The following is a 57,671-nucleotide window of genomic DNA, read 5'->3' on the forward strand; positions in this document are numbered from 1 at the left end:
ACCTTATTTTTCATGTAAGTAGCACGAGCATTACAGTCCGTCCGGATGATCTCCCCACCTTGTCTCGTTACATTGCCGGCATCATCCGACATCTGGATGGGATACCCATTGAAATTGGAGGCATGCCCGATCACCTCCATGTCTTGACCTCGTTGCCGAAGACCATGAGTTTGTCGAATTTCGTTCGTTCCATCAAAGCCAACAGCAGCCGATGGCTTCGGCGGGCAGATATCCGTTATGCGGCTTTCTCTTGGCAAAGGGGATATGGTGCCTTTTCTGTCAGTCCGTCTGTTCTGGAGCGGACGGCCCTGTATATCCGCAATCAGTCTCGCCACCACCAGAAGCGTTCTTTCCGTGAAGAATACAAGGCTTTCCTGAGCGCTTATGGGGTAGAGTATGACAAATTGTTTGCCTTTTCGGATTAGGTGTTTTTGAGTATTGGGTTCCCCCATCGTTCCCGATGAGCTTTTCCACCCCTTCGGGGTTCATCTTTTTATTACCGTTTGAGCAGGGGTTCCGCTTTGCTCCACCACCTGTCTGCGCGTTTTCAGGCCTTCGGCCTTTTGGGTGCAGGCGCTCGAAAATACAAGAGCTGATGTAGGCCGTTTGGCATGTTTTTATTATTTTTGTAGCCATAAGTAGTGAATGATGAAAACAGCGGCACATGAAATCGAAAAATACAGCCCTGATGGATACGACGCGGGGGATGCCTATCGTCGGGAGGAATCGACCTTGATGTCCGACATTAGAAAATAAATGCTATATTTGCAGTGATAATAACTAAAATTGGAGGTAATATGAAAAAGCAGTCATTGCCATTGTGGGCGATTCTCCTCTGTCTTGCCCTCACGGCTTGCAAGGAAAACTATTCCAACGGAGAGAAAGTGGGGAACCTTGTGGAGTTTACCCGGAAGGGCGTAATCTGGGACTCATGGGAAGGGCGGTTAAACCTAACGCAGACGGGTATGAATACGAGTGGTGAGCCTTTCAGCTTTTCTTTCGACCGCGACCGGCATGATCAGGACTCACTCATTGCCCTGATGAAGCAGGCTCAAATAGAAGGATGGAAGTTGAAAATCAGGTATCATGAGGTATGGGGACTCAAGAATGTCTTGCAAAATCGCGGCGAGACGGATTACTTCGTGGATGATGTCCGTGTGCTTGACAGGAACTTTGCCAATCCCCTGAAGCATGTTTCGCCGGGGCGGACGCAGGCTCGGGTGGTCGACACGGTGTATGTGGTGATTGATAAAAGCGAAATCCGGAACCGGAAAAAATGATTTCCCCTTGAAGCATTGATATGAAAATTCATCATATTGACCATTTGGTCATTACCACGCAGAACCTTAATCGCTGTCTTGCGTTCTATGTGGGCGTGCTCGGAATGGAGCATCGGGAGCGGCAGGGGCACCATAGTCTCCATTTCGGGGACTGTAAGATCAGCGTCCATACACGAAAGGGGGAGTATCTGCCGGCGGCTGGAAACCCTCAGTATGGCAGTCAGGACTTCTGCTTGATAGTCGATGATATAGAGGCGGCAAGGGCAGAATTGGAAAGCCGGGAATATCCCATAGAGGCGGGAATCGTCGTGCGTAATGGGGCTGAAGGCGAGATTCGGAGCCTGTATCTCTATGATCCCGACGGCAATCTGGTGGAGTTAAGCCAGTACGAATAGGTTTGGTTTACTGTTGAAAAGCAGGCTTCATTTCCTGTAAAGCATGAAAAATCTGAAGGTCGGGGTGCTTAGCCCTTTTCCTTCAGATATTAGATAAGCGTCGGAGCTTTGACAAACTGTCTGTGTGTTCCTGCTAAATTCTTAGTATCCAATCGTAAAGCGTTCCTTGTGATGCTCGCTTTTCTCGAGCTCGTCGACCATTGCGACGGCGTAGTCCTGCACGCTGATGTGGCTCGTTCCGGTCTTCGCGTCGATAATCAGGTCGTCCTTTCCTAAGCGGAATTGCCCTGTGCGCTCGCCCTTCTCGTCGAAAGCACCCGCGGGAGAGAAGAATACCCAGTCGATGTCTTGCTCATTTGCTAAGGTGTTGAGGTAGAAGTCGCCGAGCGGACGAACGCCGTCCATGATCTCTGCGGGTATCGCCCCGGAGTCTACGACGCGAAGGCCGGGTTTGACAAAAAGTGTCCCCGCGCCGCCGACAATCAGCAGTCGACCGACACCAGACTTCTTGGCAGCCTCAAGAATCTTGGGGTAATTGCTCTCTATCAGCTTCTTAATATCCGGATTCGTCCAGCCAGGATTGTAGGCGGAGATGATAGCATCTTTGCCCGTCGCGAGTCTTGCGATAGCATCTACATTGGCTACATCCTCCTTGACGATCGTTAAATTCTCGTTTTGGGATAACTTTTCGGGGTTGCGTACAATGGCTGTAACCTTATGACCGCGGGCAATTAGCTCGTTCAGGATTGCTGAACCCACGAATCCTGTGGCTCCGATTAAGACGACATTCTTCATTTTTACTTCCTTTCTTTTTAATGAATTACTTTCTTTAACGCTGCAAAGATAGTCAATCTTTTTGGATTCCGCAAGAGGTTACGCTAAGGTAACGCTGTTACCAAAAGGTGGAAATTGGATGGTTGTTGGGACCTCCGGAATCAACTTTAACTATCATTAACTTCATGCATGTAGGTTATCTGGTATCTATTTTATACTTTTGCCTGAAACAGAATATGATGGTAGACGATACGATTCCTGGCGATTATTTGGCTTGCCCGATACGGCAGGTCATAAGCAAGTTTGGCGACAAGTGGTCTTTAGTGGTGCTTTATTCCATCTATAACGCACAAAACAGCGCCCTGCGATACCGTGATATCAAGAGCGCAATGTGGGATTGTTCGCCCAAGATGCTGTCGGCGACGCTGAAAAACCTCGAGCGGATAGGCCTCATCAGTCGCGTGGCTTATCCGGAGGTGCCGCCACGGGTGGAGTATTCCCTTACAGGACGGGGCAAAAGTCTAATGCCCAACATCCTTAGTTTGATAGACTGGGCCAAGCGGAACTTTGATATTACTCCCATAAGAGTAACCGAATAGCCGGGGCGTCATTTGGCAATCTTCACGCAGACGGGCTTCTTCAGTAGGATGTCCTGCCGGGTATTGGTGAGCGAGCCGCTCTCTGAATCGATGCTGTAGACCTCTATCACATTGCTGTCACGGCACGCGCACAAGAGGTATTTGCCATTCGGAGTAATGCAGAAGTTGCGTGGGTGGATGCCCGTGAGCTGATAGCCGACCTTAGTAAGCAAGCCATTTGCCGGATTAACCTTAAAGATAGAGATGCCATCAGCCTTCAGTCGGTTGCTCGAATAGAGGAATTTGCCGTCTGGAGAGAGGTGTATGTCGGCACCGCCCCTACCGTTTACGGAGTCGGAAGCTATGGTCTGGAGCCGTCTCAGCGTGCCATGCTCGTTGGAAAACACCGTTACCGTGCCCGAGAGTTCACTCATTACATAGACCGTCTTCTCGTCTTTTGAGAGTTCTATATGCCGTGGACCGGAGTTCTTTTCCAGCCTCCCGGCCACCCCTTCATGGCTTACTTCTTCCCCATTGGCTCTAAAGAGGAGCAGTTGGTCTGCGCTGAAGTCGGTGGCGAGGATGTGTCCGTCGCTCAAGAATCGTGCCATATGGATGTGTGCGGTGCGCTGCTGAGGCCGCTCGCCACCAAGATTTCCTTTGTGAACGGCCTTTGTGTCGCCAAGTTTTCCATCTTTCCCGATGGGAAAAACGCTCATGCTGCCTCCGGTATAGTTGGCAGTAAGGGCGATTCGTCCATTGGTCTCGGCATAACATGGGTCTTCACCGTGGGTTAGGGCGGTGTTCAAGAGCTTCATCTTGCCCGTCTTGGACTTGAAGCGGATGGCGTTCAGGGCCGCGGTCGTATCGTTGTTTTCGCTCACCGCATAGATGTAGCGGCCGTCTTTCGACAGGTTCAGGTAAGAGGGATTCTTGATTTCGAGTGAGTCGAGAAAGGAGGCTCTGCCATTCTCTTGATCAAAGGAAAGGCTATAGATGCCCCTGCTTCCGCTGTCGGTATAGGTGCCTACGAGGAGTCGGATTTCATCGCCGGCCCATGTTCCAATGGCTGCGAGACCGAGTAATAGGGTGAGTGCGATTCGTTTCATGAGGTGTTTATTTCTTTAAAATGTGGAAGAATTTCCGGCGAAGAGTGGGCCGCGGAGGCTCTATGCTATAAGTTCAGATAGCGTTGCGCCCTTTCAAGATAGTCGCTGAGGTGGCCTCCGTCCACGAAACAATGGTCTACATAGATTCCTATCGGCATCACCCGGCGTCCCTCGCGCCCGACCACCTTGCCCACATTCAGCAGCGGCCAGTCGCTGCCGAGGCCAGGTTTATGGAAAGTATAGGTGATGCTTGTGAAATAGAGCTCTGGTGTCGCGGAGATGTTGATGACGCCGGTTTCTCCCGTTTCTATAAGTTTTTTGTTCACCCCATAGGGATCGCCGTCCTCGGGAATGTTGCTGCTTATCTCCTTTACTTTATCATAGAAAGTGGCATAATCCTCTATATAGGGGATAAGCGCGGTATAGAAAGTCTTGCCGGGAACGGCTAAAGGAACTGTCGCTCCAATCTCGTCGAACCACGCTACACCTTCTCCGTCTGGCCGATAGCCGAATTCTTTCACCTCGTTGGCAGCCCGGAGCAAGGCATAGAGATATTTCATGAAAAACGAGGTATGGTTCGCCTTTGCCTCTTCAAAGGCTTTCGTGCAGTCCAATTCGGATGTAATGCTATACCAGCTATTGGTGAAATCGCTCATGAAACGCCAGTTGTCGCGGCGTTCCCAAGTTTCAATCTCGACTTTATGTTTCATGTTTTTAATCCTTGAATATCATGGAAGTAAATTCTTTTAGATAGATTCTCCAGTTCCGCCAGATGTGTCCACCGCCGGTTTCACGGTAGTAATATGGATAGCGGTGGGCATCGAGTTTTGCCCGCAGGTCCTTGTTGGCTTTGTAGAGGAAGTCCTTGTTGCCGATGGCGATATAATAGAGCGACGGCTTCTGGGCGAAGAGGGCCTTCAACTTGCCGTCCATATCTTGGTAGACAGGCGAGTCTGCCTTCGGATTCCTGATTGCCGCGGAGAAAAGACCTACATAGTTGAACCAGTCGGGGTGGTTTGCCGAGAGCCAGAAAGAATGGAAACCTCCCATGGAGAGCCCCGCTACGGCACGATGTTTCTTGTCAGCCTTTACCCGATAATGGCTCTCCACAAACCGGATGATGTCGCCAAACGAGCTCTCATAGCTGCCTTCCATGGTTCGCGGAAGGTTGAAGTTGGGCTGCTCCGGCAGCCCGGCCTTTTCGCCGGGAGCCGCCTCCTGCGAGATGTTTCCATTGGGCATTACCACCAGCATGGGCTTGGCCTTTCCCTGGGCGATGAGGTTGTCGAGAATCTGTGTCGCCCTCCCGAGCATCGGCCAGGCCTCCTCGTCGCCCCCCATGCCGTGAAGCAGATAGAGCACGGGATATTTCTGCTTGCTGTCTTCATAGCCGGCAGGGGTGTAGACGGTCATCCTTCGCTGGGCCCCGGCCTGCTGATACCACACCTTGCTCACCGTTCCGTGCCTGACATTGCCCACGATGTAGGGATTCGTTTCCGCGTCTCCGATGAGGAAGATGTCCATATTGGTGTTTACATCCCGTATCTTGAAGATGTTCTGCGGGTCGTTCACCCTGACGCCGTCGACCAGGAACCAATAGAAATACAGCTCCGGATCAAGGGCGGGCGTGGTGTAGCTCCACACGCCGAGGGAGTCTTTCCGCATCTTGACCGAGCCCTGGACTTCCTGCCCGTTGAGTGTCTGTGCAGGCACGCAATCGCCTGTTATCTGGACTTCCTTTGCCAGCGGGGCGAAGAGGCGGAAAGTTACGCTCTTGTCTGCATGTACTTGCGGGGAGACCACGGACTCCTTCGGACCGAACAGAGACTGCTGGGCGATTGATGGGCTGACAGCCATCATGATTATCAAGAGGAATAGATATTTTTTCATATGGTTTCGGGTCTTTAGAATATTACTCATGGCAAAGATAGTCATTTCAGTCGGAAACATCGAAGAAACCGGACATTTTTTCGAAGTGTTTATGATTTTTATATTTCCAAATAGCTGTCGCGTCTTTTGCCGTTTCTGATATTTTTCGTATCTTTGTCTGGTATAAAGACAAATCGTGGCTTGTGGTTTAAATGTTCAGACAGATGCAAAAAACAATGTTGTTGACAGTATTCCTGCTGTTTTCGTGGGGTGCCAGTGCCGAAGAAGGACTGGCCGATTCCGTCGCGCGTTGGACGGTTGCCCAGTCCGCTGCCTACTATCTGGCGCACGAAAGTCAGCGCAACGAGCTTCGCCCGTTGATCATGCGCCGGTATATGGCTTGTCAGGATACGATGAGCTATGGCCAGCTGCGCTCCTTGCGCCGTGTTTTCTGGAATACAGATTTGCGGGATTCGGTCAATGCCATGTATCTGGCGCGGCGTGAGGAACTGCTGCCGCAGATTCTGGCCGAGGCGCAGAGGCATTGCGAGGCAGAGTTGGATTCGCTGGAAATGCTCAAGACGCGTTGTAAACAGCTAATGGACAATATGATAGGGAAGAGCATCGAAGGGGCTTTCAAGGGATTGATGGGCGGATTTCTTCCTGACGGGAGGGAGGATGTGGAGAATCTGTATGGGGGTCATTGTGAGGCAAACATCCTGGTAAAGGATATCAAGGCATTTCTCAGTCCTCATATTTCCCGATTCGTAAGTCGTGCAAATGTGGCACGAAAGAGATATATTAACAGGATAGCTGGCTATTATGCCGCCTCGGGAAACTATCAGGTTCCACCTTTCGGATATGTCATCAAGCGCATGCCCGTTGATTGTCCGACAGATGATTTGATGCAGTTGGTGTCCTTGCAAGGCAGGGTTGACTGGCTCCACATCGGCATCACGCCCTCCGCCCTGGTCGTTCAGGGGACGGGTGTGTCGTTGCTTCGGGGGAAACCGTTGCTGACAGAGAGTCAGGCCAACAGGAACAACGACTCGCGCAAGCTGGCTCCAATCGTGAACCGTATCGCCGCGGCAACGGCTACGAACATTCGCGAGTCGGTCTATCAGACGGTGGATGCCGTATTCGCCACGGTTGCCCAAAAGATAAAAGACAGCCAGCAGGCATTCCGCGAGGTTGTGGCAAGTAAGTATTAGTTTGTTGGGAGGTCTGCCATCGGTTACTCGCCTCGGGATGGGGCATGGCGTTTCGAAGGATTACAAGCAGCGTGTAACGATGTTACAAACGGCGTGTAATCGCATTACAAGCCGTGTGTAATCAGTTTACAAGTTGCGTGTAACTAATCACTGAAAATGGAGAAATATCGATATTGATGTAAACTAACTGATAATGAGGAGGAAATGCTCTGATTTGCATAATACTGCTCTATTTGTAAAGGGCAGAAATATGCAGATTTAGGCAGAAGTTCAGTTACCAGAGTGTTACCTTGTTTTGATGTAGGTAACGATGGTGCAGTATTCGGTAACTGAATTATTTTCGCCCGTGTGGCTGTTGCTTTGGCCGGCAGTTTTCTGCGTATGTGAGGAACGCTTTAATTCGGGTAATTTTGCCCACAAATATTAAAGCGTATGAAAACAGAAAAGATGAAGGTGTTGCTCTACCTTAAAAAAAGCAGTTTGGACAAGTCGGGCAAGGCTCCGATTATGGGACGAATAACCATTGGGCGTTCCATTGCCCAATTTAGTTGTAAACTATCTTGTAATCCCGATTTGTGGAATCCCCGTGAGAGCAGGATGGATGGTAAGAGCTGCGATGCGGTGGAGATTAACGGGAAGTTGGAGAATTTGCTACTCTCCATTCAATCGGCTTATCAATCATTGATTGCCAAAGGTTGCCTATTTGACGCAACCGAAGTAAAAGAGCAGTTTCAAGGCAGCGTACAGGCGCGGTGTATGTTCATCGAAAGGCTGGATATGCTTATCAAGGAGAAAGAAAGCCACATCGGTATAGATATGAAGAGAGCATCTATGTCTGCCTATCGTCTCACCCGAAAACGATTGCAGGAGTTCATTCAAAAGAAATATAATGTTTCGGACTTGGCATTCTCGCAGCTGACAGAAAACTTCATCTACGAACTGCAGACATTCTGTCTCGGTGAACTCGGTTATCAGCAAAGCACATTCTTCAGAGTGGCAGCAGATTTGAAGACTGTCTGTAGGCTAGCTTATCGTGAGGGGCTGGCTGATACGCTTCTGTTTGATAATGTCCATATAGAACGGGGAGACAAGAAAACACCCAAGGCACTTGACAAGGAAGCATTGGACAAACTCAAAGCACTCCGCTTTGATGAATTGGAAGAGGAAATGGAAACTACTCGTGATGTGTTTCTCTTCGCCTGTTATACCGGTGCAGCCTATTGTGATTTGATGATGCTTGGTAAGAAGCATCTTGTTCGTGATGATAATGGTAGCCTTTGGTTAAAGTTCAACCGACAGAAGACGGGTGTGCTTTGTCGCATCAAATTATTGCCCGAAGCCATCCGACTAATCGAGAAAATGCACAGCGATGAAAGGGTAACATTGCTCCCATTCATTAAATATCCCGCTTATCAGTCTTGCCTGAAAGCCTTACGACTGCGGACAGGTATTTCTTTTCCCTTTACCACGCATACAGCAAGGCACACCTTTGCCACGCTTATCACCTTGGAACAGGGCGTACCGATTGAAACGGTGAGCAAGATGCTCGGACATACGAACGTATGTATGACCGAACGCTATGCAAAGGTAACACCGCAAAAACTCTTTGAGGAATTTGACCGTTTCCTTTCTTTCACCGAAGATTTACGTTTAACCATATAAAGACAGCCATTATGAGGAGTACATTTAAGATACTGTTTTACATCAACAGACAGAAAACAAAGACTGATGGTAAGACAGCCATTCTCTGCCGTATTACCATAGATGGGAAGAATTCCGCCATAACCACAGGAGAGGAATGCCTGCCGACAGAGTGGAACGCCAAACAAGGACAGACTACCGACAAAAGAATAAACAAAAGGCTTGCAGAGTTCAAAGAACTTGTAGAAAAGACTTATCGGGATTTACTGACGAGGGACGGAATGGTCAGCGTGGAGCTAATCAAGAACCGCTTGCAAGGTATTGCCACTCATCCGACAACGCTGCTTGCCATGAGCAAGGCTGAACTGCAATCCGTCAAAGAGTGCGTGGGAAAGTCAAAAGCAGAAAGTACGTACCAGAATCTTTGCTATTCCGACAAGCTGTTATGCGAGTTTGTCAAGGATAAAGGTGTAAAGGATATACCTGTAACCACCATTACGGAAGATTTGTTTGAAGAATACCGCTTTTATCTTAAAAAGCAAGGGTTGGCAGCTGCAACTATCAACCGCTATCTTTGCTGGCTAAGCAGGTTGATGTATCGTGCGGTCAGCCAAAGGCTCATTCGTTGCAATCCCTTTGAGAATACCAAGTACGAGAAAACGGAACAGAAGATACGCTTTCTGCAAAAGAACGATGTGGCCAAACTCATGGCTTTGAAAGTAAACGACAAGGAGGCTGAACAGGCAAGGCTGATGTTTGTCTTCGCTTGCTTTACCTGCTTGGCTGTTGCCGACATGGAGCATCTGCAATATGGACATATCCAAACGGCAGCGGGCGGACAGAAGTACATCCGTAAGGAACGGCAGAAGACAAAGGTGGAGTTTGTCGTGCCTTTGCATCCGATAGCCGAAGTCATCATCGAACATTGCAAGGCTGAACAGGAAAGAAATGGAGGAATGCAATCGGTGAAAGAAAAAGGTGAAACTGAAACAAGGACAGACAGCCTTGTCTTTCCCCGTGATTGCAGCCGAAGTGTGATTGCAGCCAAGCTAAGCATCGTAGGAAGAGCTTGCGGCATCAGAGAGCGGCTGTCCTACCACATGGCAAGGCATACGTTCGGCACGATGAGTTTGAGTGCCGGCATTCCCATAGAGAGCATTGCCAAGATGATGGGACACGCATCTATCGCCAGCACACAAATCTATGCGCAGGTAACCGATAATAAGATTTCGGAGGATATGGACAGACTGATTAGGAAATATCAAAAGGAGAAAGCAAAGAAGGAAGCGATATGAACGTCAATCACCATCAAGCAAAAAGAGACCGCAGTTATTTCGAATGGGGCGATAAATTGCAAATTGTCCGCAAAGGAAATGGCGATATAGCCATGACGGAGACTGAACTTGTAGATTTCTTCGGTGTAACATGGAGGAAGCTCAATTATCGTCTGCAGCTACTAATAAAAGTCTCTTTCCTGCATCCCGAAGAAAAGGACGCTGGTGAGGAAGAAGTTTTCGTAAACGGACAACTAAGAGGCTATGCGCCGCTTTATCCGCTTTCAATCATCATCGCTTTGTCTTATCAATTGGACAGTACGGAAGCCCACTTGTTCAGGAAATACATCTGTCAAGAGATAAAGCATCCTACACCTATGGTAGAACAGATATTCCTATATGGACGTGGCAGTATCAATTGATACACTTTTCTCTTTCACCGATATCAACCTACGACATAACTACAAAAGATATAAAATTGTGATAGAAAGAAAGTTAGAATGTAGTTAGAGAAAAACAAGCATTACAACCCTATGACTACATTCTACTTTTCTTCTTTACGTACCTTCACATGTTATTTTTATTTTGAGTATAGTCATTTCATGTATTAAAATGGAGTCAGAAACTGTACTTCATCTTCACCCACGCTTCGGAGTTCTTACCATACATGGCAAACTTGCCTTTGTTGGCATGGAAATAGTCGTAGCCGACGGTTAGTTCTATATCGTCATTGAGAGAATAGGAGGCGGAAAGGCGGTTGAAGATGCCGCCGCTTGCCACGTCGATGTAGGCAAAGGTGGAGAGTTTCAGCGTGTTGTGCAGCAGTTCCTTTGAGAGTCTTGCTGTGGCAAGTCCGGCATTGCGATAGACGGAGAGCGCTGCGAGATTGCCCGATGTGTATTTATGGCAATACTGCACGCTGATGTTCCAGTCGTTACCCGGATACCAGTCTACCCCTGCAAGGGCGTTGAGGGTGTTGCGCCGCACGGCATTCTGCCCCAAACCACTTCCTTGTGCCTCGCCTATGTACTCGGCGACTTCGGCGCGGAGGACAAACTGACCGACGGGCAATGAGCAGTCGGCACCCAACATCGTCATACGGCGGTACTGTCCGTTGATGTGGAGCGTCCTTCCATCGCCCGACAGGGCAGGGCAAAGGGCGGGCTGCTTGTTCCACGTCCGCAAGGCACTCACGGAGAAGTCTATTCCGCTGAGATTGACGCTTGCCCGTCCGCCAAACTCCATATTCTTGATTTTCTTCTCCGGCTTGCCGCTTTCCAAGTCGGTGGTGTAAGGCTGTGGTGCAGACGGCAGGCGTATCGCCCACGGATTGCGCTCGTCTGTCGACAACACGAAGAAGTCTGCCACAGGATTGCACACGGCTTCAAGGGTGACCGAACCTCTTGTGTATTTTGCACGCAGCCCGTTGACGGGCATGCGAATGTCGTCGTAGTCTTGTGCGAGAAACTCTGTATAGTCAAACGGCGACACGCAATCGGTAACGCGCAGTGCATCCGCCACGCCCCATACGACAATCTGCCGCCCCACGCGCAGGTCGAAGTTGCCCTTTGCATAAGAGAGATAAGCCTCGCGCAATTCCAGTCCTGTGCGTTCTTTCAATATTCCGTTGTAGGTGGCGTTCAGAGATAGGAAGAGCGAAGCCGCCCCTTTCTCGAGTTTGAGTTCTCCCCGCGCCCGAGTCCGCGAAGCCATCCAGTCGGCACGTCCCTCCGTCCTGACGGCATGGTAGGTGTCAAGAAAACCTTTCACCTGCACCTGCAAGGCATTATCGTCCGATGCTTCGACCGTTTCCTGTGGAGTGCATTCCGAACCGATGGTGTCGCTATCGGCCGGCAATGTATTATCGATTTGGGCCGCTGCCTGCACCGAGAGTATCGGCACAAGCAAGAGCATAAATAGTTTCATATCAGAGTCCTTTCTCCAGTTGGGAAACAGTGAAAAGGTTAGGCGATAGCTTTATGTTGAACTTCTGATTGTCCATACGGATAATGGTTTTGTGTCCCGTCTGTACATTCTCCATCTGCATAAGGTGCATCGTCCAGAAGCCCTGCACTTTATTTATGTTGGAAATCGTGAGCCTACGGTGCAGCTTGTTCAGCTTATCGTAGTATTCCGCCTTTACCGCCATCAGGCAGTCCTGCCGAACCCAGGTGACGCGGCGTGTGTAAATCTCATCCTTGTCGTTGGGTACCGACTCTACCACCCAACATTTTTGACCGCCCAACATTTCTTCGCGCAGAAGCGTATGCTTCTCTTCGTCCACGCTGCGGGCGCTCATATCGTTGTAGGTAAAGTCGCTGCCCATAAAGTAATCGGTTTTCGACGACTTCCCGCTGATGCGCCTCGTCTTTTTCATTGCCGGAAGATAGAGCCACTTGTCGTCCGTCTTGGCGGTATTGTCGTAGTCCCAAGTGAGGAATCCCGTACCCTTTACGTCGCCGGGATAGGTGAAGAACATGATTTTCTTCGTATCATTGCCTATGTCCATTGCCCACGATTCGAGTTTCCTCACACGCTTATGCCCGCTCTTCTGAATGAGCGTCATTTCGATGGTGGCATAACGTGTGTCGCCGTCTGCGCGGTTTCTTACTTTCTGCATGATGTCTCTGCCCGACAGCCCTGCTGCCTGCGCGCCGCACACCGCCAGTATGGAGATGAGCAGCAATGTGAAATGTTTTGTTTTCATATCGTTATATTTTATGGTGTTTTGTTATTACTAAGGAAGTTCCTTTGTCGTTCCTTGGGAAGTTCATTTACCGCTTCCGAGGAAGTTCGCTTATCATTCCCGAATACACGGAGATACTTGAACAGTATTGGAGTGAGGAAGAGGTCTGCCAGCAGTGCCGACACCATACCTGCCACTGCCAAGATGCCCCAATTGCGGATTTGTATGGCGTCTGAAAAGATAAATCCGGCAAATGTCGCCGAGATAATCGCTGTTGACATCACAATAGCCAGTCCTTCAGTCCTGAATGTCTTGTTGATTGCTTTTTGATAATCACCATAACGATCGTAAGCCACATGACTATGATTAATAAAGTGAATGGTGTCATCTACGGCAATACCCAAAATCATAGGGATGAGCGAAGCTGTCATCATGTCAAGCGGATAATCAAACCATCCCATCATACCTCCTACGATAATGGCTGGAGCTATATTTGGAATCATGCCCACAATGCCCACTTTCCAATTGCCGAAAATGAGGACAAGGATGACTCCAATGACAAGGACTGACAACAGCATAGACCACATTTGCCCACGTTCAACATATTGCTGCATGACGGTGAATTGAGGCAGATTGCCAACGACAGAAACATGTGCACCGGGGAAGAGCTTACGAGCTTCCGCTTGTATTGCCTCCATTTCCTGTTCTACCTGGTTTGAATTATAATACTTCATTTCTATTTGCAGTCTCAGCCGTTGATAGTCATAATCCATCCAATATTCCGACTCCGTTCCACCTGCGTTCTCATACAGCAGCAGTAGCTGTGCCACCATGTCTGCATTATCAGGAATCTTGTATTCTTCCGGAGCATTTCCGTTTAATGTGCAGTTCATGTCTTTCACAATGTCGGTAATGGAGCTATGTCGTTTTGTCAATCGATAACCGTCTGCGATGTTTGCCAGATAGTCGAGTTTTTTTAGGTTCTCCGGTTTCTTTGCATCATTCTCATGGGGCAGAGTTATCATAAGGTCATAGGCGTACATAGTCCCAAGTTCTGTATTGCAGAGATCCATAAACCGCTTGACATAGGGAATCTTCGTGCCCATGGTTTTCTCTATGTCGAACGCAGGTTCTATATAGAAAAGACCTATACCGCAAAATGCGGAGAACAAAACCGAGGAGATTATAATGGCTCGGTGTTTTCTCATGACGAAATTTCCGAATTGCTCAAAACGATTGCCTATATATCCTTCAAAGCTTTTCGACATATTGGCTGACGGAGTGCCGTCCTTGCCTAACGAAAGCACAACGGGGGTGACAAACAGACAGGTGACGAGTACAGATAAAAGACACAAAGAAGTATTGATACCTATGGCTTTCATCGGAACAATCTCCATTGACAGGAACGTCATCAGGGCAGCAATTGTTGTCAATCCCGACAGTAAGACGCCCCAGCCGGTCTCACCCATAGCCTCTGTAACGGAAATCTTACGCTTTCCTGTTTCCACAAACCGGGTTTTAAAGAAATTGTAGAGATGGATGTTGTAAGCGATAGAACAGGCAAAAGTCAGAATCACTGCAATCATGGCTGTGCTCATGTCGATATACAATCCTGTCCAGCCTATGATGCCGAATCCTATTATCAGAGCTAATACAGAAGTCACCAACGGCGATATTATACCTCGCAAAGAACGTGTGACAATGAGCATGACCACAATGGAGACGATGAATGCAAATAAGAATAAACGGCTCATCTCTTTTGTAAGGAATATGAATTTCTCATAACTCAAATAAGGCATGCCTGCAGCATTAGGTGATATATCCTTGTATTTCTCCTTGCTGATTATTTGCCCCGTCTCTTTGCCTGTCAGCATATCAGGTCCTATGTCGCTTGTCTTTTTCCACACGCTGTCCTCCGGGAATGGGCGCAACTTCACCATTATCCATGTCATGGTTCCGTCTTTTGATACCATCTTTCTTGCAAGGTAAGGTTTGCAGTATGCTTTCTCTTTGATTTTGTTCAAGGAGTGCACGTCAGAAGGAATCTCTTCCGGTACAATCTGCTCGATAGTCATGCCATCCTCCGTTCCTACCGTAAACTCAAGGTCGGTAATGGAGGTCACCTTATCGGCATACGACAGACTGTCTTTCAGTTCATTGCTCAATTCGCGAATCAGTTGCAGGCTATGCTGTGAGAATATGTCTTTGTTTTTGACAAGCACTGCCACATAGTAGTCATTGCCGAAGATTGATTTAAATTCATTGGTTTTAAGCAACATCGGGTCATTGCTTACGAAATATTCCTCGAAAGAGGTTCTCATTACTATCCTCTTCGTGCCAACGAACGAAAAGCCAATGAGTACGGCAAATACTCCTAAGACAACAAGGCGATGACGTAGTATCCATACCGCCAATCGTTGAAAGCCATTATTTATTTTCTCAATTTTCATAATATTTTATTGGTGTACGTTAAACAAATTATAGCGATGCATCGAGTCGTGCTCGCGGTCTTACTTTCGTTTTCCATAATAATTTTTTTTTTTGATTAAAGGATTAAAAATGTTTCTTGTTTTTTCGTCCCGTCATTTGCCGTGGCGTTTGCCGAGTCTCCGTATTTAACATCTGTTATGCCTTGACGTTTGCCGAGTCTCTGTATTTAACATCTGTTACGCCTTGGTGTTTGCCGAGGTTCCGCGTTTAACATTTGTTATGTCTTGGCGTTTGCCGAGGTTCTGCAAGCCTCTCGGTATTTGTCGTGACGTGTTCCGAACCCCAGGAAAGCCTGCCGTCGTTTGTCGGGAAGTGTTCCCAGAGACGTGAAAGGCTCTCATCGTTTGTCGGGACGGTGTCCTTGGGTTCGGAAAGTCTCTCGGCATTTCTATTTTCTTTGCAACTGAAGCATTCTTGCGAACTCGCCGTTACGAGCCAACAGTTCATCGGGCGTGCCCTGTTCGCTGACCGTACCGCCGCTAAGCACCACTATGTGGTCGGCATTGCGTACGGTACGCATACGGTGGGCTATGATGATGACAGTCTTGTTGCGCACCAGTTCGGAAATACCCGCTTGTATTTTCGTCTCGTTCTCGGCATCAAGGCTTGCAGTGGCTTCGTCGAGAAGTATTATTGGGGCATTCTTCAGCAGGGCGCGGGCAATGGAAATGCGTTGCCGTTCGCCACCCGAAAGGGTTTCGCCGTTTTCGCCTATGACGGTATCGTAGCCTTGCGGCATTCGGCTGATGAAGTCGTCGCACTGCGCCATTCGGGCAACGTGGCGCACTTCCTCGTCGGTGGCGTTGCGCTTGCCGATGCGGATATTGTCGGCAATAGAGGCATTGAACAGCAATACGTCTTGAAAAACAATAGAATAGTGTTTCAGCAGCGTTTCGGGGTCAATCTTCGAGATGTCGTTTCCACCCACAAGAATTTGTCCGTCGGCAATGTCCCAAAAGCGTGCGGCGAGCTTGGCCGTAGTGCTTTTGCCCCCACCCGACGGCCCCACGAGGGCGGTAACGGTGCCTTGGCGTGCCGTGAACGAGACATTGTGCAGCACTTGCTTCTCGGTTTCGTAGGCAAAACTTACGTTGCGGAACTCGATGTCGTAGTTTTCGAGTTGTACATCTGCATTTCCCTCCTGCGTAGGCATGTTTTCTATTTCCTTCATACGGTTGATGCGCACGTCGAGGAAAGAGAGAAGGGCAAGGTAGTTGCACACTTCGATAATGGGATTGTAGACCATTGCCGATGCCAAGAGATAAGCCAAGTAGGTGAATACCGACACTTCACCCTGCTGCAACAGCCACGCTCCCACCAATATAACGGTGGGCATACCGAGCTTGAGCAGCATTCCGGCGAGGTTGAGGAAGACTCCTGCCACGAGTTCGCCGCGCACCAGCTCGCGTTCGTAGCCCTTCAGCCGCTTGTCGAAGCTGCGGCAGTATGCCTGTTCGCCACTATACGACCTTATTTCCTGCATACATTCCAGCCCTTCCTGTATCTGTTCGGTTACGCCGCGCTTCACTTTATAATGCTGAACAAAGGCTTTGTGTAGCTGACGGCGCGACAACAGCAGGGTGGTTACGGCGAGCGGAACAACCCAAAAGAGGGCTAAAGCCAAGTGCCAGTTGTAGGAGAACATGCCCACGGCGATGATGACGACGCTCAGAGCCGACGCAAACAGCTGGGGAACAGCGTGCGAGAAGGTTTGCTCGAGCATCGTGCAGTCTTCCATCACGGTAGAGGTGAGGTCGGAAAGGTTGCGTTCGCCGAAGAAAGCGAGGGGCAGTCGGCGCAGCTTTTCTGCCACTCTGATGCGGCGTTGCGCACTCTCGTTGTAGACGGTGGTGTAGGTGCTGTCGTACTGAAAGCGAGCCAAGAAGAACATAAACACTGCCAAGAGCACTGCCACAAGCACATAGAACCACAGCGTGTGCGGCTCGGTGGAGGGCTTGGCGTCGATGTATTCCATGAGGAAGAAGAACAAATAGGTGGGCGGCAGCATCAATGCGAGGTTCATCAATGTAGAGCAGGCGATGCCTTTCCGCAAGTCTTTCGCTCCTTTTTCGGTGAGGGCGAACCGTTGTTGAAGATATTTTATCATAATCTTGTGTCCTTTCTGTTTAGGTTTATAGTTTCCATGCCACCGACTTTTGGTATTCGTTCCACATCTTATAATATAATGTGGCTTGCTCCATGAGCTGTTGGTGGGTGCCCTGTTCGGCTATTCTGCCGTTGTCTACCACGACAATGTTGTCGGCATCTTGCACGGTGGTCAGTCGGTGGGCTATCATGAGCACGGTTTTTCCGCAAGTCAGGTGGGCAAATGCCTGCCTGATAAGGTGCTCGTTTTCGGGGTCGGCAAAGGCTGTAGCTTCGTCGAGCACCACGATGGGCGCATCTTTCAGAATGGCACGGGCAAGCACTATGCGCTGCTGTTCGCCGCCAGAGAGGTATGTTCCCTCCGCTCCTATCACGGTGTTCAGCCCCTGTGGCAGCCGCTCGATGATTTCCCGACTCTGCGAAAGGTCTACGGCACGGTTCACCTGCTCGATGGTTGCATCGGGATTGCCGTATCGTATGTTCTCCAAAATGGAGGTCTTGAACAGTCGGGTGTTCTGAAACACGAACGACACGTTGCGCATCAGCATTGCCTTATCCATGTGCCGAACGTCCACACCGCCTATTTTCAAGCTGCCTTCGCGCACGTCCCAGAAGCGTGGAATAAGTCTTGCGATGGTTGTCTTGCCGCTTCCAGACGCTCCCACCAGCGCAACGGTCTTGCCTTGCGGTATGTCGAGGTCGATGTGGCTTACGGCATCGCGTTCCGTCGCTTCGTATCGGAACGACACATTGCGCAGACTGACGTCGAAGGCTGTCGCTTTCCCGGGCTTGGAACTCTCTGAAAGCGGCGGCGTGGCGGTGAGTTTCTCCAATCGGTCTACCGCTTCGTTTGCCAAAAAGAGGTTCTGACTGAGGTGCATGGCTTTCATTACGTTGGCTGCAATGATGGGTGCGATGAGCACATACAGCACCATATCGGAAACGATGATGGCAGTTTCGCCGCCATGCCCTATCAGTATGATGCCCGTAGGCACAAGCAGAAAGGCGAAAGCATTGATGGCTATGGTGTAGGCAGACATGGGCGTGCGCCACAGAAGGGTGTATCTGATGACGAGGTCGCGGTAGTTGATGATGCTGTCGTGAAAGCGTTTGAACGAGAACACCGTCTGTTGGAAGACCTTCACGACGGGTATTCCGCGCACGTACTCCACGGCTTCGGCACTCATTTTCTCCTGTGCGTCGAGGTACATACGCTGGAAATCGTTGTTCTTAGGGTTCATCATGTAGCCCATGATGCCGAAGGCGCACACTATCGGCATCATTGCGGCAATGCCCAACTGCCAGTCTACGGCAAGCAGAAGTACTATGATGCCTATCGGAGCCACCACGCTGCCTGCCACATCGGGCAGTATATGTGCCACGAAAGTGTGGGTCTGGCTCGAATCCTCGTCTATTATCTTGCGCATACGCCCCGTGTTCTGCGTGTCGAAAAAGCCCAACGGAACCCGCATCAGCCGTTCCATGGCAGTGCGCCGCATATTGGTTTCGATGCGGAAAGCGGAAAGATGCGAGAGCATGAGGGCGGCGAAATAGAGCAGAACATTCGCCACCGACACCACGAACGCCGCAATGGCATAGTCCCATACGGGCGTATCGGCAAGGTTTCCGTCGGCAGTGAGCAGCGTGCGCACCACCAACCACAGGAAAATAAAGGGTACGAGCGACAGCAGTCCGTTCACTGCCGACAGCACAACCGAGCAGGGCAGCAACGGCTTGCGCCCTCCCATGTAACGTCCTAAGCGTTTCAGTATTCTTATCATCTTCTTCTATATATGTTAAAAGGTTATTGTTCTTACGGTTTCATCAGCTCTCTCCACCCTGCCATGCTATAAGCTACATATTGCTCGAGCGCACGGTTCACCTCGCTTTCGTCGTAGTCTTCGTGCTCCACAAGCTCGCAGAAGATATTCACCCACATAGAACTCGCAATGTGCAGGAAGAAAGGCGATATGTCGATGTTGATGTGCGGATAGCGCGCTTTCATCAGTCGTAAGTATTCCTTGCCTATTCTCGTCTGATGCTCGATAATCCTTTCCTTATACCCGGCGAGGGAGGTGCTCTCGGCATGGAAGAGCAGCAGCCGGAGTTCGGGACGGAAGTTCTTCACGAGCGTCCTCATAGCCATGATGTATTCATCCTGGAACTTCCTCACGCTGAATACTTCAATGCTCAAGTGCTGTTCTTCGTTGTGCGACAGGAGATAACGATTGAGCGCGTCGATGAGCGGATGGAGCACTTCGCAGAACAGTTCGTCCTTGCTGCGGAAGTAGTTGTACACGTTACCCGCAGCAATGCCTGCACGCCGCGCCACCGTGCGGATAGACGTGCTGCGTGCGTCGTGAGCGATGAATTCCTCGCGCGCCACGGCAACGATACGCTGCCGAATGTCGTCTTTCAGTGTCTGCATACGCCGATGAAAACTTTAAATAATGAACCAAGTTCTGTTTTGTTCATAAAAAAATCGCACCGTTTCGTAATCGAACGGTGCGATTTTTTGAACGAGCTTATTTGCGCTCTTACTATATAAATATTGTGTATTCGCATAGCTGCAATGTTTATTTTGCAAAAGTAGCAAAGATATAAAAACGCTGCAATACCCAAAAATAAGTATTTTGCAATAAACACTTATGTGTGTTGAATATCTAAATTTATTTTATAAGTCAAACAACATATTGTGAAATAGAATATGAAGATTTTCAGTTATATAAAATCAATCCCCTCACTTATAATTCTCCTCCAACATCTTTTCCAAATCCGAAGCCTTATAGAGGATTTTCCCAGCAAACTGCGTGTAGGGGATAATCCTCCTATCCCGATAGTCCTGCAAGGTACGGGGACTGATATACAGCCGCTCGCACACTTCCTTACCCGTAAGGAAAAGTTCTCCGGCGAAGAGCGGCTTGTGCGTTTCTGCCACTTCCAGAATTCTTTTCCCCACACCTCTTAGCGCCGAGACAACCAGCTGCATCTCGTCGCTTTCCATGTTCAAATCTTTTGCCATTTCCATCATATACTGTTGTTTTTAGGTTTGTCTGTTCTTGCAAGGAGCAGCTGTTCCACATCCTCACGCTTGTAATAGCACTTGTGCCCGATTTGCGTAAACGGCAGTATGCCCGTATCGCGGTAATGCTGCAAGGTGCGCTTACTGATGTTCAGCAGCCTGCACACATCTCCGTTGTGCAGCCAGTCGGTGTGTTTGCTCTTTTCTCCGAATGCTTTGTGACAACATTCTGCAAGGCTCAAGATTTCATCTCGAAGCTTTGCCCAATTGCTTTCTGTAATGACGTAATAGTTCATAATCTTATCTTGTTTTATTGTTTGTTGTTTCTGGCTTTCCCCTTTTCCCATCGGCAAAGATAATGGCGTATGTAGGCCTCTCAAAGCAGCAGGGGACAGTAGGGAAGTATCGGGAACAATAAGGAAAAAGGCAATCCGTTCCATCGGTTTGCATTTGCGTTTTCCTGCCCCGTCTTTTTTCTTTCATTACAAAATTAAGATAGCCCATTTCTTATTCCATCACTTTTCATTCAAGTGGCAGCTTGTGGCGCTACGACTAGGACAAAAGAGACAGATTGATATTCTCATCACTACCCAAATGAGGCCAAGATAATCAAAGCAAAAGACTGCATCTGAAAGCAAACAACGACATTGATATTTCAGCCAACCTTTTCTTCTTACCTCCCGATTTTTGCTTAATGAGGCATAAATGCTCTTCTTTTCTGCTTGCTTCCCTAAGAATTTCGCAGCAGACGGACGCAACATTATGCAAGAAGCCTCTGAATGCTTGGAAGTTACGCATTCTCACCCTAACTTCACTCTTGGAAACCAATTCAAGGAAATAATGAAAAAGAACGCAGATGCAGGCAATACAGGCAGCAGGAGAAATCCCCATCGAAGAGGTAGTTCATCCAAGAACGCAGAGATAGAAACCTACCTCTCCACACACTATGAGTTCAGATACAACACAGTATTGGGCAGAACCGAATATTGCAGTAAGGGTAATAATCGTTTTGTAAAAGTCGGTCGTTATGAAATCAACACGCTTCGTAGAGAGCTTGATAGCGATGAAGGTATCATAACTTCTTCCGATAATCTCTACTCTATCATCGAGAGCAGTTTTTCTCCACGCATCAATCCCATACAGGAGTATTTCAAGGGATTGCCGATGATAGATATAGGCGATGATAATAGCTGTGGTGGTTGCAATGGTAGTATTGTTCCTTCTTCCTTTTCATTGAAAGCTATTCCCGATTTGGCAAGCTGTGTTGCCGTGCGTAACTCCCAAAAGTGGCTGCCGTATCTCACCAAATGGCTTGTGGCAGTGGTAGCCAACGCAATGGATGACCGTGAGTGCCGCAACCACACTTGCCTTGTACTGACAGGCGAACAGGGTAAGTTCAAGACGACCTTCCTTGACTTGCTCTGTCCACCGGCATTGCACGGTTACAGTTATACGGGCAAGATATATCCGCAGGAGAAGGACACACTTACCTATATCGGGCAGAATCTTATCGTAAACATTGACGACCAGCTTAAAGCCCTCAACAAACGGGACGAAAACGAGCTGAAGAACCTCATTACCTGTCCGATGGTCAAATACCGTATGCCCTATGATAAATATGTGGAGGAACATCCTCATTTGGCAAGTTTCGTTGCATCGGTGAATGGCAACGACTTTCTGACAGACCCGACAGGCAGCAGACGTTTTTTGCCTTTTGAGGTACTCTCCATTGACATAGAAAGAGCAAAGGCTATTTCGATGGATAAAGTCTATACAGAAGCCAAAGCCCTGTTAAGGTCAGGCTTCCGCTATTGGTTTGACGATGACGAGATAGCCGAACTGTATCGGGAGAGCGAGGACTTTCAAGTACAGACAGCGGAAATGGAACTCTTGCTTCGTTGTTTTGAGAAGCCAACGGAGGACGAGAACTATTTGTTAATGACCACTACGGAGATACTCACCTATTTGGGTGTTTATACCCACCAGCCACTTGTTGCCAAACGTATGGGCGAAGCCTTGAAGAAAGAAGAATATATAAAGGTGAGTAAGCGAAGAAACGGTGGGAATCCCATCTATGTCTACAAGATTAGGAAAATCTTGCCATGTCCACTCATTCAAACTTGTAGTAGCCAAATGTAGTAGAATGTGTAGTATCTCCATATACTACTAACTATTGTTGATTATCAATCATTTATATTAAAATAGTATGTAGTAAGAAGAAAGATGGAAAAGTTTGGAAGGGAAAAACTTAGGAAAAGAGAATTACATTCAAACAACATTCAAACAACATTCAAATATCATTCAAACCAACCATTATTATTCAAATAAGAATTATCCTACCATTTAAAGTTTATGACAATGACAGAAGAAGATTTATCACTCATCAAGCGATACCCCATCGTGGAGTATCTTGAAAGGAAAGGCATCAAGCCTGTACGCAGGACACCTGCCTATGCCCTGTACCGTTCACCACTTCGTGAAGAAACACATCCGAGTTTCAAGGTGGACACAGAGAAGAACCTTTGGATAGACTATGCCGAAGGCAGGGGCGGAAGCATCATCGACCTCTGTATGCGATTGGAGAGCTGCACGCTCTCGGAAGCCATCTGCCGTTTGGGGCAGACCACTTCCTTTGATACAGCGTGCAACTATGCCGAACCTTCAAAGGAGAAGGCATACAGCAGCAATGGCAGTATCAGACTACCAAAAGAGGAAATGGCAAACGGGGCAAGGAGACTGATAGATGTATCAGACACCTTACCGCTACATTTGCAGGAGTATCTTACAAAGGTACGCTGCATCAACTTGGAAAAGGCGATACCCTTTCTCAAATCCATCAGCTATGAGGTAAGAGGAAGAAGATACGAAGCCATTGGCTTTGCCAACCTCTCCGGCGGCTATGAACTTCGGGACGACAAAACGTTCAAAGGAACGATTGCCCCAAAGGATATCACTCCGATATTTGAGAGCAAGGCACAGCCCGTCCGTCTGTTCGAGGGGTTTATGGACTTTCTCTCTTTTCTTTCAATGAAAGAAGAAGTGAATAACTGCTGCCTTGTGTTGAACTCTGTAAGCAACATAGGAAGAAGTATCAGCTATCTGAGCAACCAGCAAGTATCTTCTATCCGTATTTTCCTTGATAACGACGACGCAGGGCGGAGAGCAACACAGGAGCTGATAAAGGCAGGTTTTAAGGTAGAAGATATATCCCGATATTACAAAGACTTCAAAGACCTCAACGAGTATCATGTCAGCCGTGTTCGTGAGCAACAGAAAAAGCTGGAGAAAGCTCCAAAAACAAACAATAAACCCAAACAAGTCAAACTAAAAATACGATAGAGCAATGAAAAAGATAAAAGCAAGCAGAGAGGAGATAGACCAATCCATAAAAGAAGCGTTCAACATGAACAGACAGGAAAGTAATGAAAGAACAGAAAGGAAAAGTCTTACATACTACTTGGGAGATACAGAAGACGAGGTGGAAGAACAACCACAGGCAAAAGCTCCATCAGAGGAAATAGATTGCCAAGAAGTAATAGCTTCCGAGTCTGAACTGCACACAGAGAATGCAACCGTTCAACGGCGCATCAGTGCCAAGATGAGACGGGGAACGCTCGAAACCTACAAGCAGGCTTTCCTTGTTCCGACCAAATTGAACGACCGAAAGGCGGTTTATCTGAGTAGGGCGACACAGGAGCGTGCAGACTTCATCGTCCGCAGACTGGGCGACAGGGGCAGCAACCTTTCAAGTTTTGTGGAGAATATCGTGCGCATTCATTTGGAGGAATACGGTGAGGACATAGAGAAATGGAGAAAGCTGTAAACAGAATGAAAGGGAGACAAGGGGGCTGGAAAAGGACAACCTTTCCACTAACCCCTCTCTCCCCTTTTTAATAGAACTCACTATTGAATGTTTTCTGAACATACTGAACGGTGGGAGTATCACGAACGCAGTTAGACATTGAATGCACGGCATTCATTTTAGGCTACAAAACGCTTTATGCGTAAACGTCTCGTTAGCTGACATTGCAAGACGTCAGTTTGTACCCACAAACTGCGCCCTGCTCCCCTCGTTTAATTATCGGTGAGATTAGACCGTAATCACTCCGTTCTCATCGGTCAGCCAGCAGAAATTAAGCAACAACGAAAAGAGGACTTTTATATGAACAGATACAACAGCAAGACTGCCCGATGGCAGCAACAGGAGAAGGAAGAACTGCGGATGAACAAGACGGAGTTCATCAAGATAAGATGCACCTTAGAGGAAAAGCAACGTATCAAATCAAAAGCGGAAAGCGCAGGGCGGAAGTTCTCCGATTACTGCCGTGAGATACTCCTTAACGGAGAAGTAACAGCCGTTCCCAAGATGACCGACAATGAAAAGGAAGCCATAGAGGTGTTGAGGAGAACAGCCTACTTTTTTACACATGTTTCCAACCTTATCAAGGTAAAGGATGATGTGTGGGTATTGATTACTCAAAGTCTTTCCTATCTGGCAAGGGAAGCTTTTAAGCGCTTCTTTAATCCCAAATACCGTATTGAGGAAAGGGCAATTAAACTCTTAAATCTGATGGAGAATGATAGGAAAATGTAAGGCTATCGCGCACGGCATCAATGCACTGGAGTATATCTTCAGAGAGGGAAAACTCGGTAAGACGCTTCTCTTTCACAATCTCTGCGGCACTACGCCCAAGGAAATTTACGAGGAAATGAAGATGGTCAGCGATTACAACACACGGTGCAGAAACAAGATCCTGCGTATCGAAATCGGCATAGCACCACAAGATGAGAAAAGATTGAGCCTCGCGTCTGTCCGTAACCTTGTGTCAAACTTTGCAATACGCATGGGACTTGCCAACCATCAATGGGTAGCAGTAACGCACAAGGACACCGACAATATGCACATCCACATCATTGCCAATCGTATCAGTTTGTACGAAGAAGTCTATGACACCACCTTTGTGAGTAACAGGGCAGCAAGGGTTGCAGAAGACCTTAGCCGTAAGTACGGATTGACCATCGCAAAGGAAGTAAAGGCGAAAAGAAAACACCAGAAGACAAAAACTAACCCCACGAGAGAGCAAACAAAGAAAGAGGTGCAACAAATCTGTTATACCCTACTTGAAAAATATAAAGGCACAGGCATCACAGGGCACTCCATGTTTCTCTATGGCCTTGGCAAGAGTGGAGTAGCCATTGAACGCTTAAAAAACAAGCAGGGCAAGGTCTATGGCTTGAAGTTCTCATATGCAGAACAATCGTTCAAGGCTTCTGAAATCGGCAGAGAGTTCGGTTACCGTTCCTTGCAGAAGAATTTTGAGATAAGCAACAAGACAGAACCAAAGAAAGCCACGACACTGGCAGATGAGCCGGCAAAGAACAAAACTCAATCCGATATAGGTTATCAACTTGTTCCTCCCAGCCGCTCCTATACGTCACCTGCCAACACAAATGAAAGTTCATCTATTGCACAAGCCGTAGGCAATGTGGCAAGTACAGCCTTAAGTGCTGCCGAAGAAATCATTTCCGGAGCAGGCGGGTTAATCAACCCACAGACACATGGTGATGATTATGCCGAGACAGCATGGCAGCACAGGCTCAGAAACCAAGCCAAGAAAAAGAAGAAAAGAGGAAGAGGACTATGATGGTGAGTAAATTAATGATCTGAAACAAACTATTGGAAACATCTGAAAACTCCTTTTCCATCTATTACATATCAGAATTGACACTTACAACTAATCAACTGCAACAGTGGGTTGTTTCAAGATATGAGACCTCTACAAAAGTCTACAAAAAGAAGAAAGAAGTGAATATAACTTACTGCTTTTTCTTAAAAAAAAGAGTTTTGCAGAGGTCTCGATATATGATTTATAATAGACTGATATTTTACGCTTTGCAAGCACACATGTAAGGAAGTATTTATAATTTAGGTGCCATTTTAGCGCCACTATTTCCATCGTAAATAAATTAAGCGATAGTGAAAATAATATTAGACAATTGACTTCAAAACGATACACTCTAAATATTTAAAATACATAGTAGACAAATAGCCATAAACTTTTTTTTATTTACATATACTGTAGCTTTTTTACAGAAAAACAAAATATATCTTGTTAAATTGGATTTTATTTGTATCTTTGCACCGTATAACAGGTAAATTCAACGATTATGATAGCAGAATTCAGCATTGAGAATTTTTTCTCTATTAAATCGGCTCAGAAAATCAGTTTTGAGCCATCGGCAGATACTTTTATGTCTGATGAATATTCGTATGAAATTAAAGAGGGGGTAAGATTACTGAAAGTTGGCATTATTTATGGTGCCAATGCTTCTGGAAAAACAAATATATTAAATGCCATCGAATTCTTCAAGATGCTGGTTTTAAGAATGCCTAAAGACCGGAATGAAAAAACAGGAACGGTTCCTTTCATGCTGGATGACACTTCGAGGAATGAAGTAACGAAGATGTCGATGGCGTTTTATATTAATCAATCGAAGTATATCCTTAGTTTTGAGTTGGATGCCGAGCATATCTATTCCGAGACATTGATTGTTTATGATTCCATTCGCCCCACCAAGCTGTATAACCGAAGTTATGATGCTTCAACAGATTCCACGGCCATCGACTTTGGCGTAAATCTGAAAATGATAAAGAAAAGCCAAGATGTGATCTCTGGAAATACTATCAATAATTGCAGTGTGCTTGCCGCATTTGGCAAAAGTAACGTGGAACGCACCAAGTTGAATGATGTGTACGATTACTTTGCCAAACAGGTAAAAGAAGTATTGGCTCCCGGTATGCTGCTTTCGGGATATATCAAATCACGATTAGATAAAGACAAAACAGGGGATTTGAAGAAATTCGTCCTAAACTTTCTGAAAGCATCCGATTTCAACATTGAAGATGTGTTATTACATGAAGAGGAAGAACTGATTACCCCTGAATTGGAACAATTAATCCAGAATGCCCCTATTGATAAAGAAGCAAAAGCAGAAATGCTAAAAAAAGGTAAAATTACAAACACGGAACTGACCTTCAAGCATAAGGCAGGAAACAAAGTATATGATTTATCGGAAGAATACGAATCAAATGGTACTATGAGGTTTTTGGGAATGGCGGTGATACTGAATTTCCTGTTAAAGACCAATCGCTTTGTGTCTATCGACGAAGTGGAAACAAGTATTCATTATGAGCTGTTAGCTTATTTCATAAAAGTATTTTTGGCAAACAGTAACGGAACATCCCAAATGCTCCTGACAACCCATGACATCAATCTTCTCAATGAGGATTTCATTCGCCGTGATACGATATGGTTCACTGATAAAGACGAACTTGGAGAAACTAAGATTGTGCGTCTATCTTCTTTGGGGCTTCATAAGAATCTTTCCCCATACAATGCATACAGGCAGGGAAAATTGGTAAAGTTGCCGTTCTTAGGTAGCCAGTATATTAACCTAGATGACTAATGATATGGGGCGAACAGTAACAAAGAGTATCGCCATCATAGGTGAGGGAGAAACAGAATGGTTCTATTTCGATTCTCTGAGGATTGCGTGTCGCTATCCTTTCAAGGTTGCACCGGATTTTCCGCAGCATAGCGACATCAATCATATTTTGAAATTGGTAGAGTCCTATTTGAACAAGCAATATGATTATATCGTATGCCTATTTGATATGGACAGACAGTATCAATATCCTTCCGAAATGCAACTGTATCAACGAGCAAAGAAAGAGTATAGCAAGAAGAAATATACCAGAAAGGTTATGTTTGTAGAAACAAATCCTTGCACGGAGTTTTGGTTCTTGCTTCATTTCTTGCCTAATGTGGTTTGTCGGCGATACGAGAGTTACGAACAACTTCTCCCCGAGCTACAGAAATATATGCCAGGATATGAAAAGAAAAAACGATATTTCAGACGCACCAACCTCTATAAATACTTGACAGAGAATGGTGATTTGGAACGGGCAATCTTAAACTCCGAAAAATTATGCCAACTTTGTCAAGAATCGCCGGAGGACTTGAAAGCATACTCAGAAATACATAAAGTGATTAAATTACTTAATACACTCATTGCAAAATAGTTGTTAAAAAGATTAGTTATTTAGCTTCCGTTAAAAACAGACAGTATCTATTAACCATAAATTAGAAACTTATAATTGACAATAAACATGGCATTAACATACAGTAGATTTTTTAAGGTAAAGCATAGAGATTTTAGACAGAAAGGGGTATATAATGCCTTTTTGGATCAGGACTCCTTGTTTCATATAGATCCGCTTCTTCTGAAAGGAAGTAAGATACCCGAGTTTAAGAATGCATATACTGAATTCTTTAACTATTTTAGATTGTTTATACCTTTAGTAAAAGCTTCAAAAGCTGACAATCTTCAAGACCGTTTCTTTAAGCAAATGGTAAAAAGATTTACTTTCAAGGAAATTCCAAATACAGGATTGGGATTTTCAAAAGGTAATACAAGAGGAAGGGGTATCAGTGGCACTATTTCCATACAACTTGCCCATAGTGCATACACCATCATAAAGGCGGGTATTGAAGATCCTGAAATCTTTGGTTTAATGCAACTAATAGAGGATAATATGGCAGCTGATAGAATCAGTGACATGGCCATTGCCATCCTTCAAAGACACTTTCTTGAGTATACACAAAGAATAGCTCTGGAAATGGGACTAACAACTCATTCTTGTACATTCGAGTATGGGGTCATGTTCCAAATCCCTTTCTACAAAGACAAACCTATTCATTTTATTCCAGAATCATTTTTAGCAAATCTTCCCGTTGCACATGATTTTGAAGAGATAGACAATGTGTGTAATTATAATAATCGGCTCAAAAGAAAGATTGCAGAATTGATTGGTGTTAATTGGGCCGAGTATAAGGACTACAAAAAGAAAGATTGGAAGAATCTTATCGTTAGCAATAAGGATTGTTATAAAGCAGCAATTAGTTTTTATAAGAATCTCAATGCGATACCGTATGATTTCACAGCTGACAATAAGAACCAATATCAAGTTATATTGCTTCAAGAGCTATTGGACGAGATTCCATTCCAAAAGCCAACTGAGTATGAGAACGAAGAGGATGAGGCTTATAAGTTCACATTGGCAATGTGTCATCAATTCAAACATTTAGTTGAGCACAATAGGATTTCGGAGTTGTTCTATCGAAACAATCGGATTCCGGACGAAACAGATTGGCAGCTTCTGCTATATACTGTAGCTGATACGTATAAAATAGCAGGTAATTTAGACATAGCTATAACACGAGAGGATAATCCTGGTGTTGGTGAGATTGATTTCCATATAACCAAAGGTTCAAGGGCAAATTCAGTTATAGAGATAAAACGTTCTACTAACGAAAATCTCATTCATGGATATCGCACTCAGTTGCCTGCCTATATGAAAGCAGAAAGAGCACAATCAGGCATATTCATGGTAATCATGGAAAAGAATAATATTGATGAGATTAAACGGAAAATTGAAGAAGTGCAAAAGGATATGGAAAATAAAGGTGAGTATATACCTGAGATTGTATATATCAATGGTATGCGACAATATTCTGCAAGTAACAGAAACTATATAAATCCAGAAATAGAATAAGAATTCAATAAAGATCCCTCACGAAGCTATTGGCTGACAGAAAATAGGGTGCATCGAATTATACCCCGTAAAATGCAACCATATAGCAGATGGGGTGTTATCGTGAGCATATAAAAACATTGTACTTACCTTGAAATGACAAACAATCAAATTTAAACGAACAAGTATAATAGTGTGTTCTTGGCTATATAATTCAAGGACAAAATATAGGAGGTTAGACATGGCTACAAATCCACCGTTAGGAGACGGACATCGCAATGGCGCAGTGAGAAAACGTTCGCAGGTTTTTAATCCCAAAACAGGACAATGGGTAAAACGGGATAAAGATACAGGGCGCTTTATTGATGTCAAACAGAATGGTACACCTTTTAAGGGCGTAACTAAAGAAAGTAAGTTTTTAACGAGGGCAAGGGTATAATATTTGCCCTCGTTTATTTTTACATAAGTTTATCATTGATTCTATGGAGGATATTTTATCGTCTGATAGACCGTATTTCGTATAAAGTTGAATGTCTATTTCGATAACACTCTTACTCCGACTTACTCCGAGACCTCTATAAAAATACTCTTCTGTGTGGTGATGTTATGCTTAATAACCGTTAATTTCTGTTCCGTAGTTTCTCCATTTGATATTTGATGTATATTGTGCCGCTATTCGGATCAGCCTCTCAAAGAGGTCATACTTGTCCTCTTTGCTGTCCCGAAAGAACCTACGATTGAACTTCCAGCAGTATTCATTAAGGTAGAGTTGCAGGAATCTCTCGTCTATGTCTTTATGTATGGCCTCGATTCCACTTCGGCATTCCCCGGTAACGATATGTACCCATGGCAGGATTTTTGTTACGACGTCATGGGCATCCGTCTCTGTTTCTAAATGCGCCTCATGCTCGCCAACCATTAACAGATTATGTCCTCCGTCTGTAAGAACCTTGGCATCGTCTTTGACGGCAGCCGTAACGAAAGGCTTGATGGTTTCGAACCGGATGTCAGGCAGCGCACGCATCTTGATGTAACGGACAGCTTTCTTGATTTTTGTCTGTGAGCTTTTAGCCAACAGTATAGATGCCTTGTTAACCTTCTCCGTATCAGTGAGGTCTGTAAGGTATCTGAGCATTATTTCGTCAACAGGCCTGCTCTCAGCCATTACCAAAACACCGGTCTTTCTGCGCTTCCTTGTCTTTTCTCCATCTTTGTTCGTAATGGAGGAGGTCGGGAAATACGAAATGTCGAGCTCTATTTGGTCCGCCATCTTATACAAGGAATCTCTTTGCCCCATGATGTCCCGGTACTTCATCATCATAAGCCAGGCGGGTGGGTAATACTTCATTTCCAACTGGTGCTGGATTTCCTTGGCTGAAAGCACCTGCTTGAAAGACGTCATCATGTGAGCAGTAAAGAACCATGGATATAAGGGCAGATGGCTTTTCTCCATTACGGTACCTTGGGTAAGGGTGGTCCAATTTCCACACTCCATGCATTGGAATACGCTGCGTCTCTCAACCCATTTATGGCTCGTGCAGCCACATTTCGGACATACGATACCAACAGAATGCCGTATTTCCTTGAAGTATGAGATACAATCGTCCTCATTGGTAAAACGAGAAAAGAAATCTTTCAGCAACATGGGCGTTCGATTTCTTGCAAAAGTACTTATATTACAGTGCATTATATACTAATTAGGACTTTTTAAGTATAACATCACCACACAGAAAAATACTCGGACAGAGAAACTATAGAGATAACTCGCTGATTATCATTAGTGGCAATTGGGTGTAAAAAGATTTTTGCAGAGGTCTCATATTGATTTTGCCGGTGATAGGCTTGAAGTTGTTGATGAAATGAAAAGAAAAATAAAGAAAGCCGAGGCATTTATTGCTATCTTACCGGTCACGTTGAAAGAGAGAATATTCATGGTCGTGTACAGGATTTCTATTCTTTGCCATTCGGACAATAAATAAAGCAAAAGAGAGAAATCTTCATCAAAAACGCTTGTTATTCAAAGCAAATTATTACCTTTGCAAATAGAATAACAAGCGTTCTTTGTTAATGCAGAAACTTGCGACCAAAAGTAATTCGCTCGTTTCCAAATCGTTACCTATTTTGTTTACACAACGAGGTAACTTCTTTATTTTCAATTAGATACATTTTAGGAAATATCTCACTCTGTAATGAGGTGGAAAGCCGTATTCGTGTCCAAAGAAAGCCGCGGCTGCGTCTCTCTCCGTTAGAATTCAAGCAAGATTCTTGCGTTAATCTGCCGTCCTGTAAGATAGTTGGGCACGGCATATTGCTGGTTGGTTACATCGGTAACCCAGTGGTATGAGTTCACATTATTGATGCCGAAGAGGTTCAGGCAGTCAACGCCCAGCCAGAGATTCTTCAGTGTCATGTGCGAGTGGCGGTCTTCATTGTTCACGAGGCGGTAGCTCATGCCGATGTCAGCGCGCTTGTAGGCTGGTGCCCGGAACGAGTTGCGTTCCAGTTCGCGGTGGGGAGCGGAGAAGGGGAGGCCGTCGGCAAAGGCCAGTCTCAGATTCATCTTCCATCGTGTGGTGCCCGGGAAATAGTCGGTGAAGAATACATTTACAGCCCATTTCTGGTCGGTGGGTAGCGGCAGGGAAATCCCATTGAGGTTCATTTGGGTGTCCATCAGTGAGAGGGTTATCCATGAGTCCGTACCCGGAACGAACTCCCCGTAGAGTTTGAGGTCTATTCCCATGGCATGTCCGCTGCACACATTGTCGCCATAATAGACAACTTTCACATTGTTCACGGAATAAGGCACGAGGTTCTGCAATATCTTATAGTATGCCTCGGCGGAGAATCTGAAGGGGCGGTTCATCATGCGGAACCGGTAGTCCAGTCCCGCAATGAAGTGCAGGGAGCGCTGGCTCTTGATGCTACGGTTAAGTGTTGCCACCGTTATATGGTCAACGGTGGTGGTATCGCGGAGCTCTTTGAAAAATGGCGCCTGATAATAGAGTCCCGTCGCGAAGCGAAACATCACATGTTCGTTGAAGGCAGGAATGATGCCCAGCGACAGTCGGGGAGAGACAATGGTCTCGCCGTTGAAGTTCCAATGGCTCATGCGCAGGCCATAGTTCAGCGTGTAATGAGTCTGGGCGGAGTCGTTGCCGCCGCTGAAGCGCCAGGTGTCTTGCAGGTAGGCTTCCATGCGCGTCGCATTCAGTTCGTTTCTGGCCTTCATGGAATAAATCATGTAAAGGTCCTTGCCGGTATGGGGAACGCTATATCCGGCCGAGTCTCTCATCTCGTATTCGGTGGAGTTCTCCTTGATACGCTCTCGCTTCAAGGCTATCGCGGTTTCAATGTTGTGTCTGCTTATCTTGTGGTTCAGCATCAGTTTTCTGCTCATCACCGTTGCCTCAAGGTAGTTGCGTGCATGCTCGAAGTAAGTTCCCACCCCGAGGTTCTCGCTGGTTTCAGTCTGGGTGAGCCAGTATTGCCCCTGGATGTCGTATCGCTCCTGCTCCTTGGTATGATATGCCGAGGCCAAGAGTTTCAGTGAAGTCTTGTCTGAGAATCTATAAGTAAGGCCGAGTGAACCGAAGACTGTGCGGAAGATATCTTTCTCCTGCCCGTCGAAGTAGACGGTGAAATTGGTAACATTCCCCGTCGTGCCGAAACTTGTATTTCGGTTGGTGGGGAAGAAGTTGTAATGATTGTTGGAAATGTTTCCGATGAAATCTATCTCCCAACGCCTGTTCGGGCGGTAGTTCAGATAGGTCTGGTAATCGAGGAAGTTGGGCTTGTATTCCCCTTTTTCCTCAAGAGAGCCGAGCAGATACTTGGTGGTTTTGTAGCGGATTCCGTTCAGCCATGAAACCTTCTTGCCGGCGAGGGCGGCATAGGCACTTGCCCCCAGCATGGAAGCAGACAATGAAGCCTCGGATCTTTCGGGACGCCTATAGGTGATGTCCAAGGCTGACGACATGTTGTCTCCATAGCGGGCTTCAAACCCGCCGGTAGAGAAGCTGATGCGCTCGACCATATCCGGATTGATGATGGAGAGCCCTTCCTGCTGTCCGCTGCGGACAAGGAACGGGCGATAGACTTCGATGTTGTTGATGTAGACGCTGTTTTCGTTGAAAGAGCCGCCGCGGACATTATACTGGGAACTCAATTCGCTGTGTGTGCTTACTCCTGCCTGCGACTGGACCATACTCTCTACGGCATTGCCGGATGCGTTTGTAGCCATCTTCATGTCTTTGGTCTTGAGTTCCTGTGTCTGTCCGCTTTGAATCCTTTCTCCTTCTACCTGTACATCGCCCAAAGTGATGTTATCGTCATAGAGGATAACCTGTAATGTCTGCTTGCCTTTTGGATGGCGGAGCACACGCGTCTTGGCCTTGTATCCAATCATGGAGAATTTCACGACGACAGAGTCGGCCGACTGTAAAGTCAGTTGGAATTCACCCTTGAAAGAAGTCATCGTGGCCTTGCCTTGTGCCAGACACGACACCGAGGCCAGCTCTATGGGGTTATTCTTGTCGTCGGTTACCCGTCCTTGTAATGTAAATGATTGGGCTGTCGTTTGCAGAATGCAAGCGAAAAGGAATATGCTGAATGCCAGTGTTCTCTTCATCATAACTTTACTAACGCACGAAATGGAATATTATTGCGCCTGATACCGGCAGCTTTTCTCGTTGCTCTTTTTCATTCCCGATACCACCAGGAAAGCAGCCTATTGAGCCAGCTTACGGAGAATCGGAACCATCGATATCTTGCAACGGGCTTTCCTCCGAAACTGAGGATGAAGTCCCGGAATCTATTCTTGCGGAAAGGAAGACCAACATCGAGGAAGAACATGTGGGCGTAATTATGTTCGTAAGCGTGCCGGAGAGCTTTCCATATGGTCATGCGATCAGGATGAATGAGCGGATGGCTTTTACGCTTGGACGCAAGATACCACATGTAGGCGTTGCCCTCGGAATAAGCACAGGCACATCCGCCAATAACTTTCTCCTTATATATCGTAATGAAGATTTTCGCGTTCTCGCTGTTGTGGAGTTCTGCAAATTGACTTTCTGGCGGGATGAGCCTGCGCATCTTCATGCGATAAAATCCGCTGAGCATCTTATAGAAGGCATGGACATCCGCCTCGTTTTCCGCTTCACGCGTCTCAACGCCCATCCTGTAACTTTTTGTAATGCCTTTCATCATCCTACCGGAGAGCCTTTCCTCCGGCGACTTTGAGTGCAGCGAATTGTGGATTTCCTGCCAGTGTATGGGGAAATATTTATTCCGGCGAAGATGCTTATATCCAAACATTTTCTGTGAGAGATCACTCATCTCGATAAAAAAGCAAAGTTTCCGGCGAAACTGGCGCGTAATAGACTTTAGAAGGACTCCGAAGACCTCTTCCTTGTTCACTTCTTCCGTATATTCTCCTTCGCCGTATATGCGTCCTTGGGTGAATATATATGGAGGAAACCAAGAGCCTCGGCGGCGAAGCACGGCGAGCATGTGCCCGACGATTTTGCCAGATCCGTTGCTTGCAACGGCCATGTAGGGCGACTGCCCCGGCGTCTTCTCGATGATATGGAAGAGTTCCGTGCTGTGGAAGAAGTTGCTTTGGGAAAGTTCCGGCAATTTCTCACTTCTCGTAAAAATTTTCACGGTCAGCATATAGGCGCGGGTGGACTTTGATTGTTTGTACTGCAAAAATACGAAAAGTTTTCTAAAAATGTAGAGATTTCGGTTTAAAATAGTATCTTTGCATAGGTATGAAAAGAAGAAGGAAATAATATCTGTTGCGAAAATGTAAACTAAAATGATAAACTTCGATCTTAAGAAAATTCGGGCGGTTATCTTTGATGTTGACGGGGTGCTTTCCGCGAATACCATCAATATGGATGGCGAGGGGCAGCCTTTACGCACGCTGAACATCAAAGATGGATATGCCATCCAGCTCGCCCGGAAGATGGGACTTCGGGTCGCGATACTTACCGGAGGACATTCGGAAGCTATTGAGAAACGGTATCGCTATCTGGGTGTAGAGGATATTTACATGCATTGTGCCGTGAAGATAAAAGCCTATCACGATTTCTTAGGCAAGCATGGATTGAAGAATGAGGAAATTCTCTATATGGGAGATGATATTCCAGATTTTGAAGTAATGAGTCTCGTGGGATGTCCGTGTTGTCCCCGGGATGCCGCTTCGGAGATTAAAGAAATTTCATTGTATGTCAGTGATCTGGACGGCGGATATGGATGCGGGCGTGATATCATAGAGCAGGTGCTGAAGGCGCAGGGAAAATGGTTGAATGACGCAAAGGCTTTTGGATGGTAATTGAAGCCGCTCATGAGAAGAATCATATTGGGTGTTTCTCCTGACAGGTTTGGGCTATGCTGAAGATAGCCAAAAGCCGTGTGGGAAGTTGTTTTGAATAATGGGCTCATCAATAAATTGGAAAGATGTTTGAGAATTATAAAATAATTTTGGCGTCGAACTCTCCCAGGAGGAAGGAACTTCTTGCCGCTCTGGACATTGACTTTGAGGTGAAAGTTGTTCCTGGTATAGAGGAGAGCTATCCTCAAGATCTTCCTGTCGAAGAAATACCACAGTATATTTCTCGAGAAAAAGCTTCGGCGTACAAGGCCGTAGGAAATGAACTTATTATCACCGCAGATACCGTCGTCGTACTTGGAAAGGAGGTACTTGGAAAGCCTGACGATGATGCAGATGCCATCAGGATGCTTCGAAAACTGAGCGGAAAAACCCATCGCGTGATAACGGGAGTAACGCTCACTACGGTAACGAAGCAGCATTCTTTTCATGTAACGACTGAGGTAACCTTTAAGCCGTTCACGGAGGAGGAAATTTCATATTATGTAAGGCATTATCATCCGTTTGACAAGGCAGGTGCCTATGGGATTCAGGAATGGATAGGGTATATCGGCGTAACAGGATTGAAGGGAAGCTTCTTTAATGTGATGGGGCTCCCTGTCCAGAGAATCTACGAAGAGATGTTGAAGCTCAAAGACTAAAAACAAGTGAAAGATACCATCCATTCAGGAGGTGGTAAGGATGGATTCTCCCATGAATAGAAGACTTTTGGGGAGAAAATTGGCAGGTGTAGGCTTTTTTGCTATAAAGTTTCTTAAATAATAGGATTTGGGAAACTTTTTTAATATAATTTATTACCTAATTTTCTCTTCTCTTCCCCAAATATGCTACTTTTGCACTAAATTTTAATCATAGGATAAAAGAAAAATAATTATGGCAGAAGCTATTGATATCCGAGAACTGAATGTCCGGATAGAACAACAAAGCGGATTTGTTACCAAACTCGTAACTGGTATGGATCGCGTAATCGTGGGACAGAAACATCTCGTCGACTCACTTCTCATCTCTCTGTTGAGCGACGGACATATACTTCTGGAAGGAGTGCCGGGTTTGGCCAAAACCCTTGCCATTAAAACTCTTTCGCAACTTATTGATGCCGACTATAGTCGCATCCAGTTTACTCCGGATTTACTGCCGGCCGATGTCATCGGTACTTTGATTTACAGCCAGAAAGATGAGAAGTTCCAGGTGAAAAAAGGACCTGTATTTGCCAACTTCGTACTGGCAGACGAGATAAACCGTGCGCCGGCAAAAGTGCAGAGCGCCTTGCTCGAAGCAATGCAGGAGCATCAGGTTACTATTGGTGAGCAGACATTCAAGTTGCCGAAACCGTTCCTCGTAATGGCTACGCAGAATCCCATAGAGCAAGAGGGTACCTATGAATTGCCGGAAGCTCAGGTAGACCGCTTCATGCTGAAGGTTGTCATAGATTATCCAACGATCGATGAAGAGAAGCTCATTATCCGCGAGAACCTGCAGGATAACCTTCCGGAGGTAACATCTGTAACGACAGCAGACGAAATTCTGAAGGCTCGTGAAGTCGTAAATCAGGTTTACATCGACGAGAAAATAGAACGGTATATTGCTGATATTGTTTTCGCAACGCGCTATCCCGAGCGTTATGGGCTGGGCGAGTTGAAGGATATGATAACCTTTGGAGGGAGTCCGCGTGCCAGCATCAATCTTGCCAAGGCCTCTCGTGCTTATGCCTTTATTAAACATCGCGGATATGTGGTTCCGGAGGATGCGCGTGCGATAGCGCACGATGTCCTGCGGCATCGCATCGGATTATCTTATGAGGCAGAGGCAAGCAATGTAACCTCTGAGGAGATAATAAGCAAGGTGATCAATAAAGTAGAAGTGCCATAAACATTCGAATAAGATTTAAAATTTGAAGATGGAGACATCTGAGATATTAAAGAAAGTCAGAAAGATAGAGATCAAGACTCGTGGACTGAGTCAGAACATCTTTGCGGGGCAATACCACTCAGCGTTTAAGGGGCGTGGTATGGCATTCTCTGAGGTGCGTGAATATCAGTTCGGTGATGATGTCCGCGATATAGACTGGAATGTTACAGCCCGTTTCCATCGTCCTTATGTGAAAATCTTTGAGGAAGAACGGGAACTCACGGTGGTGCTCCTCATTGATGTTTCTGGCTCCCTTGACTTTGGGACAAGCCGACAGATGAAGCGCGATATGGCTTTGGAAATTGCCTCCACGCTCGCTTTTTCTGCCATTCAGAACAATGATAAAATAGGAGTCATATTTTTCTCTGATCGTATAGAGAAGTATATTCCACCAAAGAAAGGCCGTAAGCATATTCTTTACATTATTCGCGAGATGCTCGATTTTGAGCCCCGGAGCAAGAAGACTGATGTGGGGATGGCCATAGAATATCTGACGAGAATGATGAGGCGTCGCTGTACGGCCTTTATATTGAGCGACTTCTATTGTCGTGAAGATTTCCTTCGACAGATTCAGATTGCAAACCAGAAGCACGATCTGGTTGCCATCCAAGTGTATGATCCCTTGGCAAGGAGGTTGCCCGATGTGGGCTTGATGAAAGTTCGCGACGCGGAGACAGGGCACGAGATGATTATTGATACATCCAGTAGGAAACTTCGTCAGGCCCATACTCGTTATTGGGCGGAGCGTGAAGAGTCTCTTAACCAAATTTTCGCTAAGAGCAAGGTCGACTGGATATCGGTGGCAACCAATGAAGACTATGTGCGTTCGATGATGTTACTATTTGCGCAGCGGGGGACTTAAAGAGATTGCCGAAATGAAGATATTACGAAATATAGTCAGTTTATTCTGCGTGATGGGCAGCCTTACGGCAACGGCCCAGATATCAGTAGAACAGCAGGTAGATTCTATTGGTATCCTTATCGGTCAGCAGGCGCATCTCTCGGTGAAGGTTACTGCACCGAAAGGGGCTCGAATTCTGTGGCCACAGTTTAAACCTTCTCAGTATATTACTCCGGGTGTTGAGGTTTTGGAAACCTCAAATGCTGATACGGTTCATCTTGACAATAATCTAATGGTGGTAACTAAGGCTTTCACCATTACTTCTTTCGACGAGAAGCTCTATCCGATTCCTGGGATGAAGGTCAATGTGAATGGCAAAACCTATACAGGAAACATCTCGGCCTTGAAGGTGATAACGGTGGATGTGGACACATTGCACCCCAATCAGTTCTTTCCTCCCAAGGATGTACAGGATAATATTTTTCTGTGGAGTGAGTGGAGTCCGCTATACTGGTTGAGTGTCTTTTTGCTAATTCTGTGTCTATTGGCTGTTTATCTCTTTATTAGATTGAAGCAAAACAAGCCAGTTATTGCAAAAGTCCGTATTGTGAAGAGAGTTCTTCCTCATCAAAAGGCTCTTAATGCAATCGATAGAATAAAGGCAGAGCATTTGCAGCGTTCAGAAGATCAGAAAGCATATTATACGCGGCTTACAGACACACTGCGCCGCTATATCAACGAGCGCTTTGGCTTTAATGCTATGGAGATGACTTCATCAGAAATTATAGAGCATTTACAACAAAATGGTGATCAGACAATGATCAATGAATTGAGAGAGCTGTTTCAAACTGCTGATCTTGTGAAGTTTGCCAAGTATCAGTCGCTTATCAATGAAAATGATCTTAATCTTGTAAATGCCATTAACTTCATTGATGAGACGAAGCTTGATGGACAGCCAACAGAAGAGCGTATCATTCCTCAAATTAGCGAGGAAGCAAAACGAAGCCAGAAATCTCGCATGGCTATTCAGGCTGCCATCTGCATTATTGCAGTTAGTGCCGTGGTGTTACTGATATATGTCGTTTATAGTGCTTATCAATTAGTGAACTAAGATGGAATTTGCAAGTAAAGAATATTTTTTACTACTGCTCTTACTGATACCATATATATTATGGTATTTCCTCTATCGGAAAAAGAATGAGCCAACGATGCGGATGAGTGATACTTACACATATCAGTATGCACCGAAGAGTTGGCGTATGCGTATTATCGATCTTCCTATGATACTTCGGTGTGTCTGTTTCATACTTGTGGTTATTGTACTGGCCCGTCCTCAGACTCATAATGCATGGGATCAGCGAACAGCCGAAGGCATAGATATCATGCTTGCAATGGATGTGTCAACCTCAATGCTTGCTGAGGATTTGAAGCCCAACCGCATGGAAGCGGCCAAGGATGTGGCATCTGAATTTATCTCAGGCCGGCCCGACGATAATATTGGCTTAACGATATTTGCAGGCGAATCGTTCACCCAATGTCCTATGACTACCGATCATTCTTCGTTGATCAACCTACTTCGTAATGTCCGTACTGATATTGCTGCCCGAGGTTTGATCCAAGATGGAACGGCTGTAGGGATGGGACTGGCGAATGCCGTGAGCCGACTAAAGGAGTCTAAAGCAAAGAGCAAAGTTGTTATCTTGCTTACCGATGGTTCAAATAATATGGGAGATATCTCGCCGATGACGGCTGCACAAATTGCGAAGAGCCTTGGTATCCGTGTTTATACCATTGGAGTAGGTACGAATAAGGTTGCCCCATATCCGATGCCCGTTGCTGGTGGTGTTCAGTATGTGAATATTCCAGTGGAGATTGATACGAAGACACTTAGTAACATTGCCGCAACTACCGAAGGTAACTTTTATCGTGCAACAAACAATGTTGAGCTTAAGAAAATCTACAAGGATATAGACAAATTGGAAAAGAGCAAGATGGATGTGAAGAAATTCTCTAAATGGCATGAGGCCTATCAACCTTTTGCCATCGCAGCCATTGTTGTCCTTTTACTTGAAATCTTATTACGCACAACTATATTAAGAAGAATACCGTAATGTTCAGATTTGAAGATCCCATATATCTCTGGTTGTTACTTGTCATACCTGTATTGGTATTGATTAGATTCCTGGTCTGGCGGCGCAGGAAGAAACAGTTCCGTTTGCTTGGTGATACTGAGCTTCTTAAATCGTTGATGCCTGATGTGTCGAAAGTCCGCCCAATGCTTAAGTTTTGTTTGCTGCTTGCAGTTCTGGCTTTATTAGTCTTCATGCTTGCCCGCCCACAGATGGGAAGTAAGATCTCCCATGAAAGGCGCAATGGTATTGAGACCATTATTGCTCTGGACATATCAAATTCTATGCGTGCGGAGGATGTAGTTCCGTCTCGTTTGGATAAGAGTAAACTGCTTGTTGAGAACCTCGTTGACAACTTTACGAATGACAAGATTGGCCTGGTGGTCTTTGCCGGGGATGCCTTTGTGCAGTTGCCGATTACCAGCGACTATGTTTCTGCAAAGATGTTTCTTCAGAATATTGATCCTTCACTGATTGCAACTCAGGGTACGGATATTGCTCGTGCCATCAATCTTTCCATGAAAAGTTTTACACAGCAGGATAAAGTAGGGCGTGCTATTATTGTCATTACCGATGGGGAAGATCATGAGGGGGGAGCCGTTGAGGCTGCGAAAGAGGCCAAGAAGAAGGGCATCAATGTCTTCATTCTTGGGGTCGGCGACCCTAAAGGGAGCCCGATTCCTACGGGTAATGGAGGATATATGAAAGATAGAGATGGGCAAACCGTTATGTCGGCTCTTAACGAGCAGATGTGTCAAGAGGTGGCCAAGGCTGGGAGTGGAACCTATATTCATGTTGATAATACCTCTGATGCGCAGGAAAAACTCAATGATCAGCTTGCCAAGTTACAGAAAGGAGACATCAGCAGCGTGGTTTACAGTGAATATAACGAGCAGTTTCAAGCCTTTGGAATCCTTATTGTCCTATTGCTCATTCTTGAAGTGTTGATTTTAGAGTCAAAGAATCCACTCCTAAAGAATATAAAATTGTTTAAGAGAAAATGAAGTTTTTGAGATATATAGTTTTATCTTATGCCTGCGTGGCAACACTCGGTGTCAATGCGCAGAGCGATCGGGCGTTTGTCCGCCAAGGGAATCGTCTCTATCGCCAGCAAGTTTTCGACAAGGCAGAGGTGGAATATAGAAAAGCCCTTTCGAAGAATGCCTCAAATCCTCAGGCCCTCTATAACCTCGGTTGCGCCCTTATGATGCAAAATAAGGACTCGGCGGCCATTGTGCAATATGAAAATGCGGCGAAAGTAGAGCAGGGGAAAATACGCAAGGCAAAGATATATCATAATATGGGTGTAATTTGTCAACGGCACCAGATGTTTGCTGAAGCTATCAAGGCTTATGAGGAAAGTCTTCGAAATAATCCAGCCGATAATGAGACACGATATAACCTTGCTCTCTGCAAACGCCAGCAGAAACAGCAACAGGGTGGTGGACAGGATAACAAGGATGATAAAAATAAAGATAAAAAGAAACAGCAGAAGCAACAACAGGAAAAACAAGAGCAGAAACCTGAACAACAGCAGCCGAAGGAGCAGATGAGCAAAGAGAATGCCGAGCAACTTCTGAATGCTGCCATGCAGGAGGAAAAAGCTACTCAACAACGCATGAAAGAAAAGATGCGCCAGCCACAGAGAAGACAACTTCAGAAGAATTGGTAGACTAATGCCGTAAGTAGATGCCGTCTTCAGGCGGAATTAGAATTTAGAATATAGAAATTGATGAAAAATAGAAGATTGACAGATATGCGGAATATGGCCATACATCCCTCATTTGGAGAGATGTACAGTTTCTTATTATTCCTCTTGTTGCTTTTCCCTTCTTTTACAAAGGCGCAGCAGGTTTTGGTGTCTGCTCCTTCACATGTATCGGTAGGAGAGAATTTTCGAATATCTTATACCGTGAATACGCGGGATGTAGAGGATTTCCGCTCTGGGCTTAAAAATACAGAGGAGGTAGAGGTAATTGCCGGGCCTTACACCTCCCAGCAATCCAGCTATCAGATGATTAACGGACATACCAGTTCCTCATCTTCTATCACTTATACTTACACTCTCTACGCAAACCGAAATGGAATATTCACCATCCCGCCGGCCCATGTGCGGATAGGCGGTAAGTCCATATCCTCACAGGCGCGCAAGGTGGTTATCTCCGGACATGCTCAGACGAGTAGTAATTCTGCCCCCCGCATGCATGAAGAAGACCGGCCACAGATGCGTAGCGCGGGTTCAAAGATTTCGGGCAACGACCTCTTTATTAAAGTAAGTGCCAATAAAAGGCATGTCCATGAACAAGAACCGATCTTGCTCACTTATAAGGTGTATACCTTGCTGGAACTTACCCAGCTTGAAGGGAAGATGCCTGATCTTACAGGTTTCCATACCCAAGAAGTAAAGCTCCCTCAACAGAAGAGTTTCCATATAGAGAATGTGAATGGCCGGAATTACCGCTGTGTTACTTGGAGCCAATATGTCATGTATCCTCAAATGACGGGTAAGTTAGAAATTCCGAGTATTACTTTCCATGGCATCGTTGTTCAGGAAAACCGTGCTGTCGATCCGTTCGAAGCCTTTTTTAATGGAGGCTCGGGATATATAGAAGTGAAGCGCGACATCGTTGCGCCCGGTATCACAGTTCAGGTAGATCCTCTTCCCGATCGTCCTGCAGGGTTTTCGGGTGGAGTAGGCAGGTTTAATATTTCCGCGCAAATAGATAAAGCCAGTGTTCAGGCCGGCGACCCTGTCAATTTGCGTATAGTAATTGGTGGAATTGGTAATCTCAAGCTTATCAAACAGCCAGTCGTTCAGTTTCCCAAAGACTTTGATAAGTATGATGCCAAAGTTACCGACAAGACCCGACTTACGGCAAATGGTGTTGAGGGCAATATGATTTATGACATTCTTGCTGTACCTCGCAATCAGGGAAGATATGAAATCCCTCCTGTGGAGTTGCACTATTATGATACATCGGCAAATGCTTATAAAACATTAAAGACGAAACCGTTTACCATTGAGGTCGCCCCAGGCAGTGGTAAGACAACAAATATGGCAGATTACGCGGATCAGCAGGACAAGGATATTCATGGCATTATGACGGGAAAGGGTTCCCAGCATGCCGTTGACAGCTTTTTCTTTGGCAGCACGGCTTATTGGATAAGTTTGTTTATTCCGCTGGTTGCATTCATTGCCCTGCTTATTATTTTCCGCAAGCGGGCGATTGAAAACGCCGATATTGTAGCGATGCGTGGCAAAAAAGCCAATAAAGTGGCCACGAAACGCTTGAAGAAAGCCAATCAGTTAATGTTACAAGGGCAGCAGAGTGAGTTCTATGATGAGGTTCTTCGTGCACTTTGGGGATATGTCGGTGATAAGCTGAATATGTCAGTCGAGAATCTTTCTCGTGATAATATCGCGGAAAATCTTTCGAATCATCAAGTTGACGACCATACTGTTAGTAAGTTTATCGATGCCCTCGACGAGTGTGAATTCATGCGTTATGCTCCGGGTGATGCATCTGGCAATATGAATAAGACTTTTGAGCTGGCCATGACAGCTATCATGGAGATTGAAAAAGTGATGAAAAAGAAGAAGGCATCAAAGAAATTGAAGATGACGGTTCTGCTTTTAGGTGGAATACTGCTTTTTCCGAGTGCGACCTTTGGCAGTGTTACCAAGCAGAGTGCCGATCAACTTTATAAGACTGGTAATTACCAACAAGCAATCAAGGAGTATCACGAATTGCTAAAGAAGGGCGTATCACCCGAACTATATTATAATCTTGGCAATGCTTATTTTCGTACGGATAATATCACCCAGGCCGTATTGGCCTATGAGCGGGCTCACCTGCTTTCGCCCGGTAACGAAGATATAAACTTCAATTTGCAGTTTGCCCGAAGCAAGACCATTGATAAAATTACACCAGAGAATGAGATGTTCTTTGTAACCTGGTATCGCTCCGTAGTTAATTTCACGAGTGTAGACCATTGGGCGTATGTCGGTTTGACTTGTATTATCTTGGCCCTTGTTCTCTTTTTATTTTATCTTTTTACTTCACAGATGTTGCTCCGCAAGGTGGGTTTCTTTGGTTCTGCCATCTTCTTTCTCGTTTTCATCCTAAGTAATCTCTTCGCCTATCAGCAGAAGATGGTTCTTGAAAATCGCAGGGGGGCTATTGTGATAGCTCCTACGGTAAATGTAAAGAAGACCCCTTCTAAGGGCGGGACTGATGACTTCGTCATTCATGAAGGCACACGGGTTGATATTACCGACAAGAGCATGCGAGAGTGGCGAGGTATTCAACTTGCTGATGGGCGTGAAGGTTGGATATTGACGAGTCAGATAGAAGAGATTTAGTCAATGACACACGCATTTCCCATAGGAATAGACCAGTCGTTGCTGCGATTCTTTAATGGTAGCGATTCCCTTTTCCTGGACGGCATGATGACCGCTCTTACCGATGGCCTTACATGGATTCCGCTCTATTTGGCTTTGCTTTATATGGTGATAAAAAACAACGAGACGATAGAACAGATATTCCTCACCATAGGGTGCTTGCTTTTGTGCGTCTTGCTTGCCGACGGGATGGCTGATGGCATCGTGAAGCCTCTTTTCGCACGCCTTCGCCCCTCATACGATCCGCTTGTCATGGAACATCTCGACTATGTGAATACTCGGGGATCAGGTTATTCGTTCTTCTCTGCCCATGCGGCCAACACGATGTCTTTAGCCGTGTTTTTTAGCCTCTTGGTCAGGGACCGGCTTTTTAATTTCTTCATGATTGCCTGGGCACTGCTGAACGGCTATACCCGTCTTTACCTGGGCGTGCATTATCCGTCGGATGTTCTTGTCGGATTTCTGTGGGGGGCAGTGTCAGGCTTTATTGCTTACTTTGTGTGGCATAAGGTTTATTTCAAGATAAGTCCGAGACTCAACTATGTCTCATCGCAATACACCCGTACGGGCTATACGCTCTCTGATGCAGATATGGTCATAACCGTAATGGCATTCACATTCATATATAGCATGGTGTTTGCAATTGTTGGGTAAAGCACAAGTAAAATGCCCTTCCATGGATTGCGGAGACTGAGAGAAGAAGAATTAAATGGTAAATGGATACAAAGCATATACATATTTCTGATTATAACTATTCGCTTCCAGACGGACGGATAGCCAAGTTCCCCATTGCCCGGCGCGACCATAGCAAGCTGCTGCTTTATAAGCACGGTGAAGTGGGCGAGGATGTCTTCTGCAACCTTCCTAAGTATCTCCCGAAGGGGGCATTGATGGTGATGAATAATACACGGGTCATTCAGGCGCGCATCCACTTCCGCAAAGAGTCGGGAGCCCTTATCGAAGTGTTCTTGATGGAGCCCGCTGAGCCCGTAGACTATGAGCAGATGTTTCAAACGCGTGGGCACTGCTCGTGGTTATGCATGGTGGGCAATCTCAAAAAGTGGAAAGAGGGGATGCTACACCGCTGGTTCTCCATCAAGGGACATGGTTTCACCCTTTCTGCCATTCTGTTGCGCGAGCGTACTGCCCATAGTGCTACAGGTACGAATTATTGGGTAGACTTCGACTGGGACTCTACTGATATCAGCTTTGCCGAGATCCTTGAGACCGTGGGCGAACTGCCGATTCCTCCTTATTTGAATCGCGAGACAGAGGAAATCGACAAGACTTCGTACCAGACCGTTTATAGTAAAGTTAAAGGATCCGTGGCTGCTCCTACGGCAGGGCTTCATTTTACCGATGCCGTGCTTGCCGAACTTGACAAGAAAGGCATTGAGCGCGATGAGCTTACGCTCCATGTGGGAGCGGGGACCTTCAAGCCCGTGAAGACCCCGGAGATAGAGGATCATGAGATGCATAGTGAATATATTGTCGTGCATAGGCATACTTTCGAGCGTCTGATCAGGTATGACTGCAAGGCTATTGCAGTGGGCACTACCAGTGTCCGCACGCTGGAGAGCCTATATTATATAGGTGTGAAATTGCAACTCAATTCAGCAGCTTCTGAAGACGACTTGCATGTTACCCAGTGGGAGGCCTACGACCTTCCGCACGACGAGATGGGACAGGTGCTTGTGAACGGAGAGGCGGTTACCCGGCAGCAAGCCATTCAGAACATTCTGGACTATCTTGATGCCAACGGGTTAGAGGCCTTGCACAGCGGCACCCAGATTATCATAGCCCCGGGCTATACCTATAAGATAGTAAGGGCGCTCATCACCAATTTCCACCAACCGCAGAGCACGCTGCTCCTGCTGGTCAGTGCATTTGTGAAAGGCGACTGGCGTCGCATCTACGATTATGCGATCAATCATGACTTCCGCTTCCTCAGCTATGGCGACAGTTCCCTGCTCATCCCGTAGTGTCATGACTGGAAATAAGGGCAGTTATATACCCTGATATCACCTTAAAATGTAGGAAGCGGCTAAAAGCACGCCTTTTAACCGTCTTTTACCGGGCAAAAGGCCGTTAGAAGGAAGGTAAAAGGCCGCCTTTTGCAAAACGCTTTGGGATAGGGCTTTTTGCGCGAAGTTTTTGAAGCGGAAATAAAAGTCTCTCAGTAGAATTATATATCTTTGTGATAAGAATCAAAAACCTGATTATGAAGAAGTTGATATTTGTATTGTGCAGCCTGTTTCTGGCGGTTTCCGGCGTGGCTCAGACCCGTCGCTACTATTGTGAGATGATAGGACGGCAAACAGGATTCTATAGCGAGAAGAAGATAGCTTTTGATTTCGGCACGATTACTCCGCGTGATCCGTGGGGCGATGTGGCGGATATGCTTCAGCTTGTAGACGCGAATGGGAAGGTAATCTGGTTCAAGTCTATGATTGAAGCCTTGAACTTTATGACAGAAAAGGGATGGATTTTCCAGCAAGCGTATTCCTCTTATATAGAAGGTCGTGAGTTTTCTCATTTCCTGTTATATAAGGATGCCAGTTCTGTTGATGAGGCGAAAGACGGGCTCATGACGAAAGAGGACTGGGACAAGATACATAATTCTGAATCTAAAAGACGCAAATAGTTGTGCGGTTCGCAATTTCTTTATATCTTTGCAATATGAAGAAACATATGCTCACATTCTTTGTACTGATGCTTATAATGAGCGTAGGTGCAACGGCCGGAAACAAGAAGAGAGAGTTTCGTGGTGCCTGGATGCAGTTTGTAAACGGGATGTATCTCGGCATGTCAACTTCCCAGATACAGCAAATGCTGCTTCAGCAACTTGACGCCTTGCAAAAAGACGGGGCCAATGCCATCATTTTTCAGGTGAGAGGGGAGTGCGACGCACTCTACCAGAGCAGCATCGAGCCTTGGAGCCGTTATTTGACAGGTGTGCAGGGGCAACCGCCCTCACCTTACTGGGATCCTTTGCGGTGGATGATAGAGCAATGCCATCAGCGCGGGATGGAACTGCATGCATGGATAAATCCTTATCGCGCTCGCATGAAGACTCCGGCTGTGCTGGCTTCGAATCACATCCTAAACACCCACCCCGAGCGAGCTTTCGAGTATGGAGGCCTCTATGTGCTGAATCCCGGACTGAAAGAAAACCGGGAGTATATTCTGAGCGTGGTGGATGATATCGTGAAGCGCTATGATATTGACGGCATGCATATTGATGATTATTTCTATCCTTATCCAGAGGCAGGTAGCCCCATACCTGACGATCGAGAGTTCCAGCTTTATAATAACGGGATCCAGAATCGGGGAGACTGGAGGAGATATAATGTGGATACTTTCGTGAAGGAAATGGGGGAACATATTCACGCGCTAAAGCCATGGGTAAAGTTCGGTGTCTCTCCTTTCGGAATCTATCGTAACAAGAAGAGCGATCCCTTGAATGGATCGGAAACCAACGGACTTCAGAATTACGACGACCTGTACGCCGATATACTAAAGTGGGTGAACAATGGCTGGATTGACTACTGTGTGCCACAGATTTATTGGGAGATTGGCAATAAGGCCGCTGATTATCAGACATTGATTCACTGGTGGAATCGCTATGCGGGTGGTCGTCCGCTCTATATAGGAGAGGATGTGGAACGCACGGTAAAGAACGCGGATCCGCAGAATCCGAACCGCCATCAGCTCCCCGCAAAGCATGCCTTGCATGAAGCTTGTAAGAATGTCAAGGGCACTGTGCTGTGGTATGCGAAGTCGGTTACACAAAATCCCGGCAACTATGAGACAGTGCTTCGTACTGACTATTGGCGTTATCCTGCATTACAGCCACTGATGCCATTCCTTGATAGTGAGGCTCCTAAGAGGCCCAGGAAAGTGAAACCGATATGGACATCTGATGGTTATATTCTTTTTTGGACGGCACCAAAGGCAAAGCGATGGGGAGACGAGGTTCGGAAGTTTGTCGTCTATCGCTTTGGCAAAGGTGAAAAAATAGATATCGACAATCCCTCGAAGATTGTTAAGATTACGACGGATAGGCATCTCATATTGCCCTACGACACGGGAACGGAGCGGTATACTTATGTCGTAACTTCGCTTGACCGTGTAGGTAATGAATCGAAAGTCGCAAAGAAAAAGGTGAAGCTGTAGCATAAAAAGCCGAGAGGCTGAAATCTACCTTTGGCTTTTTCTTAGGAATGATGGTCTTTCAGTAAATCATCCAGAAAATTATCGAGGTCTTGATCAAGACCCTTCATGAGATCATCACCGACAATAATAGTGTCATCATCAGCTACATATAATTCCGCGATGGACTCCTTGTCGTCATCTTCAAGGACAAAGCTGTATGGCTTCATGATTCCCAAATTATCAACGGCATCGTGCAACTTGCGGAGTTCGTCTCTGAGAATGACAGTAATCTCTTTGTAAAAGTCGTCATCCTTGTTCTCAATCCATTGTTCGATCACGCAACGCGTAATTTCTCGTTCTTCGTCATCGAATGCCAGAATTTCGCCGCTGTCCTGAAACACCCTTAAATGAATATCAGTAATGATGGAGGTCTCCTCATCGTAAGGAAACTTTTGTGCGATCTTTCGGATAGCACGGTCGACTTGGAGCAAGGTCTGTTCAGTAGCTTTCATATTGCCATCGTTAAATTTAATGCAAATATAACGGAATTTATGGAGATGACAAATCTTTTTCTACTTTTTTTGTTTGTCAAGTAGAATTATATTGCTAAATTTGCAGTTAGGAAAACAAATATAAAACTAAGAAATGAAACAAACCATTCTGGTAACGGGGGGAACGGGCTTTATAGGCTCTCATACGACGGTAGAACTCATAGAAGCAGGCTACAAGGTTGTTGTTGTAGACAACCTTTCCAACTCAAAAATAGAGGTCCTTGATGGAATTGAGAGAATAACGGGCGTGCGCCCGATATTCGAGAATACGGACCTTCGTGATAAAGAGGCAGTAGAAAGAGTATTCAGGAAGTATCCCAATATAGAGGGTATTATCCATTTCGCTGCTTCAAAGGCCGTGGGAGAGAGTGTGCAAAAGCCCTTGATGTATTATCGTAACAATATCGTTTCGCTTGTAAATCTGCTTGAGCTCATGCCAGAATATAAAGTGAAGGGTATTATATTCTCTTCTTCATGTACAGTGTATGGCCAGCCAAAGGCAGAGAATCTTCCTGTAACAGAGGATGCTCCTCACCAGAAGGCAACTTCTCCCTATGGTAATACCAAGGAAATTAATGAGCAAATCATCTTTGATTGCATCCATAGTGGCTCTCCTATTAAAAGTATTGTACTGCGCTATTTCAATCCTATCGGTGCGCATCCGTCTGCATTAATCGGCGAATTGCCCAATGGAGTTCCCAATAATCTGATTCCCTATGTAACCCAAACTGCTATTGGCATTCGTAAGGAACTTACTATTTTTGGCAATGACTATGATACTCCAGACGGGACCTGCATTCGCGATTATATATATGTCGTTGACTTGGCCAAAGCCCATGTAGCCGCGATGGCTCGGGTTTTGGATAAGGATACAGATCTGATAGAGTATTTTAATATCGGTACGGGGAAAGGAAATTCAACGCTTGAGATAGTAGAAACTTTTGAGAAGGCTACAGGCATTAAACTTCATTGGAAATATGGGCCTCGTAGGGAAGGAGACATTGAGAAGATTTGGGGCGATTGCACCAAAGCCAACAACATACTTGGATGGAAAGCTAAAACACCACTTGCTGATGTACTGGCAAGCGCATGGAAATGGCAAGTCAAGCTGCGAGAGGATGGCGTGATGTAAGCTTGTAATGAAGAATTCTTAGAGGGAAAGATAATAATGGCATAATAAATAGGCTGATGCGCTTCTTAGACATCAGCCTATGTGTATTTACTTCAAAACACCTGATTAGAAAGGAAGGTCGTCGGCACTTCCTTCGGTAGCAGATTGCTGTGGTGGGAATGGATCCGCCGCAGGAGGGGTATCGCTAATGACACTTGTCTGTGTAGCTGGCTGAACACCTGCGACGCCGATGCTGGCAGGATCGACCAAGCGGACATCATAAGCACGGATACTGTTAAACCAGCGCCCCTGATACTCATGGGCATCGATATCGAACGACACCATAACCTCTTGACCAACCTGTATGTTAAAGCGAGTCAAGCGGTCGCTCCCGAATACATCAAAAACCATCTTCTTGGGATAGGCATCATGTGTTTCGAGAACGAAGCTCTGAACCTTCCACTCTTGCCCTGAACGAGCTGAGACTCCGCTTCGTTCAGGCATTGCGGCAATAATCTTACCTTGTAAATCCATAGTTGAAATATCTAATTTTTATATAGCTTCTATTGCAGAATCTGTCTTTTCAGATTGCGAAATTAATAAAATAGTTCTAAAATACGAAACTTTTCTGCTTATTTTTTTGCTTTACCGGATGCTTTTTTGTATTTTTGTAGCTAATAAATGAAAAGTAACTAAAAATATAAATACTCATGAGATTTACCCTTTCAAGTACTGCATTGAGCAGTCGCTTACAAACTCTCTCGAGAGTTATCAGTAGCAAGAATGCACTTCCGATTCTGGATTGCTTCCTTTTCGAAGTACGCAACAACCAGCTTTCTATCACGGCTTCTGACAGCGAGAATGTAATGCAGACCACTCTTCCGCTTGACGAGTGTGATGGCAACGGAAGTTTTGCCGTACCTAATCGTACAATCCTTGATGCAGTGAAAGAATTAGCTGAACAGCCACTTGTGTTTGATGTGGATACAAACAACCTCACTATCAAGGTGGTTTATCAGAATGGACTTTACAATTTTACGGCACAGAACGCAGCAGAATATCCTCGTTTTCAGCCAATTCCCGATGGAGCTACAGTTGTTACCATAGGCTCTTCCGTGCTGAATGATAATATCAATCGTTCTATCTTTGCGACCGCTCAGGATGAACTTCGTCCCGTAATGAACGGAATTTATTTTGATCTCACGGCAGAATCTTTGGCAATAGTAGCAAGCGATGGACACAAGCTCGTTCGTAATAAGAATTTTACCATTAAGAGCGATGCGCCTGCTTCATTCATTCTTCCTAAGAAACCTGCACAGCTTCTTAAGAGTGTCTTGGCCAGGGATGGCAGCGATGTCGTTATTAAGTTTGATGATCGTAATGCGGAGATTCATTTTGCGGGTGGCACTTTGAGTTGTAGGCTTATTGAAGGAAGATACCCCAATTATAACTCTGTAATTCCGCAAGGCAATCCTAATCAGGTAACGATCGATCGCAGGGCACTCCTTGGTGCACTTCGTCGCGTATTGCCGTTTGCAAGTGAAAGTAGTCAACTGATTCGCTTCCACCTCGAGATAGGCAAACTGGAGCTTTCTTCTGAAGACATTGATTTCGCAACGAGCGCAAAAGAAAGTATTACCTGTGATTATACCGGTCAGCCCATGAGTATAGGCTTTAAGGGCAGTTCACTCACGGAAATTCTGACAAATCTTGAGAGTGAGGAAGTAATTATACAATTGGCAGATCCTTCTCGTGCAGGCATTGTCCTTCCTTCGGTGCAACCGGAAAATGAAGATGTGCTAATGCTCATCATGCCAATGCTGCTGAACGATTAAAATCAGAAGCTTAAGTTATGAAATTAAATCTTAAAAAGCCCCTCGTCGTCTTCGATTTGGAGACGACGGGGCTTGATATAGTTAATGACCGTATAATTCAGCTGTCATATATCAAAGTCTATCCGGATGGTAAGGAAGAGCGTGAGAGTCTCTTCTTAAACCCGGAGAAACCGATTCCAACAACAATTTCAGACCTTACAGGTATAACAGATGAAACAGTCAAGGATGCTCCTACATTCAAGGAGCGTTCTTCATATCTAAATGATAAATTCAAGGGTTGTGATTTCGCGGGTTATAATTCTAACCATTTCGATCTTCCCGTGCTTGCGGAAGAGTTTTTCAGGGCGGGCATAGATTTTGACTTTTCCAAATGTCGTCTCATCGATGCGCAAACCATTTTTCATAAGATGGAGCGTCGAAATCTTGCAGCTGCCTATAAGTTCTATTGTGGCCGGAAGATGGAAGATGATTTTGAGGCGCATCGTGCAGATCAGGATACCGAAGCTACCTATTGCGTCCTTCAAGGTGAATTGGATAAGTATAATCCGGCAACAGCAGAAGAGCCAGACCGTGCCCTTCCCAACGACATGGATGTCTTGGCAGAATTTTCAAAACTTAACGATAATGTAGATTTTGCCGGAAGAATAGTCTGGCAGGATATGAAAGGAAAGGATGGTAATGTACTGCTGGATAGGGAGGGTAATCCTCGCAAGCAGGAAGTATTCAATTTTGGCAAATATAAAGGATGGGTGGTAAGTGATGTCCTGCATCGCGACCCTGGATACTATAGTTGGATGTTGACTTCAGAATTCACGGCAGATACCAAGCAGGTGCTTACCCGTATCCGTCTCCGCGAATTTAATAAGAAATAAATTAATTTATTATCGACATTGATTAGGTAATATATTGATGGATACTACAAAAAGAATCATTTTCTGTATGTTATATTTTCTGGGCATTGCAATGTATTGTTATGCTCAGGAACTCAATGCCAGGATTACAATTAATCATTCGCAGGTGCCAGGGACAGACAAAAGTGTCTTTGAAAAACTCAAACAAACCCTTGAGTCGTTCATTAATGAGCGACAATGGACAAACTTTCAATTCCAGAAAAATGAGCGTATCAACTGTAATTTTAATATTACAGTAACGAAATATGACGCATCCTTAAATCTCTTTACCTGCAAGGCGCTTATTCAGGCGAACCGTCCTGTGTATAATTCTGCATATACTTCTACGCTATACAACAATCAGGATAATGACTTCAATTTTGAGTTTGAACAGTTTGACCAGATAAATTTCAATGAAGAGAACATAGATAACCAGCTTACTGCACTCTTTGCATATTACGCCTATTTAATTATTGGTATCGATCTGGACAGTTTTTCTCCTTTAGGGGGAGAGGATATTCTGCGCCGATGTATGAATCTTGCCAATAATGCACAAGCGCTCAATTTCACAGGCTGGAAATCGTTTGACAATGATAGGAATCGTTATGCAATCATCAACGATTACCTTGATGCTGCTATGCAGCCTTTTCGTCAGTTGCAGTACGATTATTACCGTATGGGCCTTGATGAGATGTCTAACAATGCAGAGCGGGGGAGAACAAGTATTTCTACAGCTCTGGAGCTTCTCAAAAAAGCCCATGAAAACCGCCCAATGAGTATGCTTCCGCAGATTTGGACAGATTATAAGCGAGATGAACTTGCCAATATCTATAAGGGAAAAGGTACTCAAAAGGAAAAGGAGGCTGTATACGATATTCTCTTTAGTATTAATGCCAGTCAGAATACAGCTTGGGACAAGATAAAGGAATAGCTATGCTTCAACAATTATATATTCGAAACTTTACGCTTATAGAAGAGCTGGATATTGCTTTCAATAGAGGTTTCTCGGTAATTACTGGTGAAACAGGAGCGGGAAAGAGTATAATCCTGGGGGCCATTGGTCTTTTGTTAGGTAGCCGTGCAGATGCCAAGCAGATAAAGATGGGCGCAGATAAATGTATCATAGAAGCTCATTTTGACCTTTCGCAGTACGACTTACAATCCTTATTCGACGAGAATGACATCGACTATGATGTTCACGACTGTATTATTCGTAGAGAGGTAAACTCTAATGGAAAGAGTCGTGCCTTTGTAAATGATACCCCTGTAGGCCTTAATATTTTAAGAGAACTGGGGGTGAATCTTGTTGATATTCATTCTCAGCATCAAAACCTTTTACTTCAGAAAGAAGATTTTCAGTTGGGTGTGCTTGATGTCATAGCAGCTGATAGAAAACTCAAAGAGGAATATCAGTTGTCGTTCAAGGCATATAAGAAGGTGGAAAAACAGCTTCAGCAGCTTCATGAGGAAATAGAAAAGACAAAGGAGAACGAGGATTTTCTGCGCTTTCAAGTGAATGAGATAGAACAGGCTCATCTTGAAGAGGGTATGCAAGAAGAGTTGGAACAAGAGAGTGAGACAATGGCACATGCTGAGGAAATCAAGTCGGGACTTTATTTTGCTGATAATCTTTTGAACGGAGATGAAGCTGGGCTGGTCCAACAACTCAAGCAGGTTTCACAGTCTCTACAATCGATAGAGAAGGTTTACCCTAAAGTCAAAGAACTTTGCGACCGCATGAATTCAACCTATATAGAGTTGAAGGATATTTCCGAGGGAATTAGTGGCAGCATAGATGGTATAGACTTTGATCCCATCAGACAAGAAGAGATAAACGATAAGCTTGATACCTTGTATTCGCTCCAGCAGAAATTTCATGTCAGCACGGTGAAAGAACTCTTGGACACCCTCATGAATTTCAAGCAACAGCTGCATAATATTGAATATGGAGAAGAAGAATTATCTGTGCTTGAAAAGGAAATAGGTCGCCTCCAGTCTCATGCAGAGAATCTGGCTGGCAGGCTTACCATTTCCAGGAAGGAAGCTGGTATGCAGGTGGAACGGGAAATGCATAATCGTCTCATACCGTTGGGTATGCCCAATATTCGCTTCAAGGTGGAACTTTTAGGAAAATCTCTTTCAGAAGATGGTGCCGATAAAGTTCAATTTCTTTTCAGTGCAAATAAGAGCACGGCATTGCAACCGGTTGCCAAAGTTGCCTCTGGTGGTGAGATTTCTCGTGTTATGTTGTCCCTGAAGGCAATGATTAGTAATGCCGTGAAGTTGCCCACGATAATTTTTGATGAAATCGACACAGGCGTAAGTGGTTGGGTGGCAGAGCAAATGGCACAGATTATGTACGAGATGGGAGAAAGCGGACGGCAAGTTATCTGCATCACCCATCTTCCCCAGATTGCAGCCATGGGTACCACACACTACCGCGTCAGCAAGCGAGAGACACAGCAGGGGACAACAAGTCATATGGTGTCCCTTTCACAGAAAGAGCGCATTCTGGAAATTGCCCAAATGTTAAGCGGAAACGATATATCGGATGCCGCAATTGAAAATGCAAAATCATTGTTGAGAATTAGAATATGAAAAGATTTTTTTATATGGTAATTACGCTCATGTTGACACTAAACTGTAGTGCCCAGATTGAGCGTGCGTCCCGCTCGGTATTCACACTTACGACATTTAATAAGGATGGTTCTATTCTTGCTTCTTCGCATGGAGTTTTTGTGGGTGCTGATGGTGAGGCTATTGCGACATGGACTCCTTTTGTAGGAGCTGACCATGCGGCCGTCGTGGATGCTGGTGGCAAGGAAATGCAAGTAATATCCATTATTGGTGCTAATGAAATTTATGATGTCTGTAAGTTTCGTGTTAAAGGTAGCACAAAAGCTGCACCCCTTGCCAAAGTCCCTTCAGCAAGAGGTGAAAAGGTTTGGATCATGGGCTATTCATTACGGAAACCCCAGATTGACCAGCGGAATGTGCAGAGTACCGAGAAGTTTATGGATAAATATACCTATTATATCTTCTCTTCCACAGCTCCTGAGAATACAGCGTCATGTCCTTTTGTCAATTCCAAAGGCGAAGTGATAGGATTGTTACAGCACAGCAAGTCTGGTGAACAGATTTTTGCGACCGATGTCAATTATATCAACGATTTTTGTGTGAAGAATGGTCTTGCCATTAATGAGCCCGTACTCCGTCAGACGGGTATTCCAGTAGAGTTTCCCGAGAATCAGGAACAGGCTACCGTGATGCTGACTTTGGCGCAAAGCCAGGGCGATTCACTGAAGTATCTCAAATATATTGATACATATATACAACATTTTCCAACTGCGGTTGAAGGCTATACAGCAAAGGCGGAAAATCAATTCCGGGCAAATGATTTTGCGGGAGCCGCATCTACGATGGAGACA

General features: G+C 45.6%; 53 protein-coding genes (2 of these 53 running past the window's edge). 36 read left to right on the plus strand and 17 right to left on the minus strand.

Features of this window, described 5'->3' with window-relative positions; all coding sequences use genetic code 11:
* From C7120_RS08315 to C7120_RS08325, 3 genes are all read left to right on the plus strand, one after another.
* Nucleotides 1–425, plus strand: the 3' portion of a protein-coding gene (locus C7120_RS08315; protein WP_107621145.1) for a transposase. 31 nt of this gene lie to the left of the window's left edge; only the last 425 of its 456 coding nucleotides appear in the window; its start codon lies off the left edge, out of view; its stop codon occupies nucleotides 423–425.
* 372 nt (nucleotides 426–797) lie between these two features.
* Complete coding sequence (locus C7120_RS08320; RefSeq protein WP_107621146.1) at nucleotides 798–1,280, plus strand: hypothetical protein; 483 nt, start codon at nucleotides 798–800, stop codon at nucleotides 1,278–1,280.
* A 20-nt stretch (nucleotides 1,281–1,300) separates the two neighbouring features.
* Nucleotides 1,301–1,675 carry a VOC family protein gene (locus C7120_RS08325; RefSeq protein WP_107621147.1) on the plus strand — a complete coding sequence of 125 codons (375 nt, stop codon included), beginning with the start codon at nucleotides 1,301–1,303 and terminating at the stop codon, nucleotides 1,673–1,675.
* A 141-nt stretch (nucleotides 1,676–1,816) separates the two neighbouring features.
* Here the strand turns inward: C7120_RS08325 and C7120_RS08330 are convergent, their stop codons facing one another.
* Complete coding sequence (locus C7120_RS08330) at nucleotides 1,817–2,470, minus strand: NAD(P)-dependent oxidoreductase (protein WP_107621148.1); 654 nt, start codon at nucleotides 2,468–2,470, stop codon at nucleotides 1,817–1,819.
* Nucleotides 2,471–2,688: 218 nt separating this feature from the next.
* Between C7120_RS08330 and C7120_RS08335 the strand changes: the two genes are divergently transcribed.
* Complete coding sequence (locus tag C7120_RS08335) at nucleotides 2,689–3,048, plus strand: helix-turn-helix domain-containing protein (protein ID WP_107621448.1); 360 nt, start codon at nucleotides 2,689–2,691, stop codon at nucleotides 3,046–3,048.
* 8 nt (nucleotides 3,049–3,056) lie between these two features.
* On the opposite strand, the gene C7120_RS08340 is transcribed toward C7120_RS08335, so the two are convergent.
* From C7120_RS08340 to C7120_RS08350, 3 genes are all read right to left on the minus strand, one after another.
* The gene (locus tag C7120_RS08340; RefSeq protein WP_107621149.1) at nucleotides 3,057–4,136 is read right to left on the minus strand and encodes a lactonase family protein; all 1,080 of its coding nucleotides are present in this window, start codon (nucleotides 4,134–4,136) and stop codon (nucleotides 3,057–3,059) included.
* 65 nt (nucleotides 4,137–4,201) lie between these two features.
* Nucleotides 4,202–4,846, minus strand: a complete 645-nt coding sequence (locus C7120_RS08345; protein WP_107621150.1) for a CatA-like O-acetyltransferase — start codon at nucleotides 4,844–4,846, stop codon at nucleotides 4,202–4,204.
* A 4-nt stretch (nucleotides 4,847–4,850) separates the two neighbouring features.
* Nucleotides 4,851–6,026, minus strand: a complete 1,176-nt coding sequence (locus tag C7120_RS08350; RefSeq protein ID WP_107621151.1) for an esterase — start codon at nucleotides 6,024–6,026, stop codon at nucleotides 4,851–4,853.
* Nucleotides 6,027–6,241: 215 nt separating this feature from the next.
* Here C7120_RS08350 and C7120_RS08355 point away from each other — a divergent pair, with 215 nt between their 5' ends.
* The 4 genes from C7120_RS08355 (at nucleotide 6,242) to C7120_RS08370 (ending at nucleotide 10,553) form a co-directional block, all read left to right on the plus strand.
* Nucleotides 6,242–7,216: a hypothetical protein gene (locus C7120_RS08355; protein WP_233247048.1), complete on the plus strand. Its 975-nt coding sequence runs from the start codon at nucleotides 6,242–6,244 to the stop codon at nucleotides 7,214–7,216.
* 432 nt (nucleotides 7,217–7,648) lie between these two features.
* Nucleotides 7,649–8,878 carry a site-specific integrase gene (locus C7120_RS08360; protein ID WP_107621153.1) on the plus strand — a complete coding sequence of 410 codons (1,230 nt, stop codon included), beginning with the start codon at nucleotides 7,649–7,651 and terminating at the stop codon, nucleotides 8,876–8,878.
* 11 nt (nucleotides 8,879–8,889) lie between these two features.
* Complete coding sequence (locus tag C7120_RS08365) at nucleotides 8,890–10,152, plus strand: site-specific integrase (RefSeq protein ID WP_107621154.1); 1,263 nt, start codon at nucleotides 8,890–8,892, stop codon at nucleotides 10,150–10,152.
* A complete protein-coding gene (locus C7120_RS08370; protein ID WP_107621155.1) occupies nucleotides 10,149–10,553 on the plus strand; it encodes a hypothetical protein in 405 nt (134 codons plus the stop codon). The genes C7120_RS08365 and C7120_RS08370 overlap by 4 nt, the downstream gene beginning before the upstream one ends.
* Before the next feature lie 196 nt (nucleotides 10,554–10,749).
* On the opposite strand, the gene C7120_RS08375 is transcribed toward C7120_RS08370, so the two are convergent.
* The 8 genes from C7120_RS08375 to C7120_RS08415 form a co-directional block, all read right to left on the minus strand.
* Nucleotides 10,750–12,057, minus strand: coding sequence for a DUF1302 family protein (locus C7120_RS08375; protein ID WP_107621156.1), 1,308 nt, complete (start codon nucleotides 12,055–12,057; stop codon nucleotides 10,750–10,752).
* 1 nt (nucleotide 12,058) lies between these two features.
* On the minus strand, nucleotides 12,059–12,838 hold the full coding sequence (locus C7120_RS08380) for an outer membrane lipoprotein-sorting protein (RefSeq protein ID WP_004367589.1): 780 nt from the start codon (nucleotides 12,836–12,838) through the stop codon (nucleotides 12,059–12,061).
* An 11-nt stretch (nucleotides 12,839–12,849) separates the two neighbouring features.
* Entirely contained in the window at nucleotides 12,850–15,267 is a 2,418-nt protein-coding gene (locus C7120_RS08385; RefSeq protein ID WP_107621157.1) for an RND family transporter, read from the minus strand.
* A gap of 428 nt (nucleotides 15,268–15,695) precedes the next feature.
* Nucleotides 15,696–17,414 carry an ABC transporter ATP-binding protein gene (locus C7120_RS08390; RefSeq protein WP_107621158.1) on the minus strand — a complete coding sequence of 573 codons (1,719 nt, stop codon included), beginning with the start codon at nucleotides 17,412–17,414 and terminating at the stop codon, nucleotides 15,696–15,698.
* Nucleotides 17,415–17,439: 25 nt separating this feature from the next.
* Entirely contained in the window at nucleotides 17,440–19,194 is a 1,755-nt protein-coding gene (locus tag C7120_RS08395; RefSeq protein WP_107621159.1) for an ABC transporter ATP-binding protein, read from the minus strand.
* A 32-nt stretch (nucleotides 19,195–19,226) separates the two neighbouring features.
* Nucleotides 19,227–19,841 carry a TetR/AcrR family transcriptional regulator gene (locus C7120_RS08400; protein WP_107621160.1) on the minus strand — a complete coding sequence of 205 codons (615 nt, stop codon included), beginning with the start codon at nucleotides 19,839–19,841 and terminating at the stop codon, nucleotides 19,227–19,229.
* Nucleotides 19,842–20,153: 312 nt separating this feature from the next.
* Nucleotides 20,154–20,444: a helix-turn-helix domain-containing protein gene (locus C7120_RS08410; RefSeq protein ID WP_014709758.1), complete on the minus strand. Its 291-nt coding sequence runs from the start codon at nucleotides 20,442–20,444 to the stop codon at nucleotides 20,154–20,156.
* Nucleotides 20,441–20,731, minus strand: a complete 291-nt coding sequence (locus C7120_RS08415; protein ID WP_009348147.1) for a helix-turn-helix domain-containing protein — start codon at nucleotides 20,729–20,731, stop codon at nucleotides 20,441–20,443. Before C7120_RS08415 ends, C7120_RS08410 begins: the two co-directional genes overlap by 4 nt.
* Before the next feature lie 409 nt (nucleotides 20,732–21,140).
* On the opposite strand from C7120_RS08415, the gene C7120_RS08425 reads away from it, so the two are divergent.
* The 9 genes from C7120_RS08425 (at nucleotide 21,141) to C7120_RS08465 (ending at nucleotide 30,469) form a co-directional block, all read left to right on the plus strand.
* Nucleotides 21,141–22,574, plus strand: coding sequence for a VapE domain-containing protein (locus C7120_RS08425; protein ID WP_107621163.1), 1,434 nt, complete (start codon nucleotides 21,141–21,143; stop codon nucleotides 22,572–22,574).
* A gap of 219 nt (nucleotides 22,575–22,793) precedes the next feature.
* Entirely contained in the window at nucleotides 22,794–23,774 is a 981-nt protein-coding gene (locus tag C7120_RS08430) for a toprim domain-containing protein (protein ID WP_107621164.1), read from the plus strand.
* Between the two features lie 4 nt (nucleotides 23,775–23,778).
* A complete protein-coding gene (locus C7120_RS08435) occupies nucleotides 23,779–24,258 on the plus strand; it encodes a DUF3408 domain-containing protein (RefSeq protein WP_107621165.1) in 480 nt (159 codons plus the stop codon).
* Nucleotides 24,259–24,597: 339 nt separating this feature from the next.
* Nucleotides 24,598–25,029 (plus strand): hypothetical protein, encoded by a 432-nt coding sequence (locus C7120_RS08440; protein WP_107621166.1) that lies wholly within the window; start codon nucleotides 24,598–24,600, stop codon nucleotides 25,027–25,029.
* A complete protein-coding gene (locus tag C7120_RS08445) occupies nucleotides 25,013–26,080 on the plus strand; it encodes a relaxase/mobilization nuclease domain-containing protein (RefSeq protein ID WP_107621167.1) in 1,068 nt (355 codons plus the stop codon). The genes C7120_RS08440 and C7120_RS08445 overlap by 17 nt, the downstream gene beginning before the upstream one ends.
* A 523-nt stretch (nucleotides 26,081–26,603) precedes the next feature.
* Nucleotides 26,604–27,902, plus strand: coding sequence for an ATP/GTP-binding protein (locus C7120_RS08450; RefSeq protein ID WP_107621168.1), 1,299 nt, complete (start codon nucleotides 26,604–26,606; stop codon nucleotides 27,900–27,902).
* 4 nt (nucleotides 27,903–27,906) lie between these two features.
* The gene (locus C7120_RS08455) at nucleotides 27,907–28,518 is read left to right on the plus strand and encodes an RloB family protein (protein ID WP_107621449.1); all 612 of its coding nucleotides are present in this window, start codon (nucleotides 27,907–27,909) and stop codon (nucleotides 28,516–28,518) included.
* 87 nt (nucleotides 28,519–28,605) lie between these two features.
* Complete coding sequence (locus C7120_RS08460; RefSeq protein ID WP_233247049.1) at nucleotides 28,606–30,051, plus strand: hypothetical protein; 1,446 nt, start codon at nucleotides 28,606–28,608, stop codon at nucleotides 30,049–30,051.
* Nucleotides 30,052–30,271: 220 nt separating this feature from the next.
* Nucleotides 30,272–30,469, plus strand: coding sequence for a hypothetical protein (locus C7120_RS08465; protein WP_107621169.1), 198 nt, complete (start codon nucleotides 30,272–30,274; stop codon nucleotides 30,467–30,469).
* Nucleotides 30,470–30,640: 171 nt separating this feature from the next.
* Here C7120_RS08465 and C7120_RS08470 read toward each other — a convergent pair whose 3' ends face one another.
* The 3 genes from C7120_RS08470 to C7120_RS08490 form a co-directional block, all read right to left on the minus strand.
* On the minus strand, nucleotides 30,641–31,675 hold the full coding sequence (locus C7120_RS08470; protein ID WP_107621170.1) for an IS1595 family transposase: 1,035 nt from the start codon (nucleotides 31,673–31,675) through the stop codon (nucleotides 30,641–30,643).
* A 600-nt stretch (nucleotides 31,676–32,275) separates the two neighbouring features.
* Entirely contained in the window at nucleotides 32,276–34,660 is a 2,385-nt protein-coding gene (locus C7120_RS08485; protein ID WP_107621171.1) for a carboxypeptidase-like regulatory domain-containing protein, read from the minus strand.
* A 68-nt stretch (nucleotides 34,661–34,728) separates the two neighbouring features.
* Nucleotides 34,729–35,700: a GNAT family N-acetyltransferase gene (locus tag C7120_RS08490; RefSeq protein WP_107621172.1), complete on the minus strand. Its 972-nt coding sequence runs from the start codon at nucleotides 35,698–35,700 to the stop codon at nucleotides 34,729–34,731.
* A gap of 145 nt (nucleotides 35,701–35,845) precedes the next feature.
* Here C7120_RS08490 and C7120_RS08495 point away from each other — a divergent pair, with 145 nt between their 5' ends.
* From C7120_RS08495 to C7120_RS08555, 13 genes are all read left to right on the plus strand, one after another.
* Nucleotides 35,846–36,364, plus strand: a complete 519-nt coding sequence (locus tag C7120_RS08495; RefSeq protein ID WP_107621173.1) for an HAD family hydrolase — start codon at nucleotides 35,846–35,848, stop codon at nucleotides 36,362–36,364.
* Between the two features lie 125 nt (nucleotides 36,365–36,489).
* A complete protein-coding gene (locus tag C7120_RS08500) occupies nucleotides 36,490–37,062 on the plus strand; it encodes a Maf-like protein (protein WP_107621174.1) in 573 nt (190 codons plus the stop codon).
* 232 nt (nucleotides 37,063–37,294) lie between these two features.
* Nucleotides 37,295–38,290, plus strand: coding sequence for a MoxR family ATPase (locus C7120_RS08505; protein ID WP_107621175.1), 996 nt, complete (start codon nucleotides 37,295–37,297; stop codon nucleotides 38,288–38,290).
* 28 nt (nucleotides 38,291–38,318) lie between these two features.
* On the plus strand, nucleotides 38,319–39,191 hold the full coding sequence (locus tag C7120_RS08510; RefSeq protein WP_107621176.1) for a DUF58 domain-containing protein: 873 nt from the start codon (nucleotides 38,319–38,321) through the stop codon (nucleotides 39,189–39,191).
* Nucleotides 39,192–39,204: 13 nt separating this feature from the next.
* Nucleotides 39,205–40,281 (plus strand): hypothetical protein, encoded by a 1,077-nt coding sequence (locus C7120_RS08515; RefSeq protein ID WP_107621177.1) that lies wholly within the window; start codon nucleotides 39,205–39,207, stop codon nucleotides 40,279–40,281.
* Between the two features lies 1 nt (nucleotide 40,282).
* Entirely contained in the window at nucleotides 40,283–41,281 is a 999-nt protein-coding gene (locus C7120_RS08520; RefSeq protein ID WP_107621178.1) for a VWA domain-containing protein, read from the plus strand.
* On the plus strand, nucleotides 41,281–42,303 hold the full coding sequence (locus C7120_RS08525; RefSeq protein WP_107621179.1) for a VWA domain-containing protein: 1,023 nt from the start codon (nucleotides 41,281–41,283) through the stop codon (nucleotides 42,301–42,303). Before C7120_RS08520 ends, C7120_RS08525 begins: the two co-directional genes overlap by 1 nt.
* Nucleotides 42,300–42,971 carry a tetratricopeptide repeat protein gene (locus C7120_RS08530; RefSeq protein WP_107621180.1) on the plus strand — a complete coding sequence of 224 codons (672 nt, stop codon included), beginning with the start codon at nucleotides 42,300–42,302 and terminating at the stop codon, nucleotides 42,969–42,971. Before C7120_RS08525 ends, C7120_RS08530 begins: the two co-directional genes overlap by 4 nt.
* 120 nt (nucleotides 42,972–43,091) lie before the next feature.
* Nucleotides 43,092–45,662, plus strand: coding sequence for a BatD family protein (locus C7120_RS08535; RefSeq protein WP_107621451.1), 2,571 nt, complete (start codon nucleotides 43,092–43,094; stop codon nucleotides 45,660–45,662).
* A 3-nt stretch (nucleotides 45,663–45,665) separates the two neighbouring features.
* Nucleotides 45,666–46,355 (plus strand): phosphatase PAP2 family protein, encoded by a 690-nt coding sequence (locus C7120_RS08540; protein WP_107621181.1) that lies wholly within the window; start codon nucleotides 45,666–45,668, stop codon nucleotides 46,353–46,355.
* A gap of 62 nt (nucleotides 46,356–46,417) precedes the next feature.
* Entirely contained in the window at nucleotides 46,418–47,683 is a 1,266-nt protein-coding gene (locus tag C7120_RS08545) for an S-adenosylmethionine:tRNA ribosyltransferase-isomerase (protein ID WP_107621182.1), read from the plus strand.
* Between the two features lie 239 nt (nucleotides 47,684–47,922).
* The gene (locus C7120_RS08550; protein ID WP_107621183.1) at nucleotides 47,923–48,345 is read left to right on the plus strand and encodes a hypothetical protein; all 423 of its coding nucleotides are present in this window, start codon (nucleotides 47,923–47,925) and stop codon (nucleotides 48,343–48,345) included.
* Between the two features lie 47 nt (nucleotides 48,346–48,392).
* A complete protein-coding gene (locus C7120_RS08555; protein ID WP_369916864.1) occupies nucleotides 48,393–49,877 on the plus strand; it encodes a glycoside hydrolase family 10 protein in 1,485 nt (494 codons plus the stop codon).
* A 41-nt stretch (nucleotides 49,878–49,918) separates the two neighbouring features.
* Here C7120_RS08555 and C7120_RS08560 read toward each other — a convergent pair whose 3' ends face one another.
* Nucleotides 49,919–50,368, minus strand: a complete 450-nt coding sequence (locus C7120_RS08560; protein WP_107621185.1) for a hypothetical protein — start codon at nucleotides 50,366–50,368, stop codon at nucleotides 49,919–49,921.
* A 133-nt stretch (nucleotides 50,369–50,501) separates the two neighbouring features.
* Between C7120_RS08560 and galE the strand changes: the two genes are divergently transcribed.
* Nucleotides 50,502–51,539 (plus strand): UDP-glucose 4-epimerase GalE, encoded by a 1,038-nt coding sequence (gene galE / locus C7120_RS08565; protein WP_107621186.1) that lies wholly within the window; start codon nucleotides 50,502–50,504, stop codon nucleotides 51,537–51,539.
* 105 nt (nucleotides 51,540–51,644) lie between these two features.
* Here galE and C7120_RS08570 read toward each other — a convergent pair whose 3' ends face one another.
* On the minus strand, nucleotides 51,645–52,052 hold the full coding sequence (locus C7120_RS08570; RefSeq protein ID WP_107621187.1) for a DUF3127 domain-containing protein: 408 nt from the start codon (nucleotides 52,050–52,052) through the stop codon (nucleotides 51,645–51,647).
* 176 nt (nucleotides 52,053–52,228) lie between these two features.
* On the opposite strand from C7120_RS08570, the gene dnaN reads away from it, so the two are divergent.
* The 5 genes from dnaN to C7120_RS08595 all read left to right on the plus strand — a co-directional run.
* Complete coding sequence (dnaN, locus tag C7120_RS08575) at nucleotides 52,229–53,353, plus strand: DNA polymerase III subunit beta (protein ID WP_107621188.1); 1,125 nt, start codon at nucleotides 52,229–52,231, stop codon at nucleotides 53,351–53,353.
* Nucleotides 53,354–53,370: 17 nt separating this feature from the next.
* A complete protein-coding gene (locus C7120_RS08580; RefSeq protein WP_107621189.1) occupies nucleotides 53,371–54,225 on the plus strand; it encodes a 3'-5' exonuclease in 855 nt (284 codons plus the stop codon).
* Nucleotides 54,226–54,292: 67 nt separating this feature from the next.
* Nucleotides 54,293–55,174 carry a DUF4835 family protein gene (locus C7120_RS08585; protein ID WP_107621190.1) on the plus strand — a complete coding sequence of 294 codons (882 nt, stop codon included), beginning with the start codon at nucleotides 54,293–54,295 and terminating at the stop codon, nucleotides 55,172–55,174.
* Nucleotides 55,175–55,176: 2 nt separating this feature from the next.
* On the plus strand, nucleotides 55,177–56,841 hold the full coding sequence (gene recN, locus C7120_RS08590; RefSeq protein ID WP_107621191.1) for a DNA repair protein RecN: 1,665 nt from the start codon (nucleotides 55,177–55,179) through the stop codon (nucleotides 56,839–56,841).
* Nucleotides 56,838–57,671, plus strand: partial view of a serine protease gene (locus C7120_RS08595; protein WP_107621192.1) — the 5' portion only. 825 nt of this gene lie beyond the right edge of the window; the window shows 834 of its 1,659 coding nt (coding positions 1–834); its start codon is at nucleotides 56,838–56,840; the stop codon falls past the right edge of the window. The genes recN and C7120_RS08595 overlap by 4 nt, the downstream gene beginning before the upstream one ends.

The sequence above is a fragment of the Prevotella sp. oral taxon 376 genome, assembly GCF_003043945.1.
Lineage (GTDB): Bacteria > Bacteroidota > Bacteroidia > Bacteroidales > Bacteroidaceae > Prevotella.

Bases quoted from the DNA above. Each gene is read 5' to 3' on its own strand.
- C7120_RS08390 (WP_107621158.1), bottom strand. From the start codon at position 17,414: ATGATAAAATATCTTCAACAACGGTTCGCCCTCACCGAAAAAGGAGCG.
- C7120_RS08445 (WP_107621167.1), top strand. From the start codon at position 25,013: ATGATAGGAAAATGTAAGGCTATCGCGCACGGCATCAATGCACTGGAG.
- C7120_RS08330 (WP_107621148.1), bottom strand. From the start codon at position 2,470: ATGAAGAATGTCGTCTTAATCGGAGCCACAGGATTCGTGGGTTCAGCA.
- C7120_RS08465 (WP_107621169.1), top strand. From the start codon at position 30,272: ATGGCTACAAATCCACCGTTAGGAGACGGACATCGCAATGGCGCAGTG.
- C7120_RS08430 (WP_107621164.1), top strand. From the start codon at position 22,794: ATGACAGAAGAAGATTTATCACTCATCAAGCGATACCCCATCGTGGAG.
- C7120_RS08550 (WP_107621183.1), top strand. From the start codon at position 47,923: ATGAAGAAGTTGATATTTGTATTGTGCAGCCTGTTTCTGGCGGTTTCC.
- C7120_RS08515 (WP_107621177.1), top strand. From the start codon at position 39,205: ATGAAGATATTACGAAATATAGTCAGTTTATTCTGCGTGATGGGCAGC.
- recN (WP_107621191.1), top strand. From the start codon at position 55,177: ATGCTTCAACAATTATATATTCGAAACTTTACGCTTATAGAAGAGCTG.
- C7120_RS08360 (WP_107621153.1), top strand. From the start codon at position 7,649: ATGAAAACAGAAAAGATGAAGGTGTTGCTCTACCTTAAAAAAAGCAGT.
- C7120_RS08540 (WP_107621181.1), top strand. From the start codon at position 45,666: ATGACACACGCATTTCCCATAGGAATAGACCAGTCGTTGCTGCGATTC.
- C7120_RS08585 (WP_107621190.1), top strand. From the start codon at position 54,293: ATGTTATATTTTCTGGGCATTGCAATGTATTGTTATGCTCAGGAACTC.
- C7120_RS08410 (WP_014709758.1), bottom strand. From the start codon at position 20,444: ATGATGGAAATGGCAAAAGATTTGAACATGGAAAGCGACGAGATGCAG.
- C7120_RS08380 (WP_004367589.1), bottom strand. From the start codon at position 12,838: ATGAAAACAAAACATTTCACATTGCTGCTCATCTCCATACTGGCGGTG.
- C7120_RS08340 (WP_107621149.1), bottom strand. From the start codon at position 4,136: ATGAAACGAATCGCACTCACCCTATTACTCGGTCTCGCAGCCATTGGA.
- C7120_RS08425 (WP_107621163.1), top strand. From the start codon at position 21,141: ATGCTCTTCTTTTCTGCTTGCTTCCCTAAGAATTTCGCAGCAGACGGA.
- C7120_RS08345 (WP_107621150.1), bottom strand. From the start codon at position 4,846: ATGAAACATAAAGTCGAGATTGAAACTTGGGAACGCCGCGACAACTGG.
- C7120_RS08525 (WP_107621179.1), top strand. From the start codon at position 41,281: ATGTTCAGATTTGAAGATCCCATATATCTCTGGTTGTTACTTGTCATA.
- C7120_RS08555 (WP_369916864.1), top strand. From the start codon at position 48,393: ATGCTCACATTCTTTGTACTGATGCTTATAATGAGCGTAGGTGCAACG.
- C7120_RS08415 (WP_009348147.1), bottom strand. From the start codon at position 20,731: ATGAACTATTACGTCATTACAGAAAGCAATTGGGCAAAGCTTCGAGAT.
- C7120_RS08395 (WP_107621159.1), bottom strand. From the start codon at position 19,194: ATGATAAGAATACTGAAACGCTTAGGACGTTACATGGGAGGGCGCAAG.
- C7120_RS08455 (WP_107621449.1), top strand. From the start codon at position 27,907: ATGGGGCGAACAGTAACAAAGAGTATCGCCATCATAGGTGAGGGAGAA.
- C7120_RS08505 (WP_107621175.1), top strand. From the start codon at position 37,295: ATGGCAGAAGCTATTGATATCCGAGAACTGAATGTCCGGATAGAACAA.
- C7120_RS08355 (WP_233247048.1), top strand. From the start codon at position 6,242: ATGTTGTTGACAGTATTCCTGCTGTTTTCGTGGGGTGCCAGTGCCGAA.
- C7120_RS08320 (WP_107621146.1), top strand. From the start codon at position 798: ATGAAAAAGCAGTCATTGCCATTGTGGGCGATTCTCCTCTGTCTTGCC.
- C7120_RS08350 (WP_107621151.1), bottom strand. From the start codon at position 6,026: ATGAAAAAATATCTATTCCTCTTGATAATCATGATGGCTGTCAGCCCA.
- C7120_RS08500 (WP_107621174.1), top strand. From the start codon at position 36,490: ATGTTTGAGAATTATAAAATAATTTTGGCGTCGAACTCTCCCAGGAGG.
- C7120_RS08530 (WP_107621180.1), top strand. From the start codon at position 42,300: ATGAAGTTTTTGAGATATATAGTTTTATCTTATGCCTGCGTGGCAACA.
- C7120_RS08495 (WP_107621173.1), top strand. From the start codon at position 35,846: ATGATAAACTTCGATCTTAAGAAAATTCGGGCGGTTATCTTTGATGTT.
- C7120_RS08470 (WP_107621170.1), bottom strand. From the start codon at position 31,675: ATGTTGCTGAAAGATTTCTTTTCTCGTTTTACCAATGAGGACGATTGT.
- C7120_RS08375 (WP_107621156.1), bottom strand. From the start codon at position 12,057: ATGAAACTATTTATGCTCTTGCTTGTGCCGATACTCTCGGTGCAGGCA.
- C7120_RS08560 (WP_107621185.1), bottom strand. From the start codon at position 50,368: ATGAAAGCTACTGAACAGACCTTGCTCCAAGTCGACCGTGCTATCCGA.
- C7120_RS08370 (WP_107621155.1), top strand. From the start codon at position 10,149: ATGAACGTCAATCACCATCAAGCAAAAAGAGACCGCAGTTATTTCGAA.
- C7120_RS08535 (WP_107621451.1), top strand. From the start codon at position 43,092: ATGTACAGTTTCTTATTATTCCTCTTGTTGCTTTTCCCTTCTTTTACA.
- C7120_RS08385 (WP_107621157.1), bottom strand. From the start codon at position 15,267: ATGAAAATTGAGAAAATAAATAATGGCTTTCAACGATTGGCGGTATGG.
- C7120_RS08400 (WP_107621160.1), bottom strand. From the start codon at position 19,841: ATGCAGACACTGAAAGACGACATTCGGCAGCGTATCGTTGCCGTGGCG.
- C7120_RS08545 (WP_107621182.1), top strand. From the start codon at position 46,418: ATGGATACAAAGCATATACATATTTCTGATTATAACTATTCGCTTCCA.
- C7120_RS08490 (WP_107621172.1), bottom strand. From the start codon at position 35,700: ATGCTGACCGTGAAAATTTTTACGAGAAGTGAGAAATTGCCGGAACTT.
- C7120_RS08510 (WP_107621176.1), top strand. From the start codon at position 38,319: ATGGAGACATCTGAGATATTAAAGAAAGTCAGAAAGATAGAGATCAAG.
- C7120_RS08365 (WP_107621154.1), top strand. From the start codon at position 8,890: ATGAGGAGTACATTTAAGATACTGTTTTACATCAACAGACAGAAAACA.
- C7120_RS08440 (WP_107621166.1), top strand. From the start codon at position 24,598: ATGAACAGATACAACAGCAAGACTGCCCGATGGCAGCAACAGGAGAAG.
- C7120_RS08580 (WP_107621189.1), top strand. From the start codon at position 53,371: ATGAAATTAAATCTTAAAAAGCCCCTCGTCGTCTTCGATTTGGAGACG.
- C7120_RS08325 (WP_107621147.1), top strand. From the start codon at position 1,301: ATGAAAATTCATCATATTGACCATTTGGTCATTACCACGCAGAACCTT.
- dnaN (WP_107621188.1), top strand. From the start codon at position 52,229: ATGAGATTTACCCTTTCAAGTACTGCATTGAGCAGTCGCTTACAAACT.
- galE (WP_107621186.1), top strand. From the start codon at position 50,502: ATGAAACAAACCATTCTGGTAACGGGGGGAACGGGCTTTATAGGCTCT.
- C7120_RS08435 (WP_107621165.1), top strand. From the start codon at position 23,779: ATGAAAAAGATAAAAGCAAGCAGAGAGGAGATAGACCAATCCATAAAA.
- C7120_RS08570 (WP_107621187.1), bottom strand. From the start codon at position 52,052: ATGGATTTACAAGGTAAGATTATTGCCGCAATGCCTGAACGAAGCGGA.
- C7120_RS08460 (WP_233247049.1), top strand. From the start codon at position 28,606: ATGGCATTAACATACAGTAGATTTTTTAAGGTAAAGCATAGAGATTTT.
- C7120_RS08450 (WP_107621168.1), top strand. From the start codon at position 26,604: ATGATAGCAGAATTCAGCATTGAGAATTTTTTCTCTATTAAATCGGCT.
- C7120_RS08485 (WP_107621171.1), bottom strand. From the start codon at position 34,660: ATGATGAAGAGAACACTGGCATTCAGCATATTCCTTTTCGCTTGCATT.
- C7120_RS08520 (WP_107621178.1), top strand. From the start codon at position 40,283: ATGGAATTTGCAAGTAAAGAATATTTTTTACTACTGCTCTTACTGATA.
- C7120_RS08335 (WP_107621448.1), top strand. From the start codon at position 2,689: ATGGTAGACGATACGATTCCTGGCGATTATTTGGCTTGCCCGATACGG.